The organism is Streptomyces sp. NBC_01381 (genome assembly GCF_026340305.1).
GTDB lineage: Bacteria > Actinomycetota > Actinomycetes > Streptomycetales > Streptomycetaceae > Streptomyces.
Genome location: NZ_JAPEPI010000002.1, coordinates 1,884,363 through 1,942,033, shown reverse-complemented (window position 1 = coordinate 1,942,033; position 57,671 = coordinate 1,884,363). Strand labels below are relative to the sequence as shown.

Genomic DNA, 57,671 nt, shown 5'->3' with positions numbered 1-57,671 from the left:
TGCGGCTGATCGGCCGAATACGGGCGGTGCTGGGAACGGACCTGGCGATACGGGATCTGTTCACCGCACCCACCATCGCGACCCTGGCACGAACCCTCGACACCGGCACAGACGCCGCTGGCCGCCCCGCGCTGCTCCCGGCCACCACCCGCCCGCGGCCGATGCCCCTCTCCTTCGCCCAGCGCCGCCTCTGGTTCCTCTACCGCCTCGAAGGCCCCAGCCCCACCTACAACGTCCCCGTCGTACTCCGCCTCACCGGCCCTCTGAACGCGGACGCCTTGCAGGCCGCGCTAGGTGATGTCGTCGAACGCCACGAAGCCCTGCGCACAGTCTTCCCCGACGTCGACGGCCAGCCGCACCAACAGATCCGCCCGGCGACCGAGGCCCGCCCCGACCTCACCGTCGAGACGGTCGACGAGGCCGACCTCGCCACCGCCATCGACCAAGCCGTACGCCACAGCTTCGACCTCGCCACCGAACTGCCCCTGCGGGCATGCCTGTTCACCCTGAACGACGATGCTGCGGACGAGCACGTACTCGTCCTCACCATCCACCACATCGCCGGCGACGGCTGGTCCATGGGCCCCCTTGCCCGCGACCTGAGCACCGCCTACGCCGCCCGCCGCGACGGCAAATCCCCGGCCTGGACCCCCCTCCCGGTCCAATACGCCGACTACACCCTCTGGCAGCGGGAGTTGCTCGGCGACGAGGGCGACCCGGAAAGCCTCCTTGCCGCCCAGGTCGCGTACTGGCGAGAAGCTCTGGCCGGACTCCCCGAACGCCTCGAACTGCCCACCGACCACCCTTACCCCGAGCAGGCCGGATACGAGGGCGCATCCCTCCCCATACACATCGATGCGGGCCTGCACCACGCCCTGACCGCACTGGCCCGCTCGACCCAGACCACCGTCTTCATGGTGCTCCAAGCCGCCATCGGCGTCCTGCTGCACCGACTCGGCGCGGGCACCGACATCCCCATCGGCACCCCCGTCGCCGGACGCGGCGAAGACGAACTCGACGACCTCGTCGGCTTCTTCGTCAACACCCTCGTCCTGCGCACCGACCTCACCGACGACCCCACCTTCACCGAACTCCTCGACCGCGTACGCGAGACGAACCTCAACGCCTACGCCCACCAGGACATCCCCTTCGAAAGCCTCGTCGAGGCCGTCAACCCCACGCGCTCCCTCGCCCACCACCCCCTCTTCCAGGTCACGCTGGCGTTCAACAACACCCCTCCCACCAGCGTGAATTTCCCAGAGGTGGAAGCCGTTCGGGAGTTCGCCGACGTTCAGGCCGCCCGGATGGACCTCACGGTCAATCTCGCCGAGCGGCACGGCGACGACGGGGCCCCGGACGGCATCGCCGGTGTGCTCACGTACCGCACCGACCTGTTCGAGCCGGGAACGGCGACCGCGCTGGTGGAGCGGCTGCTCCGCGTGCTGCGCGCCGTCGCGGACAACCCCGGCGGCCGCGTCGCCGCCGTCGGCGTCCTGTCCGACGGCGAACGGCACCAGCTCATCGACCGATGGAACGACACCGCCGCGCCCGTGCCTTCCGGCACGGTTCCGGAACTGTTCCAAACACAGGCCCACGCCACGCCCGACGCGACCGCGCTGATCGCCGACGGCGCCGCCCACACCTCGTACGCGGAACTCAACACCCGCGCCAACCAGTTGGCCCGGATCCTGATCGAGCGCGGCGTCGGCCCGGAACACATCGTCGCCCTCGCGCTGCCCCGATCACCCCGGCTCATCGTCGCCGTGCTGGCCGTACTCAAGGCGGGCGCCGCCTACCTGCCGATCGACACCGGCTATCCAATCGACCGCATCCGCTTCATGGTCCGGGACGCGCGCCCCACCCTCGTCCTCACCGATACCGATGCCGATACCGATACCGAGACCACCACCGACGGCCTCTGGGCCGACGGCACCCCCGTCCTCCGCCTCGACGACCCGGCCCTCCAGGCCCGGCTGGCCCGACTCGACGCGGCCGACACAACCGATCCGGCCACCGCAGCCCACCCCGAGAGCCCGGCATACGTCATCTACACCTCGGGATCGACCGGCGTACCGAAGGGTGTCGTCGCCCACCACGCGGGGCTGGTGAACCTCGCCCTCGCGCAGAGCGAGCAGTGGCAGATCGGGCCGCGGAGCCGTGTGCTGCAGTTCGCGTCGCCCAGCTTCGACGCCGCCGCCTCGGAGATCTTCACCGCCCTGCTCTCGGGCGGCGCACTCGTCCTGGCAGGTGCCGAGCGCCTGATGCCCGGTGAGGCCCTCGGCCGTGTGGCGCGGGACGCGGGAGTAACGCACTGCACGCTGCCGCCGTCCGCCCTGAACGTGCTCGACGTGGCAGATGTGCCGCAGTCGATGACGCTGGTGGTGGCGGGCGAGGCCTGCGGGCCGGACGCGGTCGAGCGCTGGTCCGCAGGGCGACAGATGATCAATGCGTACGGGCCGTCGGAGACGACGGTCTGCGCCACGATGAGCGAACCCCTGACGGGGGCGATCCTGCCGCCCATCGGCCGGCCCATCGCGAACGTACGCACGTATGTACTGGACGCGGGGCTCTCCCCCGTACCTCCCGGTGTTCCTGGTGAGTTGTACGTCGCTGGTGCGGGCGTCGCGCGCGGCTACCTGGGACGGCCGGGGCTGACCGGTCAGCGATTCGTCGCCGACCCCTACGGGCCGCCCGGCACCCGCATGTACCGCACCGGCGACCTCGCCCGCTGGAACAACGACGGCACCCTGCACTTCCTCGGACGCGCCGACGACCAGGTCAAGCTGCGCGGCTTCCGCATCGAACTCGGAGAGATCGAAGCCGCCTTGACGGCCTGCCCGGGATTCGCCGGCGCCGCCGCCGTCATCCGCGAAGACCGGCCCGGCGACCACCGCCTCGTCGGATACGTCGTACCCGAGAACAACACTCACGGCGCGGATACCGCCGCCACCCGAACCCTCCTGGCCGACCGACTCCCCGACTACATGGTCCCCGCAGCCGTCGTCACAGTCACGGAACTCCCCCTCACCCCCAACGGAAAGCTCGACCGCAAAGCACTCCCCGCACCCGACTACACGCTCGGCGCCACAAGCACCACCCGCGCCCCCAGCACCCCAGAAGAGAAGTCCCTCACCGCGCTCTACGCGGAGGTTCTCGGTCTCGACCCCGCCCGCATCGGCGTCGACGACAGCTTCTTCGCGCTCGGTGGCGACAGCATCAGCTCCATCGTCCTGGTCAGCCGGGCCCGCGAGCACGGCCTCGACATCTCACCCCGCGACATCTTCAAGGACCAGACACCGAAGCAACTGGCGCGTACCGCAAGTCCATTGGGCGTCGGCCGCGCTCAACCGGTGGCGGACGACGGTGTGGGCCGGGTGCCGCTGACGCCCATCATGCGGTGGCTGATCGAGCCGGGGCACTCCTTCGACACGTTCTTCCAGGCGAGGCTGGTGCAGGTGCCCGCCGCTATCGGGCGCGGCCCGCTGGTGGAGATCGTGCAGGCCCTGCTCGACCGTCACGACATGCTGCGGGCCCGTCTGACGCATGCCGGTGACGGGGGCGAGGCTGCCCTGGAGGTTCCCCCTGCCGGGGGGAAGCAGGCCGACGAGGTGCTGACCCGTGTGGACTGTGCCGGCGTGACTGCGGCCGAGCGTGAGCGGCTGATGGCCGACCATGCCCGGCAGGCTCAGGAACGCCTGGCGCCGTACGACGGGGTCATGGTGCAGGCCGTGTGGTTCGACAACGGGCCGCAGGAGCCCGGCAGGCTGCTGCTCACCGTTCACCACCTCGTGGTGGACGGCGTGTCCTGGCGCATCCTGCTGCCCGATCTCGCCGCCGCGGGGGCGGCCGTGCTCGCGGGGCGGACACCGGACTTGGCACCGGTGCCGACGTCCTTCAAGGGCTGGGCGGAGCGGCTCGGCGCGCTTGCCGTCGACCCACGCCGGGACGGCTCTCTCACCCACTGGACCGAGACCCTGGCGGGGGATGAATCCATCCTCGGGGAACGGGAGTTGAGTTCTTCGGTCGACACGGCTGAGCAGTTGCTCTCGCTGCGTGTGACGGTGCCGGTGGAGTTGTCGGAGGCGTTGGTCGGCCGGGTGCCCGCCGCGCTGCACGCCGGCGTGGACGACGTACTCCTGACGGCGTTCGTTCTCGCGATCGCCCAGTGGCGCAACGCCCGCGGCGGCGTGGGCTCATCGGGCGGCCCTGCCGGGAACTCCCTGCTGGTCGATGTCGAGGGGCACGGCAGGGAGGACGGTCTGTTCGACGGGGTCGACACGTCCCGGACAGTGGGCTGGTTCACCGCGGTGACTCCCGTGCGGCTCGATCCGGGGCGGGTGTCCTGGGGCGAGCTCCGGCGGGGCGGACCGGCCGCCGGGCGTGCCCTGCAACGGGTCAAGGAGCAGCTGCGGGCCGCGTCGGAGCTGCGTATCGACCACGGGCTGCTGCGTCATCTGAACCCGCGGACCGCGCCGGTGCTCGCCGCGCTGCCGGAACCGCAGGTGGCGTTCAACTACTTCGGGCGGCTGCCCGCAGGCGGGGCCCGCGGCGGCGCGGGCGACTGGCAGCAGGTGGACGGTGTCCCGGCGACCGGCGGCCTCGACCCGCGGATGCGTCTGACGCATGCGCTGATGGTGAACGCGGTGACGGCCGACGGGCCTTCGGGGCCGCAGCTGACGGCCACCTGGTCGTGGCCGCGTGACGTCCTCGCGCGCGAGGACGTGGAGCGGCTCGGTGCGGGGTGGGTCGCCCAGTTGAAGGCGCTCGCCGCGCACGCCGACGGTCCCGACACGGCCGGTCGTACGCCTTCGGACCTGTCCCTCGTGAGTCTCAGTCAGAACCAGATCAGCCGGCTCGAGAAGAAGTGGCGGGCGAAGCGGTGAGCCTCCCCGTGGCCTTCCCGGCGAGTGGCGAATTCCTTGATCATGTGAGTTGGAGTGTGATGTCGCAGTGACTTCCGTATACGAGGACGAGGCCGTCCGATCCCGCGTTCTCGAGTACCTGCTGCGGTACGTGGACGACCCCTCCGAGCTGGAGGGCATGCAGCTCATCACCGGCGGGGTGCTCAACTCGCTTGCCACGGTGTCTCTCGTAGGCCACCTGGAGAAGGAGTTCGGCGTCGAGGTCGAGGACGACGACCTGGAGATCGAGAACTTCGACACGGTGGACAGCATCGTGCGGTTCGTGCAGGGGAAGCAGGCATGAGCGAGCCGCCGCCGACCGCGGAGGAGCTGGGGCGGCTGCTCCTGCCGCTGGCCGACGAGATCGATGCCGCGCGGGCGGTGCCGCCAGGGGTGATCGAGACGGTCGCCAAGTCCGGGGCGCTGGGCGCGATGGTGCCCGCCGAGTACGGCGGGCGGCCGATGAGCCACCAGGAGTACGGCGAGCTGAGCCGGGCCGTGGCGCACACATCGGCTTCGTTGCAGAGCCTGTTGACCGTGCACGGCATGGTGTGCGCGAGCCTGAGCCGCTGGGGGTCCCCGGCCGTCCGGCGGCGGCTGCTGCCGCGTCTCGCCTCGGGTGAGCTGCTCGGCGCGTTCGGCCTCACGGAGGACGGTGCGGGCAGCGACGCCCAGGCGATCGGGACGACCGCGGTGCCGGAGGAGGAGCCGGGAGATGCGGACTCCGCGCAGACGTGGTGGCGTCTGGACGGGGTGAAGCGGTGGCTGTCCTTCGGGCAGGTCGCCGGCTGTTTCCTGGTCTTCGCCAAGCACGGCGAGCGCAGTGTCGGTTTCCTCGTCCAGCGGGACGACCCGGGGGTCACGGTGGTGCCGAGCCGCCCCACCAGTGGTTTCCGCAGCGCCATGCTGGCCGATCTGCAGCTGGACGGCTGCCGGGTCCCCGCCGACCGGATGGTGGGCAGGCCCGGCTTCGGTGTGGCCCAAGTGGCGGGCAGCGCACTGTCGTTGGGGCGGCTCTGTGTCGCGTACGGATCGCTGGGGCTGGCCGAGGCGTGCTGCGACGCGATGCTCGGCCACACCAGCGGGCGCAGGCAGTTCGGCGGCCGTCTGATCGATCTGCAGCTCGTGCGCGGCCTGATCAGTGACGCCGTGGTCGACACCGAGGCGGCGCGGCTGCTGTGCGGGCAGGCGGCGCGGGCCATGGACGTCCAGGACGGCCGGCTGATCCAGCAGGTCCTGACCGCGAAGCTCGCGGCGTCCCGCGCCGCGGGCACGGCGTCGGCGGCGGCCGCCCAACTGCACGGCGCGGTGGGCCTGGTGGACGGGGGTCCGGTGGACCGCTGGGTCCGGGACGCGCGGGTCATGCAGGTCATCGAGGGCAGCACTCAGCTGCTGCAGCATCTGCTGGCCGAGGAGAGCCTGCAGAGCTTCCGGGTACGCCGCCGCGATCCTCGGTATCCGTTCACGCAAGGAGCTGATCATGTCGAGTGAGCCCGTCACGCCCGGGGAGCCGGTCGCGCCCAATGAGCCCGCCACGCCCAATGAGCCCGCCACGCCCAGTGAGCTGGTCAAGTGTGTCGTCTGGGATCTGGACGACACGGTGTGGGACGGCGTGCTGTCCGAAGGCACCGGAGTGGCGCTGCGGCCCGGCGTGCGCGAGGTCATCGACGCCCTGGACCAGCGCGGCATCCTGCAGTCGATCGCCAGCAAGAACGACGAGAAGGCGGCGCTCACCGAGCTCGAACGCCTCGGCATCCGCGACTACTTCCTGGTGCCGCACGTCTCCTGGCAGCCGAAGTCCGAGCTGGTGCGGTCCATAGCCGAGCGGCTCAACATCGGCGTCGACACGCTGCTGTTCATCGACGACTCCGAATTCGAGCGCGCCGAGGTCGAGTTCGCGCTGCCGCAGGTGCGGTGCGTGGACGCCGTCGAGGTCTCCGGGCTGCTCGCGCGGCCCGAGCTGTCCCGTCCGGTGACCGCGGAGGGGCGCGGGCGCCGCGCGATGTATGTGCAGGCGGAGCAGCGGGGCGAGTACGAGAAGTCCTTCGCGGGGCCGCAGATCGAGTTCCTCAGGTCGCTGCGGATGCGGCTGACCGTCGCGGTGGCCACCCCGGAGGACCTGGAGCGCGCGGCCGAGCTGACCGAGCGTACGCACCAGCTCAACACGACCGGCCTGACGTTCTCCAAGGCGGAACTGCGCGACCTGATGGACAGGGACGACCAGACGCTCCTCGTCGCACGCCTTGAGGACCGCTTCGGCACCTACGGCACGATCGGTCTCACGCTGGTCGGCAGGTCGCAGTCGGAGTGGCGGATCAGGCTGTTCCTGATGTCCTGCCGGGTCATGGGGCGCAATGTCGGGGGCGCGATCCTGCGGTATCTGGCCCAGGCCGCCGATGCCGGACAGGTGTCCCTGACCGCGGACTTTCTGCCCACCGAGGTGAACAAGCCGATGTATACGGTCTATCGGCTCGCCGGGTTCAAGAAGACCCCTGTCGAGGGTCCCGCACAGGTGCTGCGGCTCACCCCTGGCCTGAAGCACGGCTATCCCGACTATCTGGAGCTCTCACTGCCCGAGAGCTTCGAGTAGCGGATCGGTCCTTCCGGCCCCGCCACGCCCCAAGGACCGCCGGTCACCGAGCGCGGTGACCGGCGGTCCTGCGTTCACAACGCCACGCGCCCCGCGATGAGTTCGTCGAAGTCGGGGAAGCTCAGCGCGATGTCGCTGCCGGTGAAGTTGCCGATCCAGCCGTCCTCCTCGTGGAAGAAGCGGATGACGGAGAACGACGGCGCGGCCCCCATGTCGAACCAGTGCTTGGTGCCGCGCGGCACGCCGAGCAGATCGCCCGCCTCGCACAGCACCGCGTGCACCTCGCTGCCGATGTGCAGGTAGAAGGCCCCCGCGCCCGCCACAAAGAACCGCACCTCGTCGTCATCGTCGTGCGTGTGCTCACTGAGAAACTTCTTGCGGGCCGCCTTCGCGTGCAGCCGCTGCCCCAGGTCCTCGCTGGGGCGCAGGCCGACGACGTCGACGGTGGCGAAGCCCTCCGCCGCCGTGAGCTCGTCGATCTCGGCGCGGTAGCCGGCGAACACCGTCTCGGAATCGGCGTCTTCGGGCACCTCGGCGCGCAGCGGCCACTGCTCGTAGCGGACCCCCGCGGGCGCAAGGACGGCGGCTATCTCCACCGGGTCGGTGGTGCGGCGTACGACGGTGTCGGGGCCGGACTCCGGCCAGGTCGTCAAAAGGGTCATGACGTACTCCTCAAGGCATCGGCAATTCCCACAGTGCACGGTATCCCGTTGATCGCTTTCCCGGTGATCGCTTTTCAGGGGGGGCGGGGCTGCGGCACACCCTGGTGATCGGGTGATCGAGCGATCGGCTGCCGACAGCGCCACGCGCGTCCCTGACGGCCCGCGGGTCACAACGAATCAAGAAAAACCGGCCGGTTGAATTGGTTAGCAAATTTGGTGTGGCCAGAATTTCACCCACCCAGAATGAGACGCTCCCCGTCTCGGCAGTTCGGTCAACCCGGCCGTCACATGACAATGGCAAAAATCATTCGCCCTTGGCCTGTTCCGTCCGCCGAATCGAAGCACCACCCCTTGCCCGCCCTGGGAAACGTGTCGCACACACCGGATCACGGCGTTCGGCCACTTGTCTCAAAATGGAGGACGCCCCATGGCATGTGGGGTACCTGTGAAAACAGTTGTGGCCAAGAGCAATTGAAAGGACATCAGGTGACGCGCATAGTTTTCAGACAGACCATTGAAAGAGTCACCGATCCGAAACATATGGCTCTACGGTTGCTCCACGTGGGGGGAACCACGAGGGGCATGAGGGGGGAGACGCCGATCGTGCGGGAGTGGCGCGAGTACCGGGGGGTCCGCGCCGCTCTGTAACACAAAAGGCCGTTCCTTCGAGGGGGAAGTTCCGTGCGGTCACCGCTGAACGCGGGCTGCCGGAAAGGATGTTGCTGCCCGACTTGATCAGCCGAGGCCGCCGCATCGGCATCGAAGTCCTTATTCCCGTCGGCATGCTCAAAAACTCTGGAATCTGCACAGGTTGCGTGCGCCCCACACGGTCATGTCGGGCAACACAGGGACTTTCTGAAGGAGACCCTCGTGACGGAATCTCGGCCGAACAATCCCGCTTCCGAAGGGAGCGGATTACTGCTCGAAGCGTTTGACGCCCAGTTGTTCCGGGAGACTTCCGAAACCGCTCTTGCGAAGCTGGAGAAGCACCTTTCCGATCTCTCCATCAGGGGCCTGGAGCTGACGGATCCGGCGCTGCTCTCGCAGGCCGCGAGGGCCCTGATGACGACGGAGCGCGACAGCGTCGCGGCGTTCGACGAGGAGAAGCTGGCAGGGATCATCGACCTGTACATCAGGACCGGCATCCAGGTGCACTCGCCCGGATACATGGGCCGGCAGTTCTCGGGCGTCGTACCGCTCGCGGGCGTCATCGACTTCGTGAGCTCGGTGGTCAACCAGCCGGCGTCGTTCTACGAGGCGGCCCAGCTGCCCAACGTGGTCGAGCGGATCATGGCCGACGAGCTGAACCGGTTCATCGGCTACGACCCGGCTCGATTCACCATGCTGACCACGTCAGGGGGGTCGCTGGCCAATCTCACCGCGCTGCTCGCGGCCCGGAACCAGAAGCTGCCCGGATTCTGGGCGCACGGCGGCTCCGCCGTGCGCGGCCAGCCGAGGCCCGCCATCGCGGTGGGCGCGGACGTGCACTACAGCGTCGCTCGCGCGGCCGGTGTGATGGGCATCGGCGAGGCGCAGCTCGTGCGGCTTCCGCTGAACCCGCAGGGGCAGATCTCGGTGGCCGACGCACGCCCGGCCCTCGCGGCGGCCGAGCGGCAGAACCTGAAGGTGTTCTGCCTGGTCGCCTCGGCAGGCAGTACGTCGGTGGGGGCCTTCGACCCGATCGACGAACTGGCGGAACTCGCCCGGGAATTCAATCTCTGGCTACATGTCGACGGGGCACACGGGGCGAGCCTTCTCGTGTCGGACACGCTCCGCGAAAAACTGCGGGGAATCGAGCGCGCGGATTCCCTGACCTGGGACGCGCACAAAATGATGTTTGTGCCCGCGCCCTGCACGATGCTCTTCTACCGGGACAAGGAGACCAGCCGCACGGCGTTCCGGCAGAAGGCCAGCTATGTGTTCGACGAGGAGCCGGACATATACACGGCGTACGACAGTGGCGGCAAGAACTTCGAGTGCACGAAGCGTCCGATGATCATGACCTTGTGGACGCTCTGGGCCATGTACGGACCGGCACTTTTCGCGGAGAAGATCGATTATCTCTGCCAGTTGACGGAGGAGGCCCACGCAATCCTGCGGGCCGATCCCGACTTCGAGACGCTGCACCGTCCTGAGGCGAACATCCTGTGCTTCCGATATCACCCGGCAGACATCAGGAAGGAAGATGTGCACCGCCTTCAGATCGCCATCCGAAATCGCGTCAAACTCCGGGGAAACTTCTTCATCTCCAAGGTGAACATCGATGGGGTGGCCGCACTGCGCGTGGTCATGATGAACCATCAGGTCACCGACGGGCACTTCCGGATGCTGATCTCCGAGATCAGGGCTACGGGTCAGGAACTTCTCAACAGCGAACCGGGAACAGAAACAGCTTAGAGGGGATGGATGTTGAGTACATCGCACGCTCCACAGGCCACACATGTTCCACCGACCGCCACCGCACCCGGCGGCGCCACCGAACTGGCCCATTGGCTGATCCCCGACTGGGAGTTACGGCCCGAATCGGTTGAAGCGGTAACCGCACTTCCCTCGTTCGCGAGCAAACTCCAGGAATGCGAGCGCGTCTGCCAGGCGCCGTACAGCGAGGTGTCGCACGAGGTCCAGGAAGCGCTCGTCCTGCGCCGTCTGCAGCAGATGGTGAACACGGTGCTGCTGAACCCGCTCTGGCGCGACCGGCTGCGCGGCGCGGGCACCCTCCAGGCCCCCGATTCGTACGAGGCGTGGCAGCGCATCCCGCTGTCCGACAAGGACGTACAGCGTGACTTCTTCATGGAGTCGCGGCCCGGCATGGTCGTCCCGCTCACCCGCGGCGAGTTCGAGATCGTGGCCAGCGGCGGCACCAGCGGCGGCCGTCCGCTCGAAGTCGTCTACGCGCTGCGGGAGTTGAAGGACACCTACGAGATCGCCGGGCGCTTCATGGGCGCCTATCAGCTGGCCCAGCACCTGGGCGGCAGCGACCCCAAGTGGCTGTTCACCACGCTGGCCGACTACCAGATGTGGAGCAGCGGCACCATGGTGGGCGGCGTCCTCCAGCACGTGCCGGGCGTCAACTACGTCGGCGCGGGCCCCGTGACGGCCCCCGTGCTTGAGCACATGTTCTCGTACAAGGGCCCCAAGGCGCTGATGGGGATCTCCGCCGGCATCGGCATCCTGAGCGAGCTGGGCGCGGGCATGCGCCAGGAGTCCAGGGAGAGCTTCCGTGTCGCCCTGTACGGCAGCGGGGTGCTCTCGCAGCGCAAGCGGGTCGAACTGCAGGCGCTGTACCCGAACCTGTCGATCCTCAGCTACTTCGCCGCCACCCAGGCGGAGACCGTCGGGCTGCAGCTCGACGCCGCGTCGCCGTACTTGTCCGCGGTGCCGGGCCTGCACTTCATCGAGATCGTCGACGAGAACGGGCGCTGGGTCGAGGAGGGCGAGGAGGGCGAGCTCGTCGTCACCCGGCTGCACGCGCACGAGGCGCCGCTGCTCCGCCTGAAGCTGGGCGACCGGATGATCCGGCGGCCCAGGACCGAGGGTCCCGGCCTGAAGACCCAGCGGTTCGAGTTCGCGGGCCGCACCGGCGATGTGCTGCACATCAACGACAGCCAGTACTCGGCCGCGCGGGCCTATGCCTCGCTGCGCGACGAGCTGAAGGCGGTCGAGGCGGTGGACCTGGACGCGGTGGCGCACGAGGTGCAGTTCGTGAACAACCGCGAGGGCAAGACCATCACCCTGTTCGTCTCGGTCGACGACGTACTCGGCATGACGTACCGGACGGACACGACCCTCGGCCCCTACGGGGTCCAGCAGGTGTTCGTGAACGCCCTGCCGCGTTCCCTTTCACTGTTCAACCACGGGGAGGCGAACCCGGCCTCGATCGAGAAGACCGGGTACAGCTTCCAGCTCAAGTTCGTGCCCCGCCATTCGGCCGAGATCGAGCGGACGGCCGTCGGCAAGGTCCCGCTGGTGCGGGACCGGGGTTAGCGCCTACAGGAGGAGTGAGGATGAAGCCGCAAGTGAACATCATCGCGGTCGTCGACGTCATCGGAGCGCTCTCGGGCAGCACGCTGCTCGACGGGAACCTCTGCATGATGGACGACGGCGGGCACAACAGCGCCCATCAGGGGACGCCGAATCTGTGCACCGTGGTCAAGCCCGGCCAGGTCGTCTCATGGTCCGCCTTGGCCGTGGACCTGCAGACGCCGGTCGAGATCAAGAACATCTCGTTCGTGCCCGCGGATAAGTCGGCAGACCAGCCCGCGAGCCGGCCCGCGGGTCAGCCCGCAGGGCAGACCAACGGCCACGCACAGCCCGCCCAGGGCGAGCGCTCCGCCGACGGCGACAAGCTCGACCTCGACGTCTGGACGGGCGTGGTGCCCAACTGGCTGACGCCCGGAGTGGCCTACCAGTACCGCCTGGAACTCCAGATGTACGAGGGCGAGAACAGCGTCATGCACATCGACACACCCGCGTTGATGTGCCAGTAGCAGCCGGAGCGCGACGGCAAGGGCCGGGAATCAAGTAGCGGCGACAAAGGCGGAATCATGCCCCAACAATTGGCGATCATCGTGCTCGTGGACGTCGGCAGTGCGCTGGAGTCCGAGTCACTCGACGGCAACACCTACCTGTTCGACAACATGAAGCTGCAGGGCTCCACGAACCAGGGAACCGGCGAGCTTGTGACCGCGATCAACGGCTCCTACTGGAGGGACGGATCGCAGGCCAGCGAGCAGGTGCTCAACTGGCTTCCGTACAGCTTGGGTTCCATCCCGCCGACCGTGCCCCGCGGCTACGAGTTCGACCGGGCGCGGCAGAGCGACGAGAAGGCCCTGGCCGACCTCCAGGACCTCGCGACCAAGTCCTCGGTCGCCGGCACCGATCAGGCCGAGCAGCTGAGCCAGATCCGCAAGACCGTCGGGACCCGGGTCAAGACCACGCGGCGCACCCGCGGCCGCATGTCCGGGCAGAAGATCCTGGACGTCACCGGCAAGGTCGTCACCGAGGAGACCACGGGCGCGTACACCTACCCCGCCCCGGTGATCACCGACATCTACGGCGAGGCGGTCGACTCGAAGATCATGTATCCGGCGGCGTACGGCTCCCCGGACCTGGTCACCGACGGCTGGTACTGGTCCGCGACGGTCGACACCTCACGGCCCGGAACGTACACGTACATGATGCGAATCCAGCTGCACAAGCTGGTCGGCCTCAACGGCGAACTGCGGTGGGAGGCGGTCAACCTGACCTGCCCCTCGACCCTCAAGATCACCTCGGAGCCGCGGCGCAACGCCTTCACCAAGGCGGGCATGGGCCTGCTGCCCATCCCCCCGGACGCGGGGACGCGCCCCGGCGCTCCCTGATCCGGCGAGGAACCCGGCAAGGCTTCAGCAAGGCAAGAAGGAGGAGCAGATGACCACCAAGCCGAGGCAGAAGGAGAGCGCCGCGAAGCGGCCCATCTCCATCACCGCCGTAGTGGACTGTGTGGGTGCCCTGGCGGCCGGCAACATGCAGGGCCACCTGTACATGTACGACACGAACAAGTCCGCCGGTTCCGCCGGATTCGGCACCGAGGAACTGCGGACCCACGCGAAGAAGGGCGACCAACTCCTGTGGAACGCCCTGGCGTTGGAGTGCGAGGCGTACGTCGCCATCGACGGCATCGTGATCGACAGCGACATCTGTGAGCCGGAGCGCAAGGTCTATCCGGGCACCGACGTCGCCTACTGGATCGGGACGTTGAAGAAGGACGCGGCAGACGTCACGTACCAGATCAGCTTCAAGCTGGGCACGAGGGACGAACCGATCGCCACCACACTGTCGTCGACCCTCGGCGGCTAGGGCCCGACATGGCGGCGTACGCGAAGGAGGAGCGTTGACCAGCAGCGTGCAGCAGAAGCAGAACCCCGGACAGCTGAACTCGGTACAGCTCAACATCGTCACGCTCATCAACATGGAGCGGGCGACGGAGACGGGCTCCCTGAGTGACGCGATCTACATGATGGACAACAGCATCGGCGGCAGGGGGCAGGGCACCTCGTCCCTGCAGACGGTCTGCAAGCAGGGGCAGGTCCTGAACTGGATCGTGCGCCCGCTCGACATGGAGAAGCGCACGGACGGCACCTGGCCGCCCATGCCGAAGATCAACAACATCACCTTCCTCGACACCGAACTGGGTGACGAGGAGGACGTGGCCGAGCGGAAGATCTTCACCGAGCTGAAGATCTACGGCATGCCGGACCGCATGCGTGACCCGTTCACGCCGGTCTACTACTACTGGGCGGGCACGGTCCTGAGCAACGCCAAGCCCGGCGTGCACCGCTACCGGCTCGTGATGGAGCTGGAGCAGGAGCACAAGAAGGAGAAGCTGTATCTGAACACGGCGATCCACCCGTCGATCAAGATCCTCGGCGTGTGACGCGAGCACACCTCTGAGGCCCCTTCGGCGGACGAGTTCCGCCGGAGGGGCCGCTTGGGCACAGGGCCGGTTCTCGGGCTGGCGGTCATGTGCCACCGGGCGTAGAGAGAACAGTTCACCCCTGGGAGGCCGGCGTGGACAGGACCATCGACAAGGGAACGTTCCAGGACGCGTTCAAGAACCAGGCAGTCGTCATCTCCGGGCTGCCGCGGGGAACGGAGCAGCGGCTCGCCACGGAGGCCAACGCCACGGCGGGCCCGTCCGACGCGGCCCTGCGCACCAAGGCCGAGTTCGGCGTGCTGTACGACCTGCTGCTCGCCGAGCAGGCGGACGCGGCGGCGGACGGCCGCCTTGTGCTCCTCGGCGTGGACGGGCGGATCACCGCGATCGGGCAGCTCGTCGAGACACTCCTCAACTCCCGTGAGAACAAAGAGGAGTTCTTCGCTCAGGACATGTATCAGGTCAAGGTCACCGGCTGGCCGCGGGACGTGCTGACCGCCGACGAAGTGATGGTGGCACCGCCCGGCGCCCGGCTGACCCTGGCCAGGAGCGCCACCCCCGGCGACACGCTGCTCGCGACCGGCGCGTTCTCGATGGTCAACAGCGGCAACATGACGGCCCACGCGCCCAAGCGGTCCTGGAAGGTCGACCTCGAGATCGGCGAGAGCGAGGACCGGCTCTACGGCATGGAGCGGGTCAACCTCAAGGCGATGTACAACGACCCGTCGCAGATGCGCGAGGCCGTCGCCTGGCGGCTGCTCGACCGTGCGGGGATCCCCGCGGCGCAGCACACGTACGCGACGTTCTCCCTCAACGACCGCTACATGGGCCTCTATTCGGTCATCGAGCAGGTCGACAAGAAGTTCCTGAAGGACCACTTCGGCAAGAACTCCGCGGGCAACCTCTACAAGGCGTACTGCGGCGACGTCGGCTGCGCGACCCTGGAGCACCGCACCGGCACGGGCGGAGGCGACGACGGCCGCCAGTACTTCACCGCGGGCAGCGTCGAGGACGACCGTACGTACCGTCTGAAGACGAACGAGGACGACCCGGCCGCCAACACGTACGACGATCTCGCCACGCTCATCCGCGCGGTCAACGGAGTCCAACTGCCGGGCGGCGACGACCGGTTCACGTCCGACGCCTTCCGTACGTCGGTCGAGCGGGTCCTGAACGTCCGCGCCTTCCTGCGCTGGGCGGGCGCCAACGTGCTGCTCGGCAGCTGGGACAACTACTTCGCCACCCCGTCGAACTACTACCTCTACAACTCGGGACGGCTCGGAGAACCGCGGAGCTTCCTCGACCGCCCGTACTTCACGCTCATCCCCTGGGACTACGACAACAGCTCGGGCATCGACTTCTTCGGAACGCCGTGGCAGTACACGGACCTGCTCGACTGGCCCGCGATGACCCGCAATTACTGCCGGATCACGCACGCCCCGCACGAGGTCTCACGGCTGCCGCTGTTCACCAATCTGCTGCGGCACCACGACTTCTGCCAGTACTACCTCGACCACCTGGAGTACCTCCTGGACACCGAGTTCGGCCCGGAGCGGGTCGCCGCGCTCATCGGCGCCGAGGGCTCGGGGCGGACCGACGGTCTGTGGCAGTTGATCTCGTCCGCCGCGTACGGGGAGTCGGAAAGCCCGCACGGACAGCCGTTCACCGGGCGGCAGTTCACCAACGACGAGGTGTACCGGGCGGCGTACCGGCAGTGGGAGCTGAGCCGGGGCTCGCAGTTCACCCACGGGATCTTCCACTACACGCGGATGCGTTACGACCACGCCCGGCAGCAGCTCGCCGAGCTGCGCAAGACCTATCCCAACGGCGCCAGCGGGGCACGGTTCCCGGGCGCGATGGAGGTGCTCCCCTCATGACCGCAGCCAACAAGAAGTCGAAGAAGGCCGAGCGGAAGGCCGATGCGCCGCGCGAACTGCGCCTGGTGAAAGAGGCCAAGATCGAGGACCTGATCGGCGACGCCGCGGGCACCCGCCTGGAGGCGAGCGGCGTCCTCTACCGCGACGGCGCCTTCCTCGTCGTCTGCGACAACCTGACCTCCTTCATCCGGATCAGCAGCGAGCTGTCGCCGAAGGCCCCCGAGAACGGTGTCCTCACCCCCAAAGGCCAGAAGAACAAGGTCAGTTCGAAGGAGACCAAGGAAACCAAGAAGACCAAGGAGACCGAGGGATACGAGGACCTCGCCCACGACGAGCTGCGCGACCACTACTTCACACTGAGCGAGGCCGTGCCGGTCAAGCCGAAGGGCTTCCGCGCCCGCGTCCAGGAGTACGACGCGAAACTGCGCCCGACCGGCTCCTCCTTCCTCGACTTCACGCTGACGGACGCCAACAAGGGCATGGAAGGCCTGGAGTGGGTCGAGCGCTCGGGCACCGGATACCTCCTCGGCCTGTGTGAGGGCAACCGCTGCGCCGGCGGCAAGGAGGGACAGCGTCCCGGCGGCGGCCGCATCCAGGTCTTCCGGCACGGCGGCAAGCAATGGGACCACAGGGCCACGATCCGGCTGCCCGCCTCGCTGCCCTTCGAGGACTACAGCAGCGTGTCCGTGCGCGACGACGGCAGGATCGCCGTCCTGTCACAGGCGTCGTCCGCACTGTGGGTCGGCCGCCTCTCGACGAAGAAATGGCAGGTGGACGAGGGCACGGTCTACCGCCTGCCCACGGACTCCAAGGGCCGCACGGTCTACGGCAACCCCGAGGGCGTGTCCTGGGTCTCGGCCGACCACGTGGTGATCGTCTCCGACCGGGCGAAGAAGGGCGCGGCCAGCGAACGCTTCCGCGCCAAGGACCAGTCGATCCACCTGTTCCTGATCCCCGGTGCGGTCTGATCGATATTCCGGTTCGGGGCGGCCGGGCTACTCGGCCGCCCACAGGCCCCGCACATGACCGAGATGGCGGGTCATCACCGCCCGCACGGCCTCCTCGTCGCGGTCGAGCAGCGCGTCGAGGATCTCCAGGTGCTCCTCGGCCGACGCCTCCAGACGGCCCGCGTCGACCAGCGCCTGCAGCCCGTACAGACGGGAACGCTTGCGCAGGTCGCCGACCACCTCGACCAGGTGGTCGTTGCCGGAGAGCGCGAGCAGGCCGAGGTGGAAGCGGATGTCCGCCTCGACGTACGCGATGAGGTCGCCCTTGGCGGCCGCGGTGACGATCTCCCGCGCGACCGGCCGCAGCGCCTCGAGCTCCGCGGGGTCCGCGGTGGTGGCGAGCTCCGCCGTGGTGGGGATCTCGATCAGCGCACGGATGTGCTTGTACTCGTCGAGCTGCTTGCCGGAGACCGCGGTGACCCGGAAGCCCTTGTTCGGCACCGTGTCGACGAGCCCCTCCTTGACGAGGTCGAGCATGGCCTCGCGCACCGGCGTCGCCGAGACGCCGAAGCGCACGGCGAGGGTGGGTGCGGAGTAGACCTCGCCCGCGCGCAGCTCGCCCGCGATCAGCGCGGCGCGCAGCGCGTCCGCGACCCGCTCGCGGTAGCTGCTGCGCGTCCCGCCGAGGCTGGGCAGGGCCGCGGGCGCGGCGGACGGGGCACTGCTGCTCCGGTCGGTCATGGGGCCGGTCCTCCTTGGTGCAATCTCACGTGGGTGCAATGTCACGTCCCACGATTATCCCAACCCCCTACAGCACGAATCCCGCGGGGAAGGGATCGTCCGGGTCGAGCAGGTACTGGGCGGTGCCCGTCACCCATGCGCGCCCGGTGAAGCTGGGCAGCACGGCGGGGATGCCCGCCACTTCGGTCGTCCCCAGCAGGCGCCCGCTGAACCGCGTACCGATGAAGGACTCGTTGATGAACTCGGTGTGCAGGGGCAGTTCGCCGCGCGCATGCAGCTGGGCCATGCGCGCGCTCGTGCCGGTGCCGCACGGCGAGCGGTCGAACCAGCCGGGGTGGATCGCCATCGCGTGCCGTGAGTGGCGGGCGGTGGCGCCGGGCGCGTAGAGGTGGACGTGGTGGCAGCCGCGGATGGAGGAGTCCTCCGGGTGCACCGGCTCGCCCTCGGCATTGATGGCATCCATCAACGCGAGCCCGGCCGCGAGGATCTCGTCCTTACGCCCGCGCTCGAAGGGAAGCCCGAACTGGTCGATGGGCAGGATCGCGTAGAAGTTGCCGCCATAGGCCAGGTCGTACGTCACCGAACGGCCATCCGGCAGGGTGATCTTGCGGTCGAGACCGACGGCGAAGGACGGCACGTTCTTCAACGTGACGGCCTTCGCGGCACCGCCCTCGACCGCGACCTCGGCGACGACGACGCCCGCCGGGGTGTCCAAACGGATCGTGGTGACCGGCTCCACGACCTCGACCATGCCGGTCTCGACGAGGACGGTGGCGACGCCGATGGTGCCGTGCCCGCACATCGGCAGATAGCCGGAGACCTCGATGTAGATGACACCGTAGTCGCAGTCGGGCCGGGTCGGCGGCTGGAGGATCGCGCCGCTCATCGCGGAGTGCCCGCGCGGCTCGTTCATCAGGAGCTGCTTGATGTCGTCGCGGTGCTCGCGGAAGTACAGCCTGCGCTCGTTCATCGTCGCGCCGGGGACGGTGCCGATGCCGCCGGTGATCACCCGCGTCGGCATGCCCTCGGTGTGCGAGTCGACGGCGTGCAGGACGAGTTTGCTGCGCATGTCGGAACCCTTTCGTACGTGAGCGGTGCGGGGAAGACGGATCAGGCGAGGCCTGCGGCGACGGTCCGTTCGGTGGCGACGCGCACCGCCTTCTCCTGCTCCGGAAGCAGCGGCACGCGCGGAGGACGACAGGGGCCGCCGTGCCGCCCGACGATGTCCATGGACAACTTGATGGCCTGCACGAACTCGGACTGCGAGTCCCAGCGAAGGAGCGGGTGCAGCTCCCGGTACAGCTCGCGTGCCGTGACCAGGTCTCCGGTCACGGCGGCGCGGTAGAGCTCGACGGAGGCGACGGGCAGCGCGTTCGGATAACCGGCGACCCAGCCCTTGGCGCCGGCCACCGCCAGTTCGAGCAGCACATCATCGGCACCGATCAACAGGTCGAGTTCCGGGGCGAGTTCGGCGATGCGATAGGCGCGGCGCACGTCCCCGGAGAACTCTTTCACGGCATGGACGTATCCCTCCGCGTGCAGCTTCGCGAGGAGCTCGGGCTGCAGGTCGACCTTGGTGTCGATGGGGTTGTTGTATGCCACGACCGGGATGCCCGCTTCGGCGACCGCCGCGTAGTGGGCGATGACGGAGCGCTCGTCGGCGCGGTAGGCGTTCGGCGGCAGCAGCATCACGGACGCGCACCCGGCATCCTTGGCCTGCTCGGCCCACCGGCGCGCCTCGGCGGAACCGTAGGCGGCGACGCCGGGCATCACGCGCTGCCCGCCGATGGCCGCGACGGCGGTCTCCACGACCTTGGCACGCTCCTCCGGGGTGAGGACCTGGTACTCACCGAGCGATCCGTTGGGCACGACACCGTCACAGCCGTTCTCGACGAGCCAGGCGCAGTGCTCGGCGAACTTGCGGTAGTTCACGGAGAGATCGTCGTTCAGCGGGAGAGCGGTAGCGACGAGGATGCCGTGCCAGGGGCGGTGCCGGGTGGCGGCGACGGGCGTGACGGGCGTGGTGGGCGTGCTCATGTGCGTGGTCCTCTCCTGGTGCCGTGCGGTTCCGTGGGGTGTGGGGCGGTACGGGGGTGGGGGCTGGGGCGTCGGTGGCGTCGGCCAGGCGGTGTGGGGCGGTTCGGTACGGGGGTGGGGGCGGGGGCGTCGGTGGCGTGTGCCGTGCGGTGCGGGGCGGTTCGGTACGGGGGTGCGGGCGGGGGCGTCAATGCCGTGTGCCGTGCGGTTCCGTGCGGTGTGGGGCGGCTCGGTACGGGGGTGCGGGCGGGGGCGTCAATGCCGTCGGCCGGGAGGCGAGGCGGCCACCGCTGTCGGCCAGGGGCGGGGGCGTCGTGCCGTCGGCCGGAGCCGAGGCGGTGATCGCCGTCGCCCAGGGGCGGGGCAACGGCCGCCGTCGGCCGGGGTCGAGGGCGTCGCGCCATCGGCCAGAGCCGGGGCGGCCATCGCCGTCGCCCAGAACCGGGACAACCACCACCGTCGGCCAGGGGCGAGGGCGTCGCACCATCGGCCGGAACCGGGGCGGCCATCGCCGTCGCCCAGGGGCGGGGCAACGGCCGCCGTCGGCCAGGGGCGAGGGCGTCGCACCATCGGCCAGAGCCGGGGCGGCCATCGCCGTCGCCCAGAACCGGGACAACCACCACCGTCGGCCAGGGCCGAGGGCGTCGCACCAGCGGCCAGAACCGGGGCGGCGATCGCCGTCGGCCGGGGCAGAGGCGTCGTGCCATCGGCCAGAACCGGGGTGGCCATCGCCGTTCGACCAGAACCGGGACAACCGCCGCCTCTGCCGGGGCAGGTGCGTCGTGCCATCGGCCAGAACCGGGGCGGTCATCGCCGTTCGACCAGAACCGGGACAACCACCACCGTCGGCCAGGGCAGGTGCGTCGCGCCATCGGCCGGGTTCAGGGGCGGTCACCCCGGCGGGCCCAGGTCGGGCTCGTCCTCGCCCGACCTGGCGAGGACCCCCAGCGGCACCGGTCGGGCGAACGGTCTGCGCGCGGACGTCGCCTCGCAACCCGTGAGCCCGTCGACGGCCGCCGCGCACATCCGGCCCTGGCACCAGCCCATGCCGGCGCGGGTCAGGAGCTTCACGCTCCGCGCGTCCGTCGCCCCGAGCTCGTCGACGGCCTCGCGGACCGCCGACGCGGGGACCTCCTCGCAGCGGCAGACGAGGGTGTCGTCCCGCAGCAGCTCGGCCCAGTGTGCGGGCGGCGCGTACACAGCTTCGACAGCGGCGGCGAACTGCCGTGCTTTGGTACGGGACTTGGCCGCCGCCGCCCACGAGCGAGGGTCGGGCTCCCGCCCCCGGAGCCTGGCGGCGGCGGAGCGCCCCGCGATATGCCCCTCGGCGAGGGAGAGGGCGGCTCCGCCGATGCCGGTGCTCTCACCGGCGGCCCAGACGCCGGGTACGTCGGTGCGCTGCTCGGCGTCGACGGCGACACCCGGTCCGACGATCCGGCAGCCGAGTGCCTCGGCGATGTCGGTGTGCGGCAGCATCCCGTGCCCCACGGCGAGCGTGTCACAGGGGATGCGCCGCTCGGTGCCCGCCTCGACCCGCCCCGCAGGGTCGAGCGCGGCGACGGTAACCGCCTCGACCCTGTCCTTCCCGTGCGCCTCGACGACGGTGTGGTGAGGCAGCAACGGCACACGGTGGCGCAGGAGTTCAGCCGCATACGAGGCACCCTCGGCGAGCTTGGCCGGGTGGGCGGCGAAGGTCACGGCGTGCCGCGCGAAGCCCTTCGGCCCCGCGGACTCGACCAGCGCCGCGACGTCGGCCCCGGCGGCGGCGAGACCGACGGCGACCGGCATGAGCAGCGGTCCCGTTCCGGCGACCACGGCGGTGCGTCCGGGGAGCACGAGGCCACCCTTGAGCATGGCCTGCGCACCGCCGGCGGTGACCACGCCGGGCAGCGTCCAGCCGGGGAACGGCAGGACCTTCTCGTATCCGCCGGTGGCGATCAGCACGGCGTCGGCACGCACGGTCGCGGGCTCTGCCTGCTCCGGCCCGAGCAGGGCGTGCACGGTGAAGCCGGACGGTTCCAACTGGCGCTCCACAAACCAGACATGATGCTCCGCCAGGTGCGTGATGCGCCCCGCTTCGACATGCCTCGCAAGCCCGTCCCGCAGCCGCTGCCACGCCCGCCACTGGTGGTGCAACTCCTGGGGGCGCCGGGCGCCGAAGGCGTGGGGAGGCTGCCGGTAGAACTGTCCGCCGGGCTGCGCGGCCGAGTCGACGAGGCGTACGCGAATGCCCCGGTCCGCGGCGGCGAGTGCGGCGGCGAGACCGGCGGGACCGGCGCCGATGACGGCGAGGTTCATCGCACCTCGCCCGTGTCGGAGCGGCCGGTCCCGTCCTGGCTGCGGATCTCGTCGCCGGGCGCGGCGGGCACGAGGCAAGCGCGTTGATTGGGGCGGCCGTTGACGGTGACCAGGCAGTCGAAGCAGACGCCGATCCCGCAGAACACGCCCCGCGGTTCTCCGCCGCCCCGCGTGGTGCGCCAGGCGGCGACGCCGGCCGACCACAGCGCGGCGGCAACGGTCTGACCGGGCAGAGCGGGAAGCTCGCGGCCGTCGAACGTGACGGTGTACGCCGGCCCGGGGCGGGCGCGGACCAGGTCCATAGGGGTGACGCGCTTACTCACAAAGCCTCCTCGGCAAATCGACCGGACCGGAACGGACCGAGCCCAAGGTCCGGCCTCACCCCACCGAGCACCTCGGCGGTCAAGCGCCCCGCCCCCGCCAGCCCCAGGCGGGCACGGTCCCGGCCCAACGGCATGACACACACGCTCACGAAACCCCCTCGGCGATCAAGCGCCCCGCCCCCGCAGCCGGCCCGACACCCATCGCGACCGCCGACCGACCGGTGCCGCCCGCCGGCCCCGAGCGGACGGAGACCAGACCCACGGACATGACACGCACGCTCACGAAGCCCCTCCGCAAATCGATCGGACCGGAACGAGCCGAGCCCAAGGCCCAGACGCACCCCACCGACCACCTCGGCAATCAAGCACCCCGCACCTGCGGCCGGCCCGATGCCCCGCGCCGCCGCCGACCGGACGTCACCCGCCAGCCCCGAGCTGGCGCAGACGCCGCCACCCGCCGACCCCAGGCGGGCACCGACCCGGCCCACGGGCACGACACACACAGTCACGAAACCCCCTCGCCAAATCGATCCGGCCGAAACGGACCGAGCCCAAGATCCGGCCTCACCCCACCCAGCACCTGAGCGATCAAGTACCCCGTCCCCGTGGCCAGTCCGATGCCCGCGCCCTCGTGCCCGCACGCGTGGAACAGCCCCGGCATCCGCGCGTCCGGTCCGATGGCGGGCAGGTGGTCGGGCAGGTAGGGGCGGAAGCCTACGTAGGCGCGCATCGCGCGGATGTTCTCCAGGAACGGGAAGAGCCGGGTCGCGCCCGCCGCGAGGGCTCGCATGACGGGCAGCGAGAAGCTCCGGTCGAAGCCGACCCGTTCACGGCTCGCCCCGATCAGGACCGGCCCCGCCGCCGTGCCCTCGACGACCGGTGAGGTCTGCAGCGCGGCGGATCCGCTGGCCACATCGGCCACGTAGTCAGCGGCGTACACCTTGTGCCGGACCATGCGCGGCAGCGGCTCGGTGACCAGGACGAATCCGCGCCGGGGCAGGACGGGGAGGCGCACTCCCGCGAGGGCGGCGAGCTCGCCGCCCCAGGTGCCCGCGGCGTTCACGACGGCCGGGGCATGGATCTCCCCCTGGTCGGTGCGGACGCCGCGGACCGCGCCGTCCGCGGTGCGCAGCACGGCGGTGACGGTCCAGCCGGTGCGCAGTTCAGTGCCCAACGACCGTGCGATGCGCACCAGTTGGGCTGCCGCGAGGGTCGGCATCACCTGGCTGTCCTGGGGATAGTGAACGCCGCCGACGGCGTCGGGGGCGAGGTGCGGTTCGAGTGCGCGCAGCTCATCGGCCGCGACGGCGCGCGCGTCCACCCCGGCCGCCCGCTGCCCGGCGGCGAACTCCCCGAGCGCCGCGAGCCCTTCACCGGACGAGGCCACGACGACGCCGCCCTTGGCCTCGAACTCGATGCCCGCGCCGAGGCCGGGCTCGGCGGCGAGCTCGGCCCACAACCGGCCGGAGAGCAGGGCGAGTTCAAGCTCGGGACCCGGCTCCTTGTCGGAGACGAGCAGATTCCCCTCGCCCGATCCGGTCGTGCCTCCGGCCACAGGACCGCGGTCCACCAGGACGACGGACAGCCCGGCACGCGCCGCGTACAGCGCACAGGCAGCGCCCACCATCCCGGCGCCGACAACCACAACATCGCAGGTCAGCCGCTTGGTCACATCAGTACTATGTCACATATTCCCTTATGGGCCAAGGGTATCTACGGTGGCAGGACGGCTGTGGCGAACGAGCAGTCGGACGAGACCGATACCTGGCAGGAAAGGTGAACCAGATGACCGATTCCACGAAGCCCGCCCCCAGGCCCGAGGGACGCAAGAACGGCCTCTACCCCGCCATCTCCGAAGAACTCTCCGCCCTGATGAGAACGGGCTGGGCCGACACCGAGCAGCGCGACCTGCGCCCGGCCGAGCAGTCCGCGCACGCCGCCCGCCGCCGCGCCGCCCTCTCCGCACGCTTCCCGGGCGAGCGCCTCGTGATCCCCTCCGGAAACCTCAAGACCCGCTCGAACGACAGCCATTACCCCTTCCGCCCCTACTCCGCGTACGTCCACATGACCGGCGACCAGGCGAGGGACTGCGCCCTGGTCCTCGAACCGCGCCCCGGCGGCGGCCATGACGCGCACCTGTACCAGCTCCCCCGCGACGGCCGGGACAGCGACGAGTTCTGGACCGGCATGACGGCCGAGCTGTGGATGGGCCGCAGGCGCAGCCTCGCCGAGTCCGAGCTGCTGCTCGGCCTGCCCTGCCGCGATGTCCGCGACGCCCCCGCCGAGCTGGCGGAATCCGCCGTGCCGACCCGCATCGTGCGCGGCCACGACCCGGCGCTCGAAGCGGCGGTGACCACCGACGAGCAGCGCGACGCCGAGCTCGACGAGGCGCTCTCGGAGCTTCGCCTGATCAAGGACGACTGGGAGATCGGCGAGCTGCGCAAGGCCGTGGACTCCACGGTGCGCGGATTCACCGATGTCGTAAGGGAGTTGGCGACCGCGATCGCCACGTCGGAGCGCTGGATCGAGGGCACCTTCTTCCGCCGCGCCCGCCTGGAGGGCAACCACATCGGGTACGGATCGATCTGCGCGGCGGGCGAGCACGCGACGATCATGCACTGGGACCAGAACGACGGACCCGTGCGTCCCGGTGAACTCCTGCTCCTGGACGCGGGCGTGGAGACCCACTCCCTCTACACGGCCGATGTCACCAGGACCCTCCCCATCGACGGCACCTTCACGCCGCTCCAGCGCAAGATCTACGACGCGGTGTACGAGGCGCAGGAGGCGGGCATCGCCGCGGTGAAGCCGGGCGCCGCCTACCGCGACTTCCATGACGCGGCGCAGCGGCACCTCGCGCACCGCCTCGTCGAGTGGGGCCTGCTCGACGGCGCCCCGGACCGGGTCTTCGAGCTGGGGCTGCAGCGCCGCTTCACCATGGCGGGCACCGGCCACATGCTCGGCCTCGACGTCCACGACTGCGCCCAGGCGCGCACCGAGGAGTACGTCGGCGGCGTACTCGAAGCGGGGATGGTGCTGACCGTCGAGCCCGGCCTGTACTTCCAGGCGGACGATCTCACCGTGCCCGAGGAGTACCGCGGCATCGGGGTCCGCATCGAGGACGACCTCCTGGTCACGGCCGACGGCAACGAGAACCTGTCGGCGGGCCTGCCGCGGGACGCTGCCGCTGTGGAGAGCTGGATGCGCAACCTCATGCCGGGTCACTAGCGCTCCGCGCGGGGAAGTGCCGGCCTCAACTGCGGGTGCGTCGTGGCTGGTCGCGCAGTTCCCCGCGCCCCTTCGGGGCGCTCATCTCCGCCTCCCCTCGACCCACTATGCACTCGATGTATACACGCTATGTATAGTCATCGCATGCCCGCTTCGAAAAGCAAGATGAAGAGACGCGCCAGCCGGTTGCTTTCAACCACCACCTTTACGACGGTGGCCGCCCTGGGCCTCGCCATGGCCCTCACGGGGTGCACCAAGCTGGAGACGACCTCGCCCAGCACCGTCCGCGACGGCGGCGCGGCCGCGAACTCCGTGAACCAGGTGAAGCTGGGGACGGTCGACTGCAGCAGGGCCAAGTGCGTCGCGCTGACCTTCGACGCCGGGCCGAGCGAGAACTCGGCGAAGCTGCTCGACATCCTCAAGGACGAGAAGGTGCCCGCCACCTTCTTCACGCTCGGCAAGAACCACATAGCCAAGTACCCCGAGCTCGTGAAGCGCATGGACGCCGAGGGGCACGAGGTCGCGAGCCACACCTGGTCGCACAAGATCCTCACCGACCTCGAGCCCGACGAGGCGCGTGAGGAGCTGCGCAGGCCCAACGAGGCAATAGAGAAGCTGATCGGCCACAAGCCGACGCTGATGCGCCCGCCGCAGGGGCGCACCAACGACGAGGTGAACAAGATCTCCCGCGAGGAGGGCCTCTCGGAGATCCTCTGGAGCGTCACCGCCAAGGACTACACGACGAACGACTCCGCGCTGATCCAGAAGCGCGTCCTCGACCAGACCGAGCGGGACGGCATCATCCTGCTGCACGACATCTACAAGGGCACGGTGCCCGCGGTGCCGGGCATCATCGACGGCCTGAAGAAGCGGGGCTTCGTCTTCGTGACCGTCCCGCAGCTGCTCGCGCCGGGCAAGGCGGAGCCGGGGAAGGTCTACCGCTAGCCCGCCGCCTGGCAGGATCGGCGGGTGGCTCTCTTCCGGATCGACCAGGAATCGCCCCTGCCCACCCGCGAGGTCTGGCGGCGGCTCACCGCGTGGGAGCGGCACGGCGATGTGGTCCCGCTGACGCGGGTCGTCGTCAGAACGCCGCAGCCGACGGGCGAAGGAACGGTGTTCGTCGCGCGCACGGGGCTCGGGCGCCGCATCGGATTCGACGACGTCATGGAGGTCGTGGTCTGGCGCCCGCCGGGCCCGGACGGCGCGGGCGTGTGCCGTCTTGAGAAGCGGGGGTCGTTCGTGACGGGCTGGGCGGAGATCGAGGTGTCCCCCCGCCCCGGAGCCGCCGGTTCGCTCATCGCCTGGCGCGAGGACCTGCGGGTGCGCTGGATGCCGGCCTTCTGCGACGGGGCGTTGAGGCCGGCGGCACGGTGGATGTTCGGGCGGGCGGTGACCAGGCTCCTGGCATCTCCGCCGCCCCGGCCCGACGGAGACCCGCCCGGCGTTTGAGGAGAGGGCGGGACTACTCGCGCGTCGCCCGCGTACGGGCGTGCAGCGTCCGCGCCACCTTCGGCCCCAGCCACCGCTTCATCCTCCGCAGCGGCTCCAACTGCTCAGCCGCGCGGTCGATTCGGTAGTAGAGCTGCGGCGGGATGTGCGGAAGCAGGGGCGAGTGGCGCTGGCCCAGGAGTGCGAACATCTGGTGCGGGTCGAGGCGGATGTAGCGCGGCAGGTTCTCGTACCACTGGGCGCTGTAGCGGGCCGCGCTCTGGACGGAGAGGAGTGCGGACCTCCGCTCGCGCCCGTAGGCGTCCAGGGCGGGTTCGAGGCGCGGGCTCCCGCGCAGGGCCGCCGCCAGGGCGAGGGCGTCCTCCAGGGCGAGGGTGGTGCCGGCGCCGATCGAGTAGTGCGTGGTGTGCGCGGCGTCGCCGAGCAGGACGAGGTTGTCGCGGTGCCACGTCCGGTTGGTCAGGGTGCGGAAGTTGAGCCACTGCGGGCTGCCGTCGGCCTGCGCCCTGCCGATCAGGCGGTGCCCGTCGAGCGGCCCCGCGAAGAGCCGTTCCAGGAGGGCGAGGCTCTCGGCCTCGCTCGCCTCGTGCAGCCCGAGGCCGGTCCAGGTCTCCGGGGAGCACTCGACGACACAGGTGCTCCGCTCGTCGCTGAACCGGTAGCCGTAGCACCAGATCCAGCCGTGCGCGGTCTCGACGAAGGCGAAGGTGAAGGAGTCGAAGACCTTGCTCGTGCCGAGCCAGATGTACTTGTTGCGGCCGACCGCGACCTCGGTGCCGAAGTGCCCGGCGTGCCGCTCGCGAAGACCGCTGTGGACGCCGTCGCCCGCGACGACCAGGTCGGCGTCGGAGAGCATGTCGGCGTCGGACAGCATGCCGGCGGCCGTGATCTCGCTCTCGAACTCGACGCGTACGCCGAGGGACCGGGCCCGCCGGGTGAGGATGTCGAGCAGCCGGTGGCGGCCGATGCCGAAGCCCTCGTCACCGTGGTGCACGGTCGTGCGGCCCCCCACGTGCGCGATGCCGTCGCTCCAGCGGACCGAGTGCCCGACGACGGCGTGCGCGGACTCGGGGTCACCGGCCCGGAGCTTGTCGAGCAGTCCGCCCCAGTAGGTCACGCCCCAGCCGTAGGTGGACCCGGCGGGGTTGCGCTCATGGACGGTGATGTCGTGGGACGGGTCCTGCCGCTTGAGCAGGATCGAGAGGTACAGGGCGGCGGGTCCGCCGCCGACGCAGGCGACCTTCACAGATGCTCCCCTTGCGACACAAAGCGAACGATTTGTGTCGCAAGGTAGCAGGGAGGGCGGAAGGTACAGCTGAAGTCACCACGCCGGGGGCGGTGGCGACGCGGCTGAAGTCACCACGCCGGGGGCGGCGGTGACGCGACGGGATGTCCGGCGAGGCGGTCGAGCCCGGCGCGGACCGCCTCCTCCAGATGGCGGTCCCGCCCTGCGATCAGGTCCCCGGGCGTGCACCTCACCTCGATGTCCGGCGCCACTCCCCTGTTCTCCAGCTGCCAGCCGTCCCGCGCGAACCAGTACGCCTCGCGCGGGAGGATCAGTCCGGTGCCGTCGCCCAGGGAGAAGTTCCAGTCCATCACGTTCACCCCGCCCCAGGTGCGGTTGCCGACGACGGGGCCGACATCAAGGGCCCGGACCGCGGCCGCGGCGACATCACCGTCGGAGCCCGTGAACTCGTCGGTGACCACGACGACCGGGCCCCGCGGAGACAGCGAGGGGTAGCTCAGCGCGGAGCCGCCGCGGGTGACGCGCCAGCCGAGTACGCGGCGCGCGAGCGTCTCGACGACAAGCTCGGAGAGATAGCCGCCGGTGTTCTCCCGGAGGTCCACCACGACGCCCTCGCGGTCGAACTCGGTGCGCAGGTCGCGGTGGAACTGTGCCCACCCCGACCCCAGCATGTCCGGGATGTGTAGATAGCCGAGGCGCCCGCGCGACGCGTCGGCGACCAGCTCGCGGCGGGAGGCCACCCAGTCGTGGTACCGCAACGCCGCCTCGTCACGCAGCGGGACGACCACCACGGTCCGTGGCTCACCGCCCGGCCCGGGGCGCACGGTCACCCGGGTGGCCAGACCCGCCCGGCCCGCGAGGAGAACGGCGGGGCTCCGGTCGGGCATGACGGACACGCCGTCGACCTCCAGGACCGCGTCGCCCTCGCGTACGCCGACGCCGGGTGCCCGCAGCGGGGACACCGCGCCCTCCACCGACGCGTCGCCGCGCGGCACCCGGCCCACGCGCCAGATCCCGTCCGCGTCCCGCGTCAGGTCGGCGCCGAGCAGGCCCTGGGCACGCCGTTCCCGGTGCGGCGCCGGGCGTTCGGTGACGTAGGCGTGGGAGCAGCCGAGCTCTCCGTGCACCTCCCAGAGCAGGTCGATGAAGTCGTCGTAGCAGCCGAGCCGCCGCACCAGCGGCCGGTACCGGTCGAGCACGGCGTCCCAGTCGACGCCTCCCATGTCGGCGCGTACGTAGACGTCGCGGATGAGACCGCCGTCCTCGTCGAAGCCCTGGGCCCAGCGCGCGGGCGGATCGACCCGGACGCGCACCCGGTCCAGGTCGACGTCCTTCGCCTCGCCCGGCGCCGCGGGCCGGTCGGCGGGCAGCAGGGACAGCGCCGAACCGGTCCTGGCCAGGACCCGCCGGCCGTCTCCGGTCACGGTGTACTCGTCGACGTCCGCCCGGATCTCGCTCGCGCGGCCCGCCGCGAAGTCCCAGCGCATCAGCGTGCCGCGGTCCGCAAGCCAGTCGCCGCTGGGGTTCTTGCGGATCCACAGCACACCGCCGTCCGCCGCGCGCAGGTCGATGAGGTCTCCCGCGGGTACGGGGAAGACCTCCACCCGCTCGGCGATGGCCTCCGGGTCGAGCCGCGTCCCGACGCCACCAGGGTCCGGAGCGGGGCGCGGGTCGTGCGGCGAGAAGGGTGACGGTGTGTCAGCGGCCAGCGGCAGGAGGCAGAGCCGGGTGCCCGCCGCGAACGCCGGTCCCAGCAGGTGCGCCTGCGGGGTCGTTTCGAAGTTCCGCTCGGACAGGAAGGCCAGATGGCGTCCGTCGGCGGTGAACGCGGGCGAGCGGTCGCTGAACCGCGGCTCGGTCGCCCGCACCACCGCTCCGTCCTCCAGGTGCGCGAGTCTGATCTGGCGCACCTTGTTGGGGTACGGATGTGACCAGGCGAGCCACCGCGAGTCCGGCGAGAAGACCACGTCGGTGACCTCACCGCCGTCGGTGCGGTCCACCTCGGTCACCTCACCGGAGTCGACGCGCACCACGAGGACGCGGCCGTCGTGGGCGGCCAGCGCGAGCGAGCAGCCGTCGGGCGCCGCCACAAGTTCCCGCACCCGGCCCAGGCGCCCGGCACCGAACCGGTGCGACGCCGCCTTGCTGCCGGAGACCGCCCGCTCCGTGCTGACCTCGATGGCCTCGTGACCGTCCACGACCACGACGCGGGCGACCCTGCCGGAGTCGCCGAGGACACGGGGCAGCCTGGCCCGGGTGCCCGGTTCCGCGGCCAGCTCCCGCGCGGGCTCGTCCGGTCCGCCGAGCCACTGCGCCGAGCCGCTCGCCGTGACCACCACGCCCTCGCCGGTCCGGTCGGCGTCGAAGCCCTCAAGCGCCTCGCTTCCGGTGACGGTGTACGGCACGCGCCCTGCGCCCGGACTGCCGAGGGCGACGTCGACGCGTACGGCCTCCTGATCCGGGCCGAGGCCGGGCAGCAGCCACAGCTCGCCACCGCTCTGGTAGACGACGCGCGTGCCGTCCGTGGTGGCGTTGCGCGTGGCGAAGGGATGCGCCGTGTGACGGCGCAGATCACCGCCGTCGGGCAGGCTCGACCAGAGCCGGCCGTTGTCCTCGTGGTCGGAGAGGAAGGCGATGCGGCCGCCGACCCACAGCGGGCACTCGATGTTGCCGTCGATGTCGGGATGGACCCGGGCGAACTCGCCGTCCCCCGCCCGGTCGATCCACAGCCGGCCCGTGGTGCCGCCCCGGTACCGCTTCCAGAACGCGGCCTCACCGAACATCGAAGGGGTCTGTACGAGGACGGCGCCCGCCGGCCCGTGCGCCACCCCGGAGACCGGTCCGTAGGGCAGCCGCCTCGCGGGGCCGCCGTCAAGGGGAACCGCCCAGGCCCAGGTCCTTCGCGTGGCGCGCTCCCCCGCCGCACTCACCACGAGGAGTTCCTCGGGCGAGACCCAACCGAGCACCCGCGTACGGGAGTTGGCCCAGTGCGTGACGCGGACGGGCACACCGCCGTCGACCGGGGCGACGACGGCCTCGGGCGCGCCGTCGCGCCACGCCGTCCACGCGAGCAGCCGGCCGTCCGGGCTGATGCGCGGATGCCGGGCCGGTTCCCGCTCCGCGCTGGCGCGCCACGCCCGGCCACCGCCGAGCGGCACGGTCCACACGTCCTGCTCGGCGACGAAGGTCAGCAGGCCGTCGTGCAGGTGCGGGTCACGCAGGTAGCCGCCCGCCGGGCGGGCGATGCGCGGGCGGGGCGACGACGTGGGCGAGGGCGAGGACAAAGGGGTGCTCCCGGTCAGGCGTGGTCAGGCGCGGTCAGGGGGACGCCGGCGCGGCGGTCGACGTCAGTACAGGCGGTCGTCCAGGCGTGCGATGCCCTCCTGGTGGTGGCCCATGAAGACGCACAGCAGGCCGTGCCGGCCCTCCGCCGTCAGCCCGATGGCGTCTTCGAGCACGGGCCCTTGGAAGCCGAGCACGATGCCGGAGGCAAGACCGGCCCGGGTGGCGGCCAGTTGCAGCCGCTGGGCTGCCGCGCCCGCGGCGACGGCCACGTACCGGTAGGCGCGAGGACCGGCCCGTGCGACGGCGCGCTCCGGCTGCCAGTGGGAGACCACGGTCACGGCGGCCTGGCCCACCGAGTAGTTGGGCAGGGCGTAGACCCGGTCGTCCAACGCCGCGGTGTTAGCCACCGGCACCAGGGCGTGCCGCTCGGGGTGGTAGTCGTACACACCGGCTTCGAGACCGGCCACGCGACGGGCCGCGAGCCGCAGACGCACGCCTCCACGCGTTCCCCCCAGCCCGTGCGACGCCGCCCGCAACGCCTCGCCCAGGACCGAAATCCGCACCGGGCGACCGCCGTTGAAGCGCCCGTTCGCCGATGCCCGGCGGGCCAGGGCGTCCGCGACGGGGACGGGACCGGCGCCCGAGTCGGCGCTGTCCGCGGTGTCCAACGGCACCACGCCCGCCGGGGGATCCGGCAGCGGCTCGTCCAACCGGCCAGTATCCAAAGGCGGGTTGACCGAAGTTGCCTCATGCACGGCGCTCACCAGAGGGAACTCGCGGGTCTCGCGGGAGCGTTCGCGAGGAGCGCTCCGAACGGGGCGAGCCCGGTGATCGTCGCACCGGAGGGGGCTGCTCCCGGGCGGCCGGTCGGCCCAGGAGAGCGGAAGGACCGCCAGTACACCGCCCTCGCGGGGGTCCAGGCCCAGCATCCGGGCGAGCGCCCGGTCGTCGAAGGCGAGACACGGGTCGCCCACGACGCCGTACTGCTGCCCCAGCGCACCCCATGAGCCGAGGAAGGCACCCAGGTCGTGCAGCATCAGGTGGTAGGAGAAGTTGTTGTACTTGTACGCCGACTTCCAGAAGCGCAGCGCGCAGAGCAGGTACGCGTCGGTCCCGTCGGGTCGTCCCGGGCGCAGGGCCCCGGCGATCTCCGGCACGGGATTCCCGGCGGCGACCCGCTCCAGCGCGTGCAGCCCCGAGGCGTAGTGATGGATCCCGGAGGACATCGGTGCCGATGGGTCCGCCGCCACATACAACTCCAGGGGGTAGGAGCCGCCCCCGGACGGGGTGCCCCGGCCCCAGCGGGCCCCGGTCAGCGTCGTCGCGCCCGCGATGTCGGGGCTCCAGTCGATCTGCCAGCGGCGGGACAGCACCCCGGCGGAGAGATGGAGGAACGAACCGAGGAGCGGCAGGTCGAACCGGCCGTCACCGGCGGGGACTTGGGGGTCGTGCAGGGGCAGCGGCTGCCGTTCGGTCTGCGGGTAGTAGGTGTGCGGGTCGGGCCGGTCGGCCCAGTCGGGTGCGAATCCCGGTGGCGCGATCGGAGCCGTCCAGCGGGTGCGCACGGCGTGTACGTAGTCGAGGACGGCCTGCGCCGCGTCGTTCGGGGCCATGGCTCTCCTCCGCCTGACGGTCGTTCAGTCATGGTTCGTGGGGTCACCGCCGGGCCGGCGATCCGGGTGCCCGTCAGGGGAACGGGTGCGGGTGCCGGTGGATCTCTTCGTCGCTCAGCGGCGCGGACCGCAGTCCGGCCCGGTGGGCGGCGGTGCGCAACCGCTCGCTGTGCAGGGCCCGTTGCTGGTCCCAGCCGAAGTCGATGGGGATGAGCCCCTGGGAGACGACGGCGACGGTGCGCACTCCGATGCCGAGCTGTTCCGGCGGCGTCTGGTCGACGACGGCCAGTTCCCCGTCCACCGCGTCGGTGACGAGCCGTGCGCAGTGGGCGAGCTGGCTGCGCACGTCGCCGTCCCGCGGCCTGACACGGTTCCAGTCCGCGAACACCTCGTCCAAGGGCCGCGGCCCGGTCTCCCGGGCGCCGAACAGGAAATCCGTACGGTCCGCCATCTCCGGCAGGCCGTAGAGCATCAGGTGGTCGTGCAGGGTGCGTACCTTGTCGTAGTCGTCGGCCATGGCGCGCAGTTCGCTCTCGGCGGTGGTGACGCGCGCGGAGAAGTTCTCCACCAGCGACGACACCTCGCCCACCGCCGATGCCACGGCGTCGGCCGGTTCGAGCGCGGCACCGGCCGAGAAGACGACGTCACCCGGGCCCGGTACGCGGCGCTTGGCGACGCAGAGCACCGCGGGCACGGGCAGGTCGATCCGCATGTCGAAGAGGTGGATGTCGTAGCCCTCGCCGCTCATCCGGTCGATCAGAGCGGCCGTCCCCGAGCGGCCGCAGTCGCGGGGGTCGATCGCCTGGACCCGCTGCGCCCCGTACCAGGTGAGCAGAAACGCGTCGCGCTCGATCAGCTCCAACAGGCCGAACAGGGCGGCCTCTTCGAGGCAGCTGCCGGTGGCGCAGCCGCTGGAGGAGCTCGTCGTGAAGCGCACACCGGGCGGGCGCGGCCCGTAGAAGGCCAGCTGTTCGGGTACGAGGACGGCCCGCTCGTCACGCAGCGAGTGACCCCACAGCCAGTCCAGGCTCAGATCCGGGGTGAAGGGCACCATGTGCGGGCCGCGCGCGGCGTAGAACTCCGGCCCGTGCCCAAGGCCCGCCCGCGGGTCCAGGGCCGGCAGGGAAAGACGCCGCAGCTCGTTCAGCGAAGCCGTGGCCGCTGCCCTGCGGCCACGGGCGTGCTGTCCCGCGTACCGCTCGAGGCCTTCGAGGAACGCCATGGCCTCGCTCTCGGCGTACGACTGGGAGTGCCCCGACCAGCTCACCTCGTACAGGGGCACGCCCTCGGTCCGCGTCCCGCCGAGGCGCATGGTGCCGTTGAGGTTGGCGTTGACCGCCGCCCCGCGCGACGATCCGGTCGACAGGGCGCCCAGGACGCCGCACACGGGGTTGACCAGCGCCTTCTTCGGGAGGGCGTAATCGCGCCAGCTGCGCAGCCGGGAGCTGCCGGGTGCGAGGCCCGGCCGCGCTGCGGGAAATCCGATGGCCTGGGGCGGCGTGTCCGGCCAACCCGGCCCGCACTGCGGGCAGTCGGGCTCCGCGAGCAGCGGGTGGCGGGTGGTCCGCCCTGTGCTCAGGTCCACTTCGATGACGTCGGCCACGTCGGCTCTCCGTGGGTCGCGGGTGTCGTCCCGCGCGTACAGCCGGGCGAGGACGGCCGCGATGTGCGGTGTGCCGAACTCGGCGAGGAGCGGGGTACCGCCCGCCACCACCCACACGCCGCCGTCCGCTTCGAGTGCTTCGCGCTCGTGTTCCTTGCGCAGGCGCAGCCAGCGGCGGCGCAGACAGCTCACGCACGGGCGGACCGGCGCGTGGCCGGGGGCAACGGGGTGTTGTACGGGGCCGATCAGCGCGGTGGTCCGGTACAGCAGGACGGGCACGCGGAGACGGTCGGCGTGCGCGGCGGACGCCTGCGCCGGGGCGTCTTCGTCCTTGCCGGGCAGGCCCAACGTGCCTATCTCCACGATCAGTTCGCCCGTCGTGAGCCCGTAGCGGGCCGCCTCCCGCACAAGCCCGTCCCGCACCGCCGCCACATCGGCGGCCGGTTCCCCGGCGGCGGGCAGCGTCACTATCTCCATGGGTTGAGCGCGCTCCTTGTAGGTGACGGGGGCGTGGCCGTGGGGCCAGGGCCGTGGCGGCCGGCGGCGCGGCCGGCCGCCACGGCCCATGAGGGCTACTTCTTCTCGGGCACCTGGTTGCAGTGACAGCCACAGAAGACGCAGTCGGTGTGCAGCGACTCCGGAACGAGCTCGGCGGGGACCGCCTCCAGCTCGAAGGACTCCACGGACAGGCTGCTGAGGTCGGCGAGGTCGTTCTGCATGACGTCGTACCTTTCTGTTGGCCTTCTCCCGGGACGGGACGCCCCGGAAGCCGCCCGGCGCTCGCGCACCGGGAAGTTCGTCGGGATCTGTCGGGATCTGTCGGGATCTACGCGTGGGTCAGCAGGACGCGGCCGGTCAGGGCGGGCAGTCCCGCCGCGGGCGCCGGTGGCAGCGTGCGCACGATGACGGCCTCGCGTCCGCGCCCCCGGAGCGCGGCGAGCAGGCCCGCCAGGCCGCCGTCCGCCGCCTCTGCACCGCTTCCGGGACCGGGCTCGGCTTCGCCGCGGGCCTCGGGGAACTCCTCGTACGGCACGAGGACGACCGACCGGGCGCTGTCGAGACGCGGCCCCTCGGCCGGCAGCTGGAGCAGCCCGGCCAGTTCGAGCACGGCGCGGTGCAGCGCATCGGTCCGGGTCAGGCCGATCGCGGCCACCCGTACGGCAGTTCGGCGGCTGTCCCGCAGCGGCTGCGCGTGCGCCACGACGACCCTTTCCGGGCCGTCCCCCAGCACTTCGGTGAAGCTCACGTCGGCCGCGAGGCGGCGCAGCGAGGGCAGGATCGACAGCTCCCGGCTCACCTGCCCGGCGGCCGAGGGGTCGAGGCGCCGTACCGCCGCCGTGCCGGCACAGGCCGCCCGGACGCGTTCGTGGAGCAGCACGGAGAGCAGGCCGTTCAGCGCGGTCTCCTCGAACGTCGCGCCCGCGCCGTAGCCCGCCGCCATGTCGCCGTGCGGATCCGCCGCGGCGAGGGCAGGGGCGAACGCGATCCGCTCCGGAATCCACGTCACGACGCGGCGACTCAGCGAATAGGCGGGAATCCAGGCGTCCTTGCCCTCCGGATCCTCGCCCGTATGCGGCGACGGCGAGCCGAACGCGGTGGCGGGCAACGCATCCGTGCCCTCGCCCCTCAGCCTGCCGTGGCTGCCGGTGAGGACCGGCATGAACACAGGGGTGCGCCGGACCGCTGCGACGCGGCGCGCCAGGCGTTCGACCGCGTCGGTCCGCGCGGCCTCCAGGGTGTCGTAGCTGCAGCCGTACGCGTCAGGACCCGGCGCACCGCCGACGCGGGCCCTGCCGATCTTCACCAGGAGTTGCGGCAGCTCCGCGTCGTCGAAGCCCGCGAGCAGGCCGAGCCTCGGGGCGGCGGCGGTCTCCTGGTGCGCGGCCCGCTCCGCGCTCTCCACGGGCAGGTCGGCGCCCCCGGCGGCGAATCGCATGACGCTTGCCGTGAATTCACGGAGGGATTGCTGCTTGATGCAGTAGGGGCAGTCCAAATGGACGGCCAGCGGCTCCCGCACGCTCTCCAGGGAAATCGGATCGCGCAGGACGACCCCGCCGGAGAGTTCCGAATCCATACAGCCTGAGAGTTGCTTGAACAACTCAGCCGCCAATTCGCTTCCGGCGGCGGCCGATACAGCGGGAAACAGCTCTGCGGGAGCACCGCCTATCGTCCCGTTCTCGGCGAGCCAGAGCTGCAGGCAGAACCGGCAGGACTTTCCCGTGCCGACCAGTGGACCGAGCAGCAGGAACTCGGAACTCGCGTCGCCGGAGAGGAACAACAGCCCCCGTTCACCGGCGTGTTCGGCGAGGTCGGACGCGAGAGCACCGGGCACTCCGTACGGAAGGACGAGCAGCGCGTCGGGGCGCCATGCGGCGGCCCGCCTGCGAACGGCCGCACCGTCCCGCTCGTCGAAGATCTCAAGGCCTTCCACCCCCGCCACGGCGCCCTGCGCGTCATCGGAGCCGGCGGCGACCCGGCACAGCGCCACCCTGCGCACGCCGTTGCGCAGCAGCAGGCGCGCGGCCGACGCGGCGCAGGGACCGTCCCCGACCAGCAGCACCCTGGCGTCCCGCACCGTGCGGAAGGCGGCCTTCGGGGTGTCCGTGTGGTGGGCGAAGAAGGCGATCTGCTCGGCGAACGCGGCGCTGGTCTCCGCGTCGAGCACGTCGTCGCCCTCGACCCGGCGCGCCCGCAGGAAGCCGCTGGACGCCAGTTGCCCGAGCAGGCGCGAGACCGCCGCGGCGCGTTCCTCGTCGAGGCCGGCGCACAGCCGTTCCTCGGTGCAGCCGCGGGAGAGTGCGGGGGCGAGCGCCGTCAGCCAGCGATAGGCGGAGCCGCCTTTCAGGAAGAAATCCTCGGAACTCCCCCGCAACAGCACACCGCCGGGTGCCTCGATAAAGGCGGCATCCTGTCTCAGGAACAGCTCTTCATTGCTTCCTAACGGTTCTTCCACCGACTGGAGAGCCACACCCACCCCTTCGATTCCCTTTTCTCGGCTGCTCGGGAACAAACCTATTCCGTGGGCCCGTTGGGCAACCACCATCCATTGTGACGAAAGGCTGGCGGAGCGTGAGCAAAACCTTTGGAGGTTTTCACAATTGAGCCGGGGTCAGGCGACGGATCCGATGTGTCCTGCCGCCTTGCGCGAGCCGTCGTGGTGGATCGGCGTGTGCGCACCGGTCAGCGAGACACCGCTGCCGCCCCGCCGGTTCGCGACGATCTCCGCGGCGATGGAGAGCGCCGTCTCCTCCGGCGTACGGGCGCCCAGGTCCAGGCCGATGGGCGAGCGCAGACGGGCCAGTTCGAGCTCGGTGACGCCGACATCGCGCAGCCGCTTGTTGCGGTCCTCGTGGGTGCGGCGCGAACCCATCGCGCCGATGTAGGCGACGGGAAGCCGCAGCGCCGCCTCAAGGAGGGGCACGTCGAACTTGGCGTCGTGCGTGAGCACGCACAGCACGGTCCGCCCGTCGACCTCCGTGCGCTGCAAGTACTTGTGCGGCCACTCGACGACGATCTCGTCGGCGTCCGGGAAGCGGGTCTTCGTCGCGAAGACGGGGCGCGCGTCGCACACCGTCACGCGGTAGCCGAGGAACTTGCCCATGCGCACCAGCGCGGACGCGAAGTCGATGGCCCCGAACACGATCATGCGGGGCGGCGGCACGCTCGACTCGACGAGCAGGGTGATCGGCTGCCCGCAGCGCGAGCCGTCCTCCCCTATCTCGACGGTGCCGGTGCGGCCGGCGTCCAGCATGGCGCGGGCCTCTCCGGCCGCGGTCCGGTCCAGTTCGGGATGTCCGCCGAGCCCTCCCTCGTACGCCCCTTCGGTACGTACGAGAAGAGCGCGGCCCATCAGGTCCGCGGGGCCCGAGGTGATGCGGGCGACGGCCGCCGCGCCGCCGGACGCGGCGGCCGCCAGAGCGGTGGCGAGCACCGGCCGCGCGGAGGATTCCGCGCGGACCGGTGTGACGAGGATGTCGATGATGCCGCCGCAGGTCAGGCCCACGGCGAAGGCGTCCTCGTCGCTGTATCCGAAGCGCTCGACGACGCTCTCACCGTCTTCGAGTGCCTGCTGACACAGGTCGTAGACGGCGCCTTCCACACACCCGCCGGAGACCGAACCGATCGCCGTGCCGTCCGAGTCGACGGCCATGGCCGCTCCCGGCTGCCGGGGCGCGCTGCCGCCGACCGCCACCACGGTGGCGACGGCGAAGTCACGTCCCTGCTCGACCCACCGGTTCAACTCTTCGGCGATGTCCAGCATCTCGGCCTCCTCAAAGGTTCTACGGGTGTGTGGAGGGCTTGGCGCCTAGTGGACGCCCAGCCAGCTCTCGATGGGGTTGAGGGCGAAGTAGACGATGAAGATCACCGTCAGGCCCCACATGAAGGCCCCGATCTCGCGGGCCTTGCCCTGCGCGACCTTGATGGCCACCCAGGAGATGACACCCGCCGCGACACCGGTCGTGATGGTGTACGTGAAGGGCATGAGCACGACGGTCAGGAAGACCGGGATGGCGGTGGCGCGGTCGGCCCAGTCGACGTGTCGGGCGTTCATCATCATCATCGCTCCGATGACGACGAGCGCGGCGGACGCGACTTCCTGCGGCACGAGCGCCGTGACCGGCGTGAAGAAGAGACAGGCCGCGAAGAACAGGCCGGTGACGACCGAGGAGAGACCCGTACGGGCGCCTTCACCGACGCCGGTCGCCGACTCGACGAACACGGTCTGGCCGGAGCCGCCCGCGACACCGCCGATGGCGCCGCCGGCGCCGTCGATGAACAGCGCCTTGGACAGGCCGGGCATCCGGCCCTTGTCGTCGGCCAGCTTGGCCTCGGTGCCGACGCCGATGATGGTGGCCATCGCGTCGAAGAAGCCGGCGAGCACGAGCGTGAAGACGATCATGCCGACGGTCATCGCGCCGACGTCGCCCCAGCCGCCGAACTCGACGTCGCCGAGGAGCGAGAAGTCTGGTGTGGAGACCGCGCTGCCGTGCAGTTCGGGGGCGCCGCTCGCCCACTGCTTGGGGTCGATCACGTCGAGCGCGTTGAGCACGGCGGCCACGATGGTGCCGGTGACGATGCCGATCAGGATCGCGCCGGGGGTGTTGCGCGCCTGCAGCATGAAGATCAGGAGCAGGGTGCCCGCGAAGAGCAGCACGGGCCAGCCCGCGAGTTCACCGGCGGGACCGAGCGTGAGCGGGGTCGCCTTGCCGGGGTGGACGAAACCGCCCTTGACCAGGCCGATGATGGCGATGAACAGGCCGATGCCCATGGTGATGCCGTGCTTCAGGGCGAGCGGGATCGCGTTCATGATCATCTCGCGGAGCCCGGTGACCACCAGGAGCATGATCACCGCGCCGTACATCACACACATGCCCATGGCCTGCGGCCAGGTCATCTGGGGCGCGACCTGCGAGGCGATCACGCCGGACACGGAGAGTCCGGCGGCGAGGGCGAGCGGCACCTTGCCGACGAAGCCCATCAGCAGGGTGGTGACCGCCGCGGCGAGCGCCGTCGCGGTGACCAGGGCCTTCTGGCCCATGGTGTCCCCGGCCACGTCCTTGCCGGACAGGAGGACGGGGTTGAGCAGGACGATGTACGCCATCGCCATGAAGGTGGTGATTCCGCCGCGCACCTCACGCGCGACCGTGGATTCCCGCAGGGATATGTGAAAGTACCGGTCGAGCCAAGACCTGCCGGCCGGAACACGCGAGCCGTTGCCCGCGTCCTCCGCCGTTGTCTTCGGCTCCGTTGACTGCTGGGTCATGGTGCCTAACTCCCAAGGTTCAAAGGGGCACCCGCAACAGGTGGTTCGGTTGGATCGACCTGTGGAGACTGCGGGATTTGGGATGGTGCGTTTGGCTGCACGACCCGGGGGACGGCCCGAGACGAACGGGGGCTCCTAAGAGCGTGGGTACTGCGAATGACCGCGAGCGGTGCGGTACTTGTGATCTCCGGGCGGCGCGGGCAGTGGGAAGTGTGACGTTCCATGGGAGGCACGCACCGCCCGGAGAGATCGTGGGATCAGTTGCCGGTGAGGTGCTCCGGACGTACCGGCGTCCTGTTCAGCTCCAGGCCCGTCGCGTTCCGAATGGCCGCGAGTACGGCCGGAGTCGACGAAAGGGTCGGAGCCTCGCCGATGCCACGGAGCCCGTACGGGGCGTGCTCATCGGCGAGTTCGAGCACGTCGACGGGGATGGTCGGCGTGTCGAGGATGGTGGGGAGCAGGTAGTCGGTGAAGGAGGGGTTCCTGACCTTCGCCGTCTTGGGGTCGACGACGATCTCCTCCATGACCGCGATGCCCATGCCCTGGATGGTGCCGCCCTGGATCTGACCGATGACGGAGAGCGGGTTGAGCATCTTGCCGACGTCCTGGGCACAGGCCATTTCGATGACCTTGACCAGGCCGAGCTCGGTGTCGACCTCGACGACGGCGCGGTGCGCGGCGAAGGTGTACTGGACGTGGCCGTTGCCCTGTCCGGTGACCAGGTCGAAGGCGACGGTGGGCCGGTGGCGCCACTCCTCCTCGATCTCGACGGTCTCGTCCTCCAGTACGTCGACGAGATCGGCGAGGACCTCGCCTCCGTCGGTGACGACCTTGCCGCCTTCGAGCAGCAACTCGGCCGTCGCCCACGCCGGGTGGTACGAGCCCATCTTGCGCCGGCCGATCTCAAGGACCTTCTCGCGCACCAGCTCACAGGCGTTCTTGACGGCGCCGCCGGTGACGTACGTCTGACGGGACGCGGACGTCGAACCGGCCGAGCCCACCTGGGTGTCGGCGGGGTGGATGGTCACCTGCGTGACACCGAGCTCGGTGCGGGCGATCTGGGCGTGCACGGTGACGCCGCCCTGGCCGACCTCGGCCATCGCGGTGTGCACGGTGGCGACGGGCTCGCCGCCGATGACCTCCATGCGCACCTTGGCGGTCGAGTAGTCGTCGAAGCCCTCGGAGAAGCCGACGTTCTTGATGCCGACCGCGTAGCCGATGCCTCGTACGACGCTCTCGCCGTGCGTGGTGTTGGACAGACCGCCGGGCAGCTGCCGTACGTCGGAGCCCTCGCTGGACTCCCACTGGCGCTCGGGCGGCAGCGGCATCTCCTTGACGCGGCGCAGCAGCTCGGCGACCGGGGCCGGGGAGTCGACCGGCTGCCCGGTCGGCATGATGGTCCCCTGCTCCATGGCGTTGAGCTGCCGGAACTCGACCCGGTCCATGCCCAGCTTGTCGGCGAGCTTGTCCATCTGCGCCTCGTAGGCGAAGCACGCCTGGACCGCGCCGAAGCCGCGCATGGCGCCGCAGGGCGGGTTGTTGCTGTAGAGCGCGACGGCCTCGATGTCGACGTCGTCGATCACGTACGGGCCCACACTCAGCGAGGACGCGTTGCCGACCACGGCCGGGGACGCGGAGGCGTAGGCGCCGCCGTCGAGCACGATCCGGCACTTCATGTGCGTGATCTTGCCGTCCTTGGTGGCGCCGTGCTCGTAGGTGAGCTTCGCCGGGTGGCGGTGCACATGGCCGAAGAAGGACTCGAACCGGTTGTAGACGATCTTGATCGGCTTGCCCGTGCGCAGTGCGAGGAGGCACGCGTGGATCTGCATCGAGATGTCCTCGCGACCGCCGAAGGCACCGCCGACGCCGGAGAGCGTCATGCGCACCTTCTCCTCGGGCAGGCCGAGGACCGGGGCGATCTGTTCGAGGTCGGAGTGCAGCCACTGCGTGGCGACGTACAGCTCGACGCCGCCGTCCTCGGACGGCACCGCGAGGCCGGACTCCGGGCCGAGGAAGGCCTGGTCCTGCATGCCGAAGGTGTACTCGCCCTTGACGATGACGTCGGCCTTCTTGGCGGCCTCGTCGGCGTTGCCGCGGATGATCGGCTGGCGGTGCACGATGTTCGGGTGCGGGACGTGGCCCATGTGGCTGTCGGTGCGGCCCTCGTGCACGAGCACGGCGTCGGGAGCGATCGCGGACGCCTCGTCCGTGATGACCGGCAGCTCCCGGTACTCGACCTTGATCTTCGCGGCGGCGCGGCGTGCGGTCTCCGGGTGGTCGGCGGCCACGATGGCGACCGGCTCACCGTGGTGGCGGACCTTGCCGTGGGCGAGCACCGGCGTGTCCTGGATCTCCAGGCCGTAGTGCTTCATCTCGGCCGGCAGGTCGTCGTAGGTCATGACGGCGTAGACGCCGCTCATCGCGAGGGCCTCGGAGGTGTCGATCGACACGATCTCGGCGTGTGCCACGGTGCTGCGCAGGGCCTGGCCCCACAGCATGTCCTCGTGCCACATGTCCGAGGAGTAGGCGAACTCTCCGGTGACCTTCAGGGTGCCGTCGGGCCGCAGCGTCGACTCGCCGATGCCGCCCTTGGTCTGCGACCCCTGGGTGATCTTGGTGGGGGCGCCTGTCGTACGGGTGGATCCCATGGTCAGACCGCCTCTTCCTGACGATCCTGACGGGCGGCCGCGAGGCGGACGGCGTCCAGGATCTTCTCGTAACCGGTGCAGCGGCAGAGGTTGCCGGAGAGCGCCTCGCGGATGTCCGCGTCGGTCGGCTGCGGGTTGCGCTCCAGCATCTCGTCGGCCGCGACGAGCAGACCGGGGGTGCAGAAGCCGCACTGGACGGCGCCCGCGTCGATGAACGCCTGCTGGATCGGGGAGAGTTCGGTGCCCTCGCCCGTCTGGCCGTCGGTGCCCTCGGCCTGCCAGCGCTGGGCGCTGTCCAGGGAGACACCGCAGGCGCCGGAGGCGCAGCCGCCGCCCGGGTGGGCGTCCTCGCGGTGCTTCGCGTAGTCGGCGAGGCCCTCGACGGTGGTGACCTCACGGCCCTCCACCTGTCCTGCCGCGACCAGGCACGAACACACCGGCACACCGTCGAGACGGACGGTGCAGGAACCGCACTCGCCCTGCTCGCAGGCGTTCTTGGAACCGGGAAGCCCCATGCGCTCGCGCAGCACGTACAGAAGGGACTCGCCCTCCCAGACGTCATCGGCTTCCTGCTGACGGCCATTGACCGTGAAGTTGACACGCATTACGCGACTCCCTCAGTGCTGCGGCCCTTGCCGCGGTACGTCTCCCAGGTCCAGCCGAGCGTGCGGCGGGCCATGATCCCGACGGCGTGGCGGCGGTAGCTCGCCGTGCCGCGTACGTCGTCGATCGGGTTGGCGGCGCCGGATGCGAGATCCGCGAACTGCTTGGCGATCGAGGGGGTGATGATCTTCTTGCTGTCCCAGAAGCCGCCCTCCTCGAGCGCCGCGTTCAGGAACTCCTCGGCGGCCTTGGCCCGGATCGGGGTCGGGGCGGCGGAGCCGATGCCCGTCCGTACCGTCCGGGTCTCGGGGTGCAGGGCGATGCCGAAGGCGCACACGGCGATGACCATCGCGTTGCGGGTGCCGACCTTCGAGTACTGCTGGGGGCCGTCCGCCTTCTTGATGTGGACGGACTTGATCAGCTCGTCGGGGGCCAGCGCATTGCGCTTGACACCAGTGTAGAAGTCGTCGATCGGGATGAGGCGCGAGCCGCGTACGGACTCCACCTCGACCTCGCAGTCGGCGGCCAGCAGCGCCGGGTGGGCGTCACCGGCCGGGGACGCCGTGCCCAGGTTGCCGCCGACGCCGCCGCGGTTACGGATCTGCGGGGAAGCGACCGTGTGCGAGGCGAGCGCGAGCCCGGGGAGCTCGGTGCGCAGCTCCTCCATGATCTGGGTGTACGGGACGGAGGCGCCCAGCTGGACCGTCTCCTCGCCCACCTCCCACTCGCGCAGCTCGACGATGCGGTTGAGGTCAAGCAGGTACTCGGGACGACGGTGGTCGAAGTTGATCTCGACCATCACATCGGTGCCACCCGCAATCGGCACAGCGGTGGGGTGCTCGGCCTTCGCGGCGAGCGCCTCCTCCCAGCTGGCGGGGCGAAGGAAGTCCATGAGGCTCTCTTCTTCGTATCGTGGGTCGTTCGGTGGAGGTGATCCAGCCAAGCCGGGCCGGAGGCCTCTCGACTGCTCGTTCATGTGCTGTTAACGCGGAGTGGAGCCAGTACACCGCCAGGCCGTCCGATGGGGTCAGTCACCGAAACCATGAAGGAGTTGGCTGGCCAAGCCGCGCGTCTTGTAGATTCGTATGAAGAACGGTCCTCAGCAACCTCGCGGATTCCCCCTGGAAACCCCAGGCACCCGCCGACACACCACACCGGGTAGCCGGACGGGGACTCCGTGTACATCCCATTCGAGACAGATCGGCGGCGACGACACCATGCGGCTGCGCGCACTCCTTGACACCGACGCGCTGGGCCTGCGGCTGCTCGGCGGTGAGGACGAGCTGGACCGCACGGTGCGCGGTGTGATGACCACCGACCTGCGGGACCCCAGCCGCTACCTCACCGGCGGCGAGCTGGTCCTCACGGGTCTCGCCTGGCGCCACGACGCCTCGGACACGGAACCTTTCGTACGGATCCTGGCGAGCGCCGGAGTGGCGGCGCTGGCCGCCGGCGAGGCCGAACTCGGCGACATCCCCGACGACATCGTGGAGGCCTGCGCACGGCACCGCCTGCCGCTGTTCGCGGTCAACGAGCGGGTCGCCTTCGCGACGATCACCGAGCACGTCGTACGTCAGGTCTCCGGCGAGCGGGCCGGTGACCTCGCGGCGGTCGTCGACCGGCACCGCCGTCTGATGACCTCGGGTCCGGCCGGCGGCGGCCCCGACGTCGTCCTCGACCTGCTCGGCTCCGACCTGGACCTGCGGGCCTGGGTGCTCTCCCCCGCCGGCCGCCCCATCGCGGGCTCCAGCGCGGCCGGTCCCGCCCTGTCCACCGAGGTCTGCGCGCGTCTGGCGGGCGAGCACCTGGCGGCGGCGCGCACCGGGCGGCGCGGGCCGCACCGGGTCCTGGTGGACGGCGTCACGTACTCGCTGTTCCCCATTCGGAGCAGCGGGCGGGCATCGGCATCCGCGAGCGCGGGCACGGCGGCATCGCGCGACGTGCGCGAGACGATCCTGTCGGACTGGCTCCTTGCGGTCGAGGCCGACGCGGGCGACTGGCCCGAGGAGCGGCTCGACCTGCTGCAGGGCGTGACCCAGCTGATCGCGGTCGAGCGGGACCGGCGGGACGCCGCCCGCACCGTGCGCCGCCGCCTCGCCCAGGAAGTCCTCGAACTGGTCCAGACGGGCGCGGCCCCGGCGGAGATCGCCGCACGCCTCCGGGTGGCCGCCCCGGTGCTCCTTCCGGGCCTCGGCGCGGCGCCGCACTGGCAGGTCGTGGTGGCCCGCGTCGAGTGGGACGGCGGGGAGATCGAGGGCGGCCCGGTGGCCCAGTCCCTCCTGGAGGAGATCCTCGTGGACCCGCTGTCGGCGGGCCCCGAACCGTCCGACCGGATCGCGGTGGCCCATACGGGTGACGAGGCGATCGCGCTCGTACCGCTGCCGGCGGTGTCCTCGGAACACGACGGCTCGGAGACGGGCCTGCTCGCGGATTCTCTCCTCGAATCCGTCCGCGCCCCCTTGTCGGCGGGCCTCGACGGCGACGGCCGCCTCACGCTCGGCGTGAGCGCGTCCGTGCACTCGGCGGAGGGCCTGCGCGGCGCCCTGGAGGAGGCCCGGCACGCCCGCCGGGTCGCCGCGGCGCGCCCCGGCCGGGTCTGCGCGGCCGGCCACCAGGAACTGGCCTCGCACGTACTTCTGCTCCCCTTCGTGCCGGACGACGTCCGCAGGGCGTTCACGGCCCGCCTCCTCGACCCCCTGCGGGACTACGACCGGCGCCACCGCGCGGAGCTCATCCCCACCCTGGAGGCGTTCCTCGACTGCGACGGCTCGTGGACGCGCTGCGCCGCGCGGCTGCACCTGCACGTCAACACGTTGCGCTACCGCGTCGGCCGTATCGAGCAGTTGACGAGTCGTGACCTTTCGCGCCTCGAGGACAAGCTCGATTTCTTCCTGGCACTGCGCATGAGCTGACAGCGGGCGCGGCCCTCAAACCCCTTCCATGACCCGCCCTTTGTGAAATCTTTCACCCAGCCCCTTGGCCGGACGTGTCGATCCGTGCTGAGATGCGCCCACGACTCAACAGCTCAATGGCGTGCTCGGGGAGGGCAACGTGGCGCATACCGCCATGTCTGGTACCGGAACGACTGCAGGGGACGATCCACTCCAGACCGCGGTATGGCGGCTGCGCTCGCGCGGCTGTTGGACCGACGCGGCCGCGCTGCTCGCCTCCCGGGAGGGGGCGAGGGCGGCCCTCCAGAGAACGTCACTCCTGGTGGAGCGCTGCCTGTTCACCGGGGACGGATGGAGCGAGGCCGAGGACGGGCTCCGTACGGCGGAAGCACTGGCCGCCGAGGACGACGACCGGGGCGCGGCGGCTTGTGAGCGGGGGCAGTTGGCGTACGCGTCGACGGTGCTCGGGGTCCGGGACCGGGCCGACGAGGCGCGTACGGCGCTGGGGCGGGCGGCGGCGTTGCTCGCCCCGAATGCCTCGGGGCGGCCACTGCTCGACTTCCGTCGGGGTCTTGTCGCCGAGCATCTCGCGGATTCGCCGCAGGCGGCGCGGGCCGCGTACCGGCGGGCGCATGCGGGCGCGACGGCGCACGGCGACTCCTTGCTCCTGTCCTTCACGTGGCGGCACCTGGCCGGACTCGCCCTGCGGGAGGGGGAGTTGGCGGAGGCACGACACGGCTTCTCCGAGTCCCTCCGCATCCGCGAGGAGCTGGGTTATCTGGTCGGCACGGCCCCCGCGCTGGCGGCCCTGGCGGACGCGGAGCCGGAGCCGGAGGCGGGCCGCCTCCGGGCCGAGGCGGCGCGCCTCTTCCGCCTGATGGGCGGGGTCCCGTCCTGGCTGGCCCAGCATTTGTCCCCACCGGCACCGGCGGCGTGAGGTTGGGTAGGGGCGATTTTTCCCCAACCCCGCCCCTACCCGAATCCTTTCCGGCTGCGCCGGCCGCGGGGTGGCCGTCGATCACCGGCTCCGCCGAGTTCGTCCTCAAACGCCGGACGGGCTGAAAGAGCTACCGACGGGTGGGCGGGCAACTGCCGGGCAATCGGGTGGGCGGGCGGGAAAGCTTTCGCCGCGAAGCGGCGGTACGGCGCCGCAGCCGCCGACGACGCGTCGGCAGACCGGGGCCGCTGCCGGGCAATCGGGTGGGTGGGCGGGAAAAGATCCGCCGCGAAGCGGCGGTCTTGAACGCTAGCCCCCCGCCCCCGCGAAATGCTCCCGCACCAAGGACTGGACGACGGCCAGGTCACGGGCCACCAACGCCTCCAAGAGGGCCGTGTGCTCCGCCGCGTCGGCGACGAGGTCCGCGCGGCGCCCGGAGACGGGCCCGCTGACCAGCGGCCACTGCGACCGCCGGTGCAGATCGTCCGCCACCTGCACCAGCTGCTGATTCCCGGAGAGGCCGAGGACCGCCCGGTGAAAGGCCCGGTCCGACTCCGCGTAGCGGGCGAGGTCCCCACCCGCCGCAGCCACCACGCTCGCCTCAGCCAGCGGCCGCAACTCACACCACCGCGCGGCAGGCACCGTACGGGCAAGCCGCAGCATCACCGGCACCTCGATCAGCGCCCGGACCTCCGCGAGCTCCCCCAGCTCCCGAGCGCTCCGCTCGGTCACCCGGAAGCCACGGTTCGGCACGACCTCGACCGCGCCCTCGATGGCGAGCTGCTGCATCGCCTCGCGCACGGGAGTGGCGGAGACCCCGAAGCGCTCGCCGAGCACCGGCGCGGAGTACACCTCGCCGGGCGCGAGATCACCGCCGACCAGCGCGGCGCGCAGCGCGTCGAGCACCTGACCGCGGACCGAGCTCCGCTGCAGCGGCTTGCGCGGCGCGGGCGCGGCAGAAGGCTCAGCCTCCGCGTGCGTGTGCTCACCGCGCGCCGAGCCCGACCGCGGCTGCTCCGGCACACGGGCGGCAAGGCGGTACGCGTCATGCGCTCTGGCCTGCTCCACGAGGTCCACCCATAGTCCGCTCGGTCCGAAAGGTACGAGAGGCACCATAGGCGGACAGCACCGCAGTTGAAACCTCGATCACTTCGGGTAAGGTAAGGCTAACCTGCAATCGATCGTGATTCGGTGGTCCCCGTATGCACGTTCCCGCCTTGGCGAAGCGCGCCCCGAGCGCCCTCGCGGACGCCTACGCCCGCCTCACCGAGGTGTTCCCGGGACTGCGCGTGACCGAGCTCAGCAACGAGGAGCAGGCCCCACAGGGCGACGGCTGGGTCACCGCCGCCCGGCTCGCGGAGGGCGGGGCCGACCTCGACGCGTTTCTGGCGTGGGACGAGGCGCAGGTGCTGAAGGACTACGGGCAGACCGGGCGCCCCGATGTCATCGCAAGCTTCGGACTGCACCGGTACGCCTGGCCGGCCACGCTCCTGATCACCGTTCCGTGGTTCCTGCACCGCCGCGTCCCCCGCTACCCCGTCCAGAACGTCGCCTTCCAGCGCACCCTGGGCCGGATGGCCGTCCGCGACGCGGGCTTCGCCTGCCTGCCGGGCGATCCCGCCGCGGCGCTGCCCGGCGCCCGTGTCGTACCCGACGAGGAGGCGCTGCGCGCCGAGGTGCGGGCGGCCGTCGCCGAGCACCTGGGACCGCTGCTCGACGCCTTCGGGCCCCGGATGCGGCGCCGCTCGCGCGCCCTGTGGAGCGTCGCCACGGACGAGATCGTCGAGGGTCTCTGGTACATCGCCCACCTCCTGGGCGAGGAGCAGCGCGCCACGCAGGAGCTTGAGCTGCTGCTGCCCGGCGCCACCAAGCCGTACGTCGGCACGGCCGGCTTCCGGGAGCTGACGGGGCCGAACGGCGAGTCCCTGCCGACCCGCGACCGCGCGAGCTGCTGCATGTTCTACACGCTGCGCCCCGAGGACACCTGTGTGACCTGCCCGCGCACCTGCGACACGGAGCGCGTCGCACGGCTCAGCGCCGCGGCCTGACCGCCCCCCAGCGCCCCCACGGTCTCCAAAACCTCAGCCGCTTCCCCCTGAACCACCCTTTCGCGTCCGTTTAATCGAACTCAACTCGCCCTCCTCGCCGCCGAGTTCGAGAAAAACGGCGCGCGCCGCACCCCTTTGCACCCCCCAACGCGTTCTCTTGCCCCGAAACCCCTCTGAGGGCCACCGGGATTGGGTCACTATGGCGCCCGAACGCCCTACCGCGACGCAAGGGACCCCAGATGAGACTGACCGACATATCGCTGGACTGGCTGCTTCCGGGCTGCGTCCTGCTCCTGGGCATGCTGGTCGCGGTGGCGGTACTCGCACGCGGCAAGCGCGCCGGACAGAAAGCCGCCGGTGCCTCCAGCGACGAATCGTGGGAGCGCAGCGAGGAGCGCCGCAGGCGCAAGGAAGCGGTCTACGGCTCGGCTTCGTACGTACTGCTTTTCTGCTGCGCGGCGGTCGCCGCCGCACTCTCCTTCCACGGCCTCGTCGGCTTCGGCCGGCAGAACCTGAACCTGTCCGGCGGCTGGGAGTACCTGGTCCCGTTCGGGCTCGACGGGGCGGCGATGTTCTGCTCCGTGCTCGCCGTGCGCGAGGCGAGCCACGGGGACGCGGCGCTCGGCTCGCGGCTCCTCGTGTGGACGTTCGCGGGCGCGGCCGCCTGGTTCAACTGGGTGCACGCGCCCAGAGGCCTCGGCCACGCGGGCGCCCCGCAGTTCTTCGCGGGGATGTCGCTCTCGGCCGCGGTGCTCTTCGACCGCGCACTGAAGCAGACCCGCCGCGCGGCGCTGCGTGAACAGGGCCTGGTGCCGCGGCCGTTGCCGCAGATCCGCATCGTGCGCTGGCTGCGCGCGCCCCGCGAGACCTTCGGCGCCTGGTCGCTGATGCTCCTCGAAGGCGTACGCACCCTGGACGAGGCCGTCGAGGAGGTCCGCGAGGACCGGCGCGAGAAGGAGCAGACCCGGACCCGCAGGCGGGACCGGGAGAAGCTGGAGCGCGCGCAGCTCAAGGCGATCAGCCGGGGCCACCGCGCCCTGCCGGGACGCGGCGGACGCCAGGTCGACATGCAGGCCGTGGCACCGGCCGCAGGGTCCGCGCAGGTCGGCGCGGACCCTGCCATAGCGCCGCAGGAACAGCTGGCGCTGCGCTCCCGCCCCTCCCTGCAGGCCGTCAGGAGCGGCTCTGACGCCGCCACGCCGGTGACCGTCGACCTCACGGCCGAGGACGACACACAGACCCTGCCGAGGCTCGACTCCCTGGAGCAGAAGCTCAAGGACCTTGAGCAGCAGTTCGGTTAGGGCGGGAAACGGTCGGCGGTCCGGGTCACACCGGGCCGCCGTCCAGCTCGAACCACACCACCTTCCCCACCCCGTGCGCCCGCACGCCCCAGGCGTCGGCGAGGGACTGCACGAGGACCAGACCCCTGCCGTGCGTACCGTCGTCGGCGTTCGGTACCCGCAGCTTGGGGCGGCGCCCCACGAAGTCCCTGACCTCGACCCGCAGCCGGCCCGGCCCGACGGTCGCCGTCAGGATCGCGTCGTGATCGGTGTGCACCAGTGCGTTCGTGACCAGTTCGCTGGTCAGCAGCTCGGCTATCTCGGATCTTCCCGGTTTGCCCCAGGAGCGCAGGAGTTCACGCAGCGCCCCGCGCACCTCGGAAACCGCCCGTAGGTCTGATCGCCCCAATCTGCGCCGGAGTTGAGCCCGGTCGGACTCCCCCACCATGTCGTCGGTCGGCTCGTCCCGTATTTTCGGCGAAGCAGCCCCGGATCGGGGACCACCCCCTCGTACCTGCCTTGTCATGACCCCCGCCCACAAAATGAGTCCTGTTCCTCCTTGCTCGAACGCGCTCACGGAATGCATGCCCCACCCGGTTGGCGGCACTCATGTCCATTCATCAATCAAAGGAACGGGTGCGCCCGGGCCCCACGGGGAAGTGAAGCGGTGGATCGTTCCCGCATGATCCCGGGAGATCCCGCGTGAGTCCGTCCGAGCCTGCCGAGGAGCCGCCGTGCACGACGACCGACTGCTGGTTGAGGGACGCCTGGAGCGCGCCCTGCGGCAGTTCATCCGCCCCGCCCAGTACACGGACCGTGTGCCGCTCACCCTCTCGGTCTGGCACGCCCCGGGCGAGCCGGTGCCCGTCGCCGAGGCGCTGAAGGCGTCGTACGCGCCTTTCGAGACCGGGACGGCGTGGGGAAGTCCCTGGTCAACCAGTTGGTTCCGGCTGCGGGGGCAGGTGCCCGACGCATGGCGCGGGCGGCGCGTCGAGGTGGTCGTCGACCCCGGGTTCACCAGTGACGGGCCCGGTTTCCAGGCCGAGGGTCTGGTGTACGACGCTTCGGGTGTTCCTCTGAAGGGCGTTCACCCGCGCAACCGGCACATCCCCGTGGCGGCCCCCGCGCAGGGCGGTGAACCGGTGCATCTGCTCCTGGAGGCGGCGGCCAATCCGGCCGTTCTGCGTGACTTCGAACCGACGCCGCTCGGCGACGTACTGACCGCGGGCGATCGGCCCATCTACCGATTCGCCTCTGCCGATCTGGCCGTACTGAACGAGGAGGCCTGGCGTCTCACCCTGGACATCGAGGTCCTCGCGGAGCTCATGTACGAGCTGGACGCGGCCCGGCCGCGCCGCCACGAGATCCTGCGGGCCCTGGAGCGGGCGCTCGACGCGCTCGATCTGCACGATGTGCCGGGCACGGCCGCGGCCGCCCGCGCCGAGCTCGCCGGGGTCCTGGCGAGCCCCGCCCACGCCAGCGCGCACCGCGTCTCCGCCGCCGGGCACGCGCACATCGACTCGGCGTGGCTGTGGCCGCTGCGCGAGACGGTGCGCAAGGCGTCCCGCACTTTCGCCAATGTGACGGCGCTGGCCGAGGAGTATCCGGAGCTGGTCTTCGCCTGCTCGCAGGCCCAGCAGTACGCCTGGGTGAAGGAGCACCAGCCGCACATCTGGGAGCGCATCAAGAAGGCGGTGACGGACGGGACTTGGGCGCCGGTGGGCTCGATGTGGGTCGAGTCGGACGCCAACATGCCGGGCGGTGAGGCGCTCGCGCGGCAGATCACGCACGGGATGCGGTTCTTCCGCGAGGAGCTCGGCGTCGAGACGGAGGAGATCTGGCTGCCGGACTCCTTCGGATACACCGCCGCCTTCCCGCAGTTGGCGAAGCTGGCGGGCGTCCGCTGGTTCCTCACCCAGAAGCTGAGCTGGAACCAGTCCAACAAGATGCCGCACCACACCTTCTGGTGGGAGGGCATCGACGGCACCCGTGTCTTCACGCACTTCCCGCCGGTGGACACCTACAACTCGCAGTTCCACGGCGCCGAACTCGCCCACGCGGAGTGCAACTTCACAGAGAAGGGCCGCGCGTCCCGCTCGCTGGTGCCGTTCGGCTGGGGCGACGGCGGGGGCGGCCCCACCCGCGAGATGATGGAGCGTGCGCGGCGCCTTCGCTCCCTGGAGGGTTCGCCGCGCGTCGAGATCGAGCGGCCTTCGGCGTTCTTCGCGGCCGCCGAGGAGGAGTACGGGGAGCGGGCGCCGGTCTGGTCCGGCGAGCTGTATCTGGAGCTGCACCGGGCGACGTACACCACGCAGGCGGCGACCAAGCGCGGCAACCGCCGCAGCGAACACGCCCTGCGCGAGGCCGAGTTGTGGTGCACCGCGGCCTCGCTGCGGGACCCTTCGTACGCCTACCCGTACGAGGCGCTCGACCGGCTGTGGAAGACGGTGCTCCTGCACCAGTTCCACGACATCCTGCCGGGCTCGTCGATCGCCTGGGTGCACCGGGAGGCCCGCGACACCTACGCACGGGTGCTCGCCGAGCTCGATGAGATCACCGCCGGTGCGGTGCGGTCCCTCGGCGCGGGCGAGCCCGCCGTGCTCAACGCGTCGCCGTACGCCCGCAGCGAGGTCGTCACGAGCAGGGAAGGGGCCCTGGTGCACGTGAACGTCCCGGCCCTCGGCACGCAGAGCCTCGCGGTGGCGGCCGGGCACACCCGCGCGCCGGGTGCCGGTGCCACGGCTCAACTCGCCGACGGCACTATCGTGTTGAGCAACGAGCATCTCCGCGTCACCATCGACACGGACGGGCTCCTGACCTCCGTACGCGATCTCGACGCCGACCGCGAGGTCCTCTCCCCCGGCTCGCGCGGCAACCTCCTCCAGCTGCACCCCGACCATCCCACGCACTACGACGCCTGGGACCTGGACCGGCACTACCGCAACACGCACACCGACCTCACGGACGCCGAGTCCGTCGAGCTGGTGGAGGACGGGCCGCTGCGGGTCGCCGTCCGCGTGGTGCGGGCCTTCGGGGACTCGCGCATCACACAGGAGATCCGGCTCGCGGCGGGCAGCCGGCGTGTCGACGTGGTCACGGACGTCGACTGGCGGGAGTCGGAGAAGGTGCTCAAGGCCGCCTTCCCGCTGGACGTGCACGCCGAACGGTCCGCCGCTGAGATCCAGTTCGGGCATGTGCACCGGACGACCCACGCCAACACCGGCTGGGACGCGGCCCGTTTCGAGATCTGCGCGCACCGGTGGCTGCGGGTCGCCGAGGAGGCGTACGGCGTCGCGGTGCTCAACGACTCGACGTACGGCCATGATGTGACGCGTGCGCCGCACGCGGACGGGCTCGGCACCACCGTGCGGCTCACGCTGCTGCGCGCCCCGCACAGCCCGGACCCGGAGACGGATCTGGGCACACACCGGTTCACGTACGCGCTGCTGCCCGGCGCGACGACGGGCGACGCGGTCGCGGAGGGCCTCGCGCTGAATCTGCCGCTGCGGGTGGCCGACGCGCCCGTGCTGCCGCCCCTTGTGAGCGTCGACAACCCGGCGGTGACCGTGGAGTCGGTGAAGCTCGCGGACGACGGGAGCGGCGATGTCGTGGTGCGGCTCTACGAGTCGCGGGGCGGGCGCGCGGCGGCCGCGCTCACCACGTCGTTCGCGGTGAGCGCGGCGCAGGTGACGGACTTGCTCGAGCGGCCGCAGGGACCGGCCGAGACGGACAGCGCGGGCCTGGCGCTTGACCTACGTCCGTTCCAGATTCTGACCCTGCGGCTTCGGCCGGCCTGACGGAACATCAAGGTCGGGGCATGTTACGGAGGTTGGAGCGTGCCATCTGGACCATGCGGCCGACCCCGCCGTCCAGGACGATCTTGCTGGCGGAGAGCGCGAAGCCGGTCACCATCTCGGAGCTGATCTTGGGCGGGATGGAGAGGGCGTTCGGGTCGGTGACGATGTCGACCAGGGCGGGGCCCTTGTGGGAGAAGGCGTCCTTCAGGGCGCCGACGAGCTGCTTGGGCTTCTCCACGCGTACGCCGTAGGCACCGGCGGCACGCGCCACGGCGGCGAAGTCGGGGTTGTGATTGGCGGTGCCGAAGGACGGGAGACCGGCCACCAGCATCTCCAACTCGACCATGCCCAGGGAGGAGTTGTTGAACAGGACGATCTTCACCGGCAGGTCGTACTGGACCAGGGTGAGGAAATCGCCCATCAGCATCGAGAATCCGCCGTCGCCCGACATGGAGATGACCTGGCGCTTGCGGTCGGTGAACTGGGCGCCGATCGCCTGCGGCAGGGCGTTGGCCATCGAGCCATGGCTGAAGGATCCGATGATGCGGCGCTTGCCGTTCGGTGAGATGTAGCGGGCCGCCCAGACGTTGCACATACCCGTGTCGACGGTGAACACGGCGTCGTCGGCGGCGAGTTCGTCGACCACGGACGCGACGTACTCGGGGTGGATCGGGATGTGCTTCTCCACCTTGCGCGTGTACGCCTTGATGACGCCTTCGAGGGCGTCCGCGTGCTTCTTGAGCATCTTGTCGAGGAAGCGGCGGTTCGTCTTGGGCGTGACGCGCGGCGTGAGACAGCGCAGGGTCTCGCGTACGTCGCCCCAGACGGCGAGGTCCAGCTTGGAGCGGCGGCCGAGGCGCTCGGGGCGCACGTCGACCTGGGCGATCTTGACGTCGTCGGGCAGGAAGGCGTTGTACGGGAAGTCCGTGCCGAGGAGGATCAGCAGGTCGCATTCGTGGGTGGCCTCGTACGCGGCGCCGTAGCCCAGGAGCCCGCTCATCCCGACGTCGTACGGGTTGTCGTACTGGATCCATTCCTTGCCGCGCAGCGCGTGGCCCACCGGGGACTTGATCTTCTCGGCGAACTCCATGACCTCGGCGTGCGCGCCGGCCGTGCCGCTGCCGCAGAAGAGGGTGACCTTGTCGGCCTCGTCGATCATCGCGGCGAGCTTCTCGATCTCCGCGTCGCCGGGACGCACGGTGGGGCGCGAGGTGACCAGGGCGGTCTCGACGGCCTTGTCGGGAGCGGGCTGGTCGGCGACGTCTCCGGGCAGCGTGACCACGCTGACGCCGCTCTGGCCGATCGCGTGCTGGATGGCGGTCTGGAGGAGACGGGGCATCTGCTTCGGGTTGGAGATCATCTCGCTGTAGTGGCTGCACTCGCGGAAGAGCTGGTCCGGGTGCGTCTCCTGGAAGTAGCCGAGACCGATCTCGCTCGAAGGGATGTGCGAGGCGAGGGCGAGGACCGGGGCCATGGAGCGGTGCGCGTCGTACAGGCCGTTGATCAGGTGGAGGTTGCCGGGCCCGCAGGAACCGGCGCAGGCGGCGAGGCTCCCGGTGATCTGGGCCTCGGCACCTGCGGCGAAGGCGGCGGTCTCCTCGTGGCGCACCTGCACCCAGTCGAGTCCCTTGGTGCGCCTGATCGCGTCCACCACCGGGTTCAGGCTGTCGCCCACGACTCCGTACAGGCGCTTGACGCCCGCGCGGACGAGGATGTCGACGAACTGTTCGGCGACGTTCTGCTTGGCCATGGCTTCACGAACCCTTCAGTCCCCTTGACGCTCTTGGGGTCCATGAATTCACAGAGCGGGCGCTCACGCCTCCCAAACGGCGGCCGCGGTCCGGTCGTCGGCGTACCCCTTGACCCTGACCTGGATGTCCGCGAGGAACTCCGCGAGGCCGGGCGGACCGGCGTCCGACCACCGCTGGGTGAGATGTCCCGCGAGGTCGGGCTCGCCGCGCAGCGGCTCGGCGAGGCCCCCGCTGCAGAGCAGCAGGGCGTCACCCGGGCGGGCGACGGAGGCGCGGAAGCGGAACGGCTCGCGGGGCGGCGGCTCCGGGGCCGGTTCATAGGGACTCGGCGGCGTGATGATCCCCATGTCCATGGTGAGGCGGTCGCCATCGGGGGTCTCCGAAGGCACCGAGCCGAAGCCGACCACGGGAGGTCCCGCCTCGCCCGCGACATCCGAGACCCGTGGCTCTATGTCCTGCCACTCCCCGTCACGGAGACGGAAGAGTCCGCCGCCGCCGACGCCGAAGAAGACGCGGGTGCGGCAGTCGGGGTCGGCGGGCAGCAGCAGGCAGCGCAGGGAAGCGGCGTACTCATCGGGCTCGACGCCGAGGTCGGAGGCCTGCGCGCGGAGCTTGCCGAGGCTGCGGTCGGTGAGGCGGTGCAGGCCGCTCTTCAGGTCGCCGCGCCGGGCGGCCCTGATGTCCTCGGCGAGCCGCTGGTGACTGCGGCCCACGGCACGGCCGATCCACGCACAGGC

At 70.7% G+C, this 57,671-nt stretch carries 42 protein-coding genes (2 of these 42 cut by a window edge); 20 read left to right on the top strand and 22 right to left on the bottom strand.

The genetic code is table 11. The features are described 5' to 3' along the window. From OG453_RS30255 to OG453_RS30240, 4 genes are all read left to right on the top strand, one after another. Positions 1-4,883, top strand: the 3' portion of a protein-coding gene (locus OG453_RS30255; RefSeq protein ID WP_266871735.1) for a non-ribosomal peptide synthetase. The gene continues 3,055 nt to the left of window position 1, outside the view; only the last 4,883 of its 7,938 coding nucleotides appear in the window; its start codon lies off the left edge, out of view; the stop codon is at positions 4,881-4,883. 67 nt (positions 4,884-4,950) lie between these two features. Further along, entirely contained in the window at positions 4,951-5,205 is a 255-nt protein-coding gene (locus OG453_RS30250) for an acyl carrier protein (RefSeq protein WP_266871734.1), read from the top strand. Continuing rightward, positions 5,202-6,392 (top strand): acyl-CoA dehydrogenase family protein, encoded by a 1,191-nt coding sequence (locus OG453_RS30245; RefSeq protein ID WP_266871733.1) that lies wholly within the window; start codon positions 5,202-5,204, stop codon positions 6,390-6,392. Before OG453_RS30250 ends, OG453_RS30245 begins: the two co-directional genes overlap by 4 nt. Continuing rightward, positions 6,382-7,491 carry an HAD family hydrolase gene (locus OG453_RS30240; RefSeq protein WP_266871732.1) on the top strand — a complete coding sequence of 370 codons (1,110 nt, stop codon included), beginning with the start codon at positions 6,382-6,384 and terminating at the stop codon, positions 7,489-7,491. The genes OG453_RS30245 and OG453_RS30240 overlap by 11 nt, the downstream gene beginning before the upstream one ends. 74 nt (positions 7,492-7,565) lie before the next feature. Here the strand turns inward: OG453_RS30240 and OG453_RS30235 are convergent, their stop codons facing one another. Beyond that, the gene (locus OG453_RS30235) at positions 7,566-8,153 is read right to left on the bottom strand and encodes an acireductone dioxygenase (protein WP_266871731.1); all 588 of its coding nucleotides are present in this window, start codon (positions 8,151-8,153) and stop codon (positions 7,566-7,568) included. 870 nt (positions 8,154-9,023) lie between these two features. Between OG453_RS30235 and OG453_RS30230 the strand changes: the two genes are divergently transcribed. From OG453_RS30230 to OG453_RS30195, 8 genes are all read left to right on the top strand, one after another. Then, on the top strand, positions 9,024-10,550 hold the full coding sequence (locus tag OG453_RS30230; RefSeq protein ID WP_266871730.1) for an aminotransferase class V-fold PLP-dependent enzyme: 1,527 nt from the start codon (positions 9,024-9,026) through the stop codon (positions 10,548-10,550). Positions 10,551-10,559: 9 nt separating this feature from the next. Further along, positions 10,560-12,137, top strand: a complete 1,578-nt coding sequence (locus OG453_RS30225) for a hypothetical protein (protein ID WP_266871729.1) — start codon at positions 10,560-10,562, stop codon at positions 12,135-12,137. 20 nt (positions 12,138-12,157) lie between these two features. Continuing rightward, positions 12,158-12,640 carry a hypothetical protein gene (locus tag OG453_RS30220; protein WP_266871728.1) on the top strand — a complete coding sequence of 161 codons (483 nt, stop codon included), beginning with the start codon at positions 12,158-12,160 and terminating at the stop codon, positions 12,638-12,640. 57 nt (positions 12,641-12,697) lie between these two features. Then, entirely contained in the window at positions 12,698-13,513 is an 816-nt protein-coding gene (locus OG453_RS30215) for a hypothetical protein (protein ID WP_266871727.1), read from the top strand. Between the two features lie 49 nt (positions 13,514-13,562). Continuing rightward, on the top strand, positions 13,563-13,991 hold the full coding sequence (locus OG453_RS30210; RefSeq protein WP_266871726.1) for a hypothetical protein: 429 nt from the start codon (positions 13,563-13,565) through the stop codon (positions 13,989-13,991). A 34-nt stretch (positions 13,992-14,025) separates the two neighbouring features. Continuing rightward, positions 14,026-14,568: a hypothetical protein gene (locus OG453_RS30205; protein WP_266871725.1), complete on the top strand. Its 543-nt coding sequence runs from the start codon at positions 14,026-14,028 to the stop codon at positions 14,566-14,568. A gap of 134 nt (positions 14,569-14,702) precedes the next feature. Then, positions 14,703-16,445 (top strand): CotH kinase family protein, encoded by a 1,743-nt coding sequence (locus OG453_RS30200; RefSeq protein WP_266871724.1) that lies wholly within the window; start codon positions 14,703-14,705, stop codon positions 16,443-16,445. Next, positions 16,442-17,413, top strand: a complete 972-nt coding sequence (locus OG453_RS30195) for a hypothetical protein (RefSeq protein WP_266871723.1) — start codon at positions 16,442-16,444, stop codon at positions 17,411-17,413. The genes OG453_RS30200 and OG453_RS30195 overlap by 4 nt, the downstream gene beginning before the upstream one ends. A 27-nt stretch (positions 17,414-17,440) precedes the next feature. On the opposite strand, the gene OG453_RS30190 is transcribed toward OG453_RS30195, so the two are convergent. The 6 genes from OG453_RS30190 to OG453_RS30165 form a co-directional block, all read right to left on the bottom strand. Next, on the bottom strand, positions 17,441-18,133 hold the full coding sequence (locus tag OG453_RS30190) for a GntR family transcriptional regulator (protein ID WP_266871722.1): 693 nt from the start codon (positions 18,131-18,133) through the stop codon (positions 17,441-17,443). Positions 18,134-18,200: 67 nt separating this feature from the next. Continuing rightward, complete coding sequence (locus OG453_RS30185; protein WP_266871721.1) at positions 18,201-19,202, bottom strand: proline racemase family protein; 1,002 nt, start codon at positions 19,200-19,202, stop codon at positions 18,201-18,203. Positions 19,203-19,243: 41 nt separating this feature from the next. Next, on the bottom strand, positions 19,244-20,170 hold the full coding sequence (locus OG453_RS30180; RefSeq protein WP_266871720.1) for a dihydrodipicolinate synthase family protein: 927 nt from the start codon (positions 20,168-20,170) through the stop codon (positions 19,244-19,246). A gap of 891 nt (positions 20,171-21,061) precedes the next feature. After that, positions 21,062-22,468 carry an NAD(P)/FAD-dependent oxidoreductase gene (locus OG453_RS30175; RefSeq protein ID WP_266871719.1) on the bottom strand — a complete coding sequence of 469 codons (1,407 nt, stop codon included), beginning with the start codon at positions 22,466-22,468 and terminating at the stop codon, positions 21,062-21,064. After that, positions 22,465-22,770 carry a (2Fe-2S)-binding protein gene (locus OG453_RS30170; RefSeq protein ID WP_266873180.1) on the bottom strand — a complete coding sequence of 102 codons (306 nt, stop codon included), beginning with the start codon at positions 22,768-22,770 and terminating at the stop codon, positions 22,465-22,467. The genes OG453_RS30175 and OG453_RS30170 overlap by 4 nt, the downstream gene beginning before the upstream one ends. 526 nt (positions 22,771-23,296) lie before the next feature. Continuing rightward, on the bottom strand, positions 23,297-24,463 hold the full coding sequence (locus OG453_RS30165; RefSeq protein WP_266871717.1) for an FAD-binding oxidoreductase: 1,167 nt from the start codon (positions 24,461-24,463) through the stop codon (positions 23,297-23,299). Positions 24,464-24,576: 113 nt separating this feature from the next. Here OG453_RS30165 and OG453_RS30160 point away from each other — a divergent pair, with 113 nt between their 5' ends. The 3 genes from OG453_RS30160 (at position 24,577) to OG453_RS30150 (ending at position 27,468) form a co-directional block, all read left to right on the top strand. Next, positions 24,577-26,019, top strand: a complete 1,443-nt coding sequence (locus OG453_RS30160) for an aminopeptidase P family protein (protein ID WP_266871716.1) — start codon at positions 24,577-24,579, stop codon at positions 26,017-26,019. A gap of 165 nt (positions 26,020-26,184) precedes the next feature. Continuing rightward, entirely contained in the window at positions 26,185-26,964 is a 780-nt protein-coding gene (locus tag OG453_RS30155) for a polysaccharide deacetylase family protein (RefSeq protein ID WP_266873179.1), read from the top strand. A 24-nt stretch (positions 26,965-26,988) separates the two neighbouring features. After that, positions 26,989-27,468, top strand: coding sequence for an SRPBCC family protein (locus tag OG453_RS30150; protein WP_266871715.1), 480 nt, complete (start codon positions 26,989-26,991; stop codon positions 27,466-27,468). A 13-nt stretch (positions 27,469-27,481) separates the two neighbouring features. On the opposite strand, the gene OG453_RS30145 is transcribed toward OG453_RS30150, so the two are convergent. The 11 genes from OG453_RS30145 to OG453_RS30095 all read right to left on the bottom strand — a co-directional run bounded on the left by OG453_RS30145 (position 27,482) and on the right by OG453_RS30095 (position 45,122). Further along, the gene (locus tag OG453_RS30145) at positions 27,482-28,714 is read right to left on the bottom strand and encodes an FAD-dependent monooxygenase (protein ID WP_266871714.1); all 1,233 of its coding nucleotides are present in this window, start codon (positions 28,712-28,714) and stop codon (positions 27,482-27,484) included. A gap of 110 nt (positions 28,715-28,824) precedes the next feature. Next, on the bottom strand, positions 28,825-31,998 hold the full coding sequence (locus OG453_RS30140; protein ID WP_266871713.1) for a S41 family peptidase: 3,174 nt from the start codon (positions 31,996-31,998) through the stop codon (positions 28,825-28,827). Positions 31,999-32,061: 63 nt separating this feature from the next. Then, positions 32,062-33,612: a nitroreductase family protein gene (locus tag OG453_RS30135; RefSeq protein WP_266871712.1), complete on the bottom strand. Its 1,551-nt coding sequence runs from the start codon at positions 33,610-33,612 to the stop codon at positions 32,062-32,064. Between the two features lie 73 nt (positions 33,613-33,685). Next, positions 33,686-35,692 carry a TOMM precursor leader peptide-binding protein gene (locus OG453_RS30130; RefSeq protein WP_266871711.1) on the bottom strand — a complete coding sequence of 669 codons (2,007 nt, stop codon included), beginning with the start codon at positions 35,690-35,692 and terminating at the stop codon, positions 33,686-33,688. 95 nt (positions 35,693-35,787) lie between these two features. Next, a complete protein-coding gene (locus tag OG453_RS30125) occupies positions 35,788-35,934 on the bottom strand; it encodes a hypothetical protein (RefSeq protein WP_266871709.1) in 147 nt (48 codons plus the stop codon). 107 nt (positions 35,935-36,041) lie between these two features. After that, on the bottom strand, positions 36,042-38,183 hold the full coding sequence (locus OG453_RS30120) for a hypothetical protein (protein ID WP_266871708.1): 2,142 nt from the start codon (positions 38,181-38,183) through the stop codon (positions 36,042-36,044). A 141-nt stretch (positions 38,184-38,324) separates the two neighbouring features. Beyond that, entirely contained in the window at positions 38,325-39,476 is a 1,152-nt protein-coding gene (locus OG453_RS30115) for an XdhC/CoxI family protein (protein ID WP_266871707.1), read from the bottom strand. Between the two features lie 45 nt (positions 39,477-39,521). After that, the gene (locus OG453_RS30110) at positions 39,522-40,979 is read right to left on the bottom strand and encodes an NCS2 family permease (protein ID WP_266871706.1); all 1,458 of its coding nucleotides are present in this window, start codon (positions 40,977-40,979) and stop codon (positions 39,522-39,524) included. 257 nt (positions 40,980-41,236) lie between these two features. Next, complete coding sequence (locus OG453_RS30105; RefSeq protein WP_266871705.1) at positions 41,237-43,627, bottom strand: xanthine dehydrogenase family protein molybdopterin-binding subunit; 2,391 nt, start codon at positions 43,625-43,627, stop codon at positions 41,237-41,239. Between the two features lie 2 nt (positions 43,628-43,629). Next, the gene (locus tag OG453_RS30100; protein ID WP_135332270.1) at positions 43,630-44,232 is read right to left on the bottom strand and encodes a (2Fe-2S)-binding protein; all 603 of its coding nucleotides are present in this window, start codon (positions 44,230-44,232) and stop codon (positions 43,630-43,632) included. Next, positions 44,232-45,122: a xanthine dehydrogenase family protein subunit M gene (locus OG453_RS30095; protein WP_266871704.1), complete on the bottom strand. Its 891-nt coding sequence runs from the start codon at positions 45,120-45,122 to the stop codon at positions 44,232-44,234. The genes OG453_RS30100 and OG453_RS30095 overlap by 1 nt, the downstream gene beginning before the upstream one ends. A 325-nt stretch (positions 45,123-45,447) precedes the next feature. Between OG453_RS30095 and OG453_RS30090 the strand changes: the two genes are divergently transcribed. Beyond that, positions 45,448-47,142, top strand: a complete 1,695-nt coding sequence (locus OG453_RS30090) for a PucR family transcriptional regulator (protein WP_266871702.1) — start codon at positions 45,448-45,450, stop codon at positions 47,140-47,142. Positions 47,143-47,296: 154 nt separating this feature from the next. Further along, positions 47,297-48,058: a hypothetical protein gene (locus OG453_RS30085; RefSeq protein ID WP_266871701.1), complete on the top strand. Its 762-nt coding sequence runs from the start codon at positions 47,297-47,299 to the stop codon at positions 48,056-48,058. 309 nt (positions 48,059-48,367) lie between these two features. Here OG453_RS30085 and OG453_RS30080 read toward each other — a convergent pair whose 3' ends face one another. After that, complete coding sequence (locus tag OG453_RS30080) at positions 48,368-49,126, bottom strand: GntR family transcriptional regulator (protein WP_266871700.1); 759 nt, start codon at positions 49,124-49,126, stop codon at positions 48,368-48,370. Positions 49,127-49,260: 134 nt separating this feature from the next. Between OG453_RS30080 and OG453_RS30075 the strand changes: the two genes are divergently transcribed. Next, entirely contained in the window at positions 49,261-50,106 is an 846-nt protein-coding gene (locus OG453_RS30075) for a (2Fe-2S)-binding protein (RefSeq protein ID WP_266871699.1), read from the top strand. 239 nt (positions 50,107-50,345) lie between these two features. Next, complete coding sequence (locus OG453_RS30070) at positions 50,346-51,407, top strand: DUF2637 domain-containing protein (protein WP_266871698.1); 1,062 nt, start codon at positions 50,346-50,348, stop codon at positions 51,405-51,407. Positions 51,408-51,432: 25 nt separating this feature from the next. On the opposite strand, the gene OG453_RS30065 is transcribed toward OG453_RS30070, so the two are convergent. After that, entirely contained in the window at positions 51,433-51,834 is a 402-nt protein-coding gene (locus OG453_RS30065) for an ATP-binding protein (RefSeq protein WP_266873178.1), read from the bottom strand. Positions 51,835-52,120: 286 nt separating this feature from the next. Here OG453_RS30065 and OG453_RS30060 point away from each other — a divergent pair, with 286 nt between their 5' ends. Continuing rightward, a complete protein-coding gene (locus OG453_RS30060; protein ID WP_266871697.1) occupies positions 52,121-55,183 on the top strand; it encodes a glycoside hydrolase family 38 C-terminal domain-containing protein in 3,063 nt (1,020 codons plus the stop codon). 7 nt (positions 55,184-55,190) lie between these two features. Here OG453_RS30060 and OG453_RS30055 read toward each other — a convergent pair whose 3' ends face one another. Continuing rightward, on the bottom strand, positions 55,191-56,933 hold the full coding sequence (locus OG453_RS30055) for a pyruvate dehydrogenase (RefSeq protein WP_266871696.1): 1,743 nt from the start codon (positions 56,931-56,933) through the stop codon (positions 55,191-55,193). Positions 56,934-56,996: 63 nt separating this feature from the next. Continuing rightward, on the bottom strand, positions 56,997-57,671 hold the 3' end of the coding sequence (locus OG453_RS30050; protein WP_266871695.1) for a protein phosphatase 2C domain-containing protein. 855 nt of this gene lie beyond the right edge of the window; 675 of the gene's 1,530 nt are visible here — the last part of the coding sequence; its start codon lies beyond the right edge, outside the window; it ends in the stop codon at positions 56,997-56,999.

Bases quoted from the DNA above. Each gene is read 5' to 3' on its own strand.
- OG453_RS30240 (WP_266871732.1), top strand. From the start codon at position 6,382: ATGTCGAGTGAGCCCGTCACGCCCGGGGAGCCGGTCGCGCCCAATGAG.
- OG453_RS30245 (WP_266871733.1), top strand. From the start codon at position 5,202: ATGAGCGAGCCGCCGCCGACCGCGGAGGAGCTGGGGCGGCTGCTCCTG.
- OG453_RS30155 (WP_266873179.1), top strand. From the start codon at position 26,185: ATGAAGAGACGCGCCAGCCGGTTGCTTTCAACCACCACCTTTACGACG.
- OG453_RS30115 (WP_266871707.1), bottom strand. From the start codon at position 39,476: ATGCTGGACATCGCCGAAGAGTTGAACCGGTGGGTCGAGCAGGGACGT.
- OG453_RS30210 (WP_266871726.1), top strand. From the start codon at position 13,563: ATGACCACCAAGCCGAGGCAGAAGGAGAGCGCCGCGAAGCGGCCCATC.
- OG453_RS30180 (WP_266871720.1), bottom strand. From the start codon at position 20,170: ATGAGCACGCCCACCACGCCCGTCACGCCCGTCGCCGCCACCCGGCAC.
- OG453_RS30170 (WP_266873180.1), bottom strand. From the start codon at position 22,770: ATGGACCTGGTCCGCGCCCGCCCCGGGCCGGCGTACACCGTCACGTTC.
- OG453_RS30125 (WP_266871709.1), bottom strand. From the start codon at position 35,934: ATGCAGAACGACCTCGCCGACCTCAGCAGCCTGTCCGTGGAGTCCTTC.
- OG453_RS30225 (WP_266871729.1), top strand. From the start codon at position 10,560: ATGTTGAGTACATCGCACGCTCCACAGGCCACACATGTTCCACCGACC.
- OG453_RS30235 (WP_266871731.1), bottom strand. From the start codon at position 8,153: ATGACCCTTTTGACGACCTGGCCGGAGTCCGGCCCCGACACCGTCGTA.
- OG453_RS30215 (WP_266871727.1), top strand. From the start codon at position 12,698: ATGCCCCAACAATTGGCGATCATCGTGCTCGTGGACGTCGGCAGTGCG.
- OG453_RS30055 (WP_266871696.1), bottom strand. From the start codon at position 56,933: ATGGCCAAGCAGAACGTCGCCGAACAGTTCGTCGACATCCTCGTCCGC.
- OG453_RS30075 (WP_266871699.1), top strand. From the start codon at position 49,261: ATGCACGTTCCCGCCTTGGCGAAGCGCGCCCCGAGCGCCCTCGCGGAC.
- OG453_RS30135 (WP_266871712.1), bottom strand. From the start codon at position 33,612: ATGGCCCCGAACGACGCGGCGCAGGCCGTCCTCGACTACGTACACGCC.
- OG453_RS30185 (WP_266871721.1), bottom strand. From the start codon at position 19,202: ATGCGCAGCAAACTCGTCCTGCACGCCGTCGACTCGCACACCGAGGGC.
- OG453_RS30195 (WP_266871723.1), top strand. From the start codon at position 16,442: ATGACCGCAGCCAACAAGAAGTCGAAGAAGGCCGAGCGGAAGGCCGAT.
- OG453_RS30130 (WP_266871711.1), bottom strand. From the start codon at position 35,692: ATGGAGATAGTGACGCTGCCCGCCGCCGGGGAACCGGCCGCCGATGTG.
- OG453_RS30070 (WP_266871698.1), top strand. From the start codon at position 50,346: ATGAGACTGACCGACATATCGCTGGACTGGCTGCTTCCGGGCTGCGTC.
- OG453_RS30085 (WP_266871701.1), top strand. From the start codon at position 47,297: ATGTCTGGTACCGGAACGACTGCAGGGGACGATCCACTCCAGACCGCG.
- OG453_RS30220 (WP_266871728.1), top strand. From the start codon at position 12,158: ATGAAGCCGCAAGTGAACATCATCGCGGTCGTCGACGTCATCGGAGCG.
- OG453_RS30160 (WP_266871716.1), top strand. From the start codon at position 24,577: ATGACCGATTCCACGAAGCCCGCCCCCAGGCCCGAGGGACGCAAGAAC.
- OG453_RS30105 (WP_266871705.1), bottom strand. From the start codon at position 43,627: ATGGGATCCACCCGTACGACAGGCGCCCCCACCAAGATCACCCAGGGG.
- OG453_RS30090 (WP_266871702.1), top strand. From the start codon at position 45,448: ATGCGGCTGCGCGCACTCCTTGACACCGACGCGCTGGGCCTGCGGCTG.
- OG453_RS30095 (WP_266871704.1), bottom strand. From the start codon at position 45,122: ATGGACTTCCTTCGCCCCGCCAGCTGGGAGGAGGCGCTCGCCGCGAAG.
- OG453_RS30110 (WP_266871706.1), bottom strand. From the start codon at position 40,979: ATGACCCAGCAGTCAACGGAGCCGAAGACAACGGCGGAGGACGCGGGC.
- OG453_RS30175 (WP_266871719.1), bottom strand. From the start codon at position 22,468: ATGAACCTCGCCGTCATCGGCGCCGGTCCCGCCGGTCTCGCCGCCGCA.
- OG453_RS30190 (WP_266871722.1), bottom strand. From the start codon at position 18,133: ATGACCGACCGGAGCAGCAGTGCCCCGTCCGCCGCGCCCGCGGCCCTG.
- OG453_RS30100 (WP_135332270.1), bottom strand. From the start codon at position 44,232: ATGCGTGTCAACTTCACGGTCAATGGCCGTCAGCAGGAAGCCGATGAC.
- OG453_RS30065 (WP_266873178.1), bottom strand. From the start codon at position 51,834: ATGGTGGGGGAGTCCGACCGGGCTCAACTCCGGCGCAGATTGGGGCGA.